54 protein-coding genes are annotated in these 52,142 nt (G+C 72.5%); 35 read left to right on the plus strand and 19 right to left on the minus strand.

The window, feature by feature from the left end:
• The 15 genes from rpsE to rplQ all read left to right on the plus strand — a co-directional run.
• A partial coding sequence (gene rpsE / locus ACILQ5_RS19180; protein ID WP_395659630.1) for a 30S ribosomal protein S5 occupies positions 1 to 446 on the plus strand: 446 nt, incomplete at its 5' end.
• Positions 446 to 628, plus strand: a complete 183-nt coding sequence (gene rpmD / locus ACILQ5_RS19185; RefSeq protein ID WP_028644811.1) for a 50S ribosomal protein L30 — start codon at positions 446 to 448, stop codon at positions 626 to 628. The genes rpsE and rpmD, both read left to right, overlap by 1 nt.
• A gap of 1 nt (position 629) precedes the next feature.
• Positions 630 to 1,070: a 50S ribosomal protein L15 gene (rplO, locus tag ACILQ5_RS19190; RefSeq protein WP_395659631.1), complete on the plus strand. Its 441-nt coding sequence runs from the start codon at positions 630 to 632 to the stop codon at positions 1,068 to 1,070.
• 157 nt (positions 1,071 to 1,227) lie between these two features.
• Positions 1,228 to 2,532, plus strand: a complete 1,305-nt coding sequence (secY, locus tag ACILQ5_RS19195) for a preprotein translocase subunit SecY (RefSeq protein WP_395659632.1) — start codon at positions 1,228 to 1,230, stop codon at positions 2,530 to 2,532.
• A 19-nt stretch (positions 2,533 to 2,551) separates the two neighbouring features.
• Positions 2,552 to 3,127 carry an adenylate kinase gene (locus ACILQ5_RS19200; RefSeq protein ID WP_395659633.1) on the plus strand — a complete coding sequence of 192 codons (576 nt, stop codon included), beginning with the start codon at positions 2,552 to 2,554 and terminating at the stop codon, positions 3,125 to 3,127.
• A 5-nt stretch (positions 3,128 to 3,132) separates the two neighbouring features.
• Complete coding sequence (gene map, locus ACILQ5_RS19205; RefSeq protein ID WP_395659634.1) at positions 3,133 to 3,951, plus strand: type I methionyl aminopeptidase; 819 nt, start codon at positions 3,133 to 3,135, stop codon at positions 3,949 to 3,951.
• Positions 3,952 to 4,101: 150 nt separating this feature from the next.
• Entirely contained in the window at positions 4,102 to 5,136 is a 1,035-nt protein-coding gene (locus tag ACILQ5_RS19210; protein ID WP_395659635.1) for a TerC family protein, read from the plus strand.
• Between the two features lie 28 nt (positions 5,137 to 5,164).
• The gene (locus ACILQ5_RS19215) at positions 5,165 to 6,211 is read left to right on the plus strand and encodes an LLM class flavin-dependent oxidoreductase (protein ID WP_395659636.1); all 1,047 of its coding nucleotides are present in this window, start codon (positions 5,165 to 5,167) and stop codon (positions 6,209 to 6,211) included.
• 227 nt (positions 6,212 to 6,438) lie between these two features.
• Positions 6,439 to 6,660, plus strand: coding sequence for a translation initiation factor IF-1 (infA, locus tag ACILQ5_RS19220; RefSeq protein ID WP_011757309.1), 222 nt, complete (start codon positions 6,439 to 6,441; stop codon positions 6,658 to 6,660).
• Positions 6,661 to 6,695: 35 nt separating this feature from the next.
• Positions 6,696 to 6,809, plus strand: coding sequence for a 50S ribosomal protein L36 (gene rpmJ, locus ACILQ5_RS19225; RefSeq protein WP_011757308.1), 114 nt, complete (start codon positions 6,696 to 6,698; stop codon positions 6,807 to 6,809).
• Between the two features lie 166 nt (positions 6,810 to 6,975).
• Positions 6,976 to 7,350 (plus strand): 30S ribosomal protein S13, encoded by a 375-nt coding sequence (rpsM, locus tag ACILQ5_RS19230; protein ID WP_284536118.1) that lies wholly within the window; start codon positions 6,976 to 6,978, stop codon positions 7,348 to 7,350.
• 65 nt (positions 7,351 to 7,415) lie between these two features.
• On the plus strand, positions 7,416 to 7,823 hold the full coding sequence (gene rpsK / locus ACILQ5_RS19235; RefSeq protein ID WP_157341719.1) for a 30S ribosomal protein S11: 408 nt from the start codon (positions 7,416 to 7,418) through the stop codon (positions 7,821 to 7,823).
• Positions 7,824 to 7,855: 32 nt separating this feature from the next.
• Positions 7,856 to 8,464: a 30S ribosomal protein S4 gene (rpsD, locus tag ACILQ5_RS19240; RefSeq protein WP_395659637.1), complete on the plus strand. Its 609-nt coding sequence runs from the start codon at positions 7,856 to 7,858 to the stop codon at positions 8,462 to 8,464.
• 131 nt (positions 8,465 to 8,595) lie between these two features.
• Positions 8,596 to 9,612 carry a DNA-directed RNA polymerase subunit alpha gene (locus ACILQ5_RS19245; RefSeq protein ID WP_395659638.1) on the plus strand — a complete coding sequence of 339 codons (1,017 nt, stop codon included), beginning with the start codon at positions 8,596 to 8,598 and terminating at the stop codon, positions 9,610 to 9,612.
• A gap of 73 nt (positions 9,613 to 9,685) precedes the next feature.
• The gene (rplQ, locus tag ACILQ5_RS19250) at positions 9,686 to 10,297 is read left to right on the plus strand and encodes a 50S ribosomal protein L17 (RefSeq protein ID WP_395659639.1); all 612 of its coding nucleotides are present in this window, start codon (positions 9,686 to 9,688) and stop codon (positions 10,295 to 10,297) included.
• A gap of 136 nt (positions 10,298 to 10,433) precedes the next feature.
• Here the strand turns inward: rplQ and ACILQ5_RS19255 are convergent, their stop codons facing one another.
• On the minus strand, positions 10,434 to 11,408 hold the full coding sequence (locus ACILQ5_RS19255) for a ketopantoate reductase family protein (protein WP_395659640.1): 975 nt from the start codon (positions 11,406 to 11,408) through the stop codon (positions 10,434 to 10,436).
• 3 nt (positions 11,409 to 11,411) lie between these two features.
• Positions 11,412 to 11,759, minus strand: coding sequence for a GntR family transcriptional regulator (locus ACILQ5_RS19260; protein WP_395659641.1), 348 nt, complete (start codon positions 11,757 to 11,759; stop codon positions 11,412 to 11,414).
• Between the two features lie 17 nt (positions 11,760 to 11,776).
• On the opposite strand from ACILQ5_RS19260, the gene ACILQ5_RS19265 reads away from it, so the two are divergent.
• Positions 11,777 to 12,688, plus strand: coding sequence for a PfkB family carbohydrate kinase (locus ACILQ5_RS19265; RefSeq protein WP_395659642.1), 912 nt, complete (start codon positions 11,777 to 11,779; stop codon positions 12,686 to 12,688).
• 5 nt (positions 12,689 to 12,693) lie between these two features.
• On the opposite strand, the gene ACILQ5_RS19270 is transcribed toward ACILQ5_RS19265, so the two are convergent.
• Positions 12,694 to 14,358, minus strand: a complete 1,665-nt coding sequence (locus tag ACILQ5_RS19270) for an FAD-dependent oxidoreductase (protein WP_395659643.1) — start codon at positions 14,356 to 14,358, stop codon at positions 12,694 to 12,696.
• 41 nt (positions 14,359 to 14,399) lie between these two features.
• Here ACILQ5_RS19270 and ACILQ5_RS19275 point away from each other — a divergent pair, with 41 nt between their 5' ends.
• The 13 genes from ACILQ5_RS19275 (at position 14,400) to ACILQ5_RS19335 (ending at position 27,545) form a co-directional block, all read left to right on the plus strand.
• On the plus strand, positions 14,400 to 15,557 hold the full coding sequence (locus tag ACILQ5_RS19275; protein ID WP_395659644.1) for a DUF6986 family protein: 1,158 nt from the start codon (positions 14,400 to 14,402) through the stop codon (positions 15,555 to 15,557).
• A 2-nt stretch (positions 15,558 to 15,559) separates the two neighbouring features.
• A complete protein-coding gene (gene pucL / locus ACILQ5_RS19280) occupies positions 15,560 to 16,417 on the plus strand; it encodes a factor-independent urate hydroxylase (protein WP_395659645.1) in 858 nt (285 codons plus the stop codon).
• 5 nt (positions 16,418 to 16,422) lie between these two features.
• On the plus strand, positions 16,423 to 16,914 hold the full coding sequence (gene uraD / locus ACILQ5_RS19285; RefSeq protein ID WP_395659646.1) for a 2-oxo-4-hydroxy-4-carboxy-5-ureidoimidazoline decarboxylase: 492 nt from the start codon (positions 16,423 to 16,425) through the stop codon (positions 16,912 to 16,914).
• Positions 16,914 to 17,222 carry a hydroxyisourate hydrolase gene (gene uraH / locus ACILQ5_RS19290; protein WP_395659647.1) on the plus strand — a complete coding sequence of 103 codons (309 nt, stop codon included), beginning with the start codon at positions 16,914 to 16,916 and terminating at the stop codon, positions 17,220 to 17,222. Before uraD ends, uraH begins: the two co-directional genes overlap by 1 nt.
• Positions 17,212 to 18,510: an allantoinase AllB gene (gene allB / locus ACILQ5_RS19295; protein WP_395659648.1), complete on the plus strand. Its 1,299-nt coding sequence runs from the start codon at positions 17,212 to 17,214 to the stop codon at positions 18,508 to 18,510. The genes uraH and allB overlap by 11 nt, the downstream gene beginning before the upstream one ends.
• A complete protein-coding gene (locus tag ACILQ5_RS19300; protein ID WP_395659649.1) occupies positions 18,507 to 19,328 on the plus strand; it encodes a bifunctional allantoicase/(S)-ureidoglycine aminohydrolase in 822 nt (273 codons plus the stop codon). Before allB ends, ACILQ5_RS19300 begins: the two co-directional genes overlap by 4 nt.
• A gap of 225 nt (positions 19,329 to 19,553) precedes the next feature.
• Positions 19,554 to 20,960, plus strand: coding sequence for a xanthine dehydrogenase small subunit (locus ACILQ5_RS19305; protein WP_395659650.1), 1,407 nt, complete (start codon positions 19,554 to 19,556; stop codon positions 20,958 to 20,960).
• Positions 20,957 to 23,212: a xanthine dehydrogenase molybdopterin binding subunit gene (locus ACILQ5_RS19310; protein WP_395659651.1), complete on the plus strand. Its 2,256-nt coding sequence runs from the start codon at positions 20,957 to 20,959 to the stop codon at positions 23,210 to 23,212. The genes ACILQ5_RS19305 and ACILQ5_RS19310 overlap by 4 nt, the downstream gene beginning before the upstream one ends.
• Positions 23,209 to 24,006, plus strand: coding sequence for a xanthine dehydrogenase accessory protein XdhC (gene xdhC, locus ACILQ5_RS19315; RefSeq protein WP_395659652.1), 798 nt, complete (start codon positions 23,209 to 23,211; stop codon positions 24,004 to 24,006). The genes ACILQ5_RS19310 and xdhC overlap by 4 nt, the downstream gene beginning before the upstream one ends.
• The gene (guaD, locus tag ACILQ5_RS19320; protein ID WP_395659653.1) at positions 24,003 to 25,277 is read left to right on the plus strand and encodes a guanine deaminase; all 1,275 of its coding nucleotides are present in this window, start codon (positions 24,003 to 24,005) and stop codon (positions 25,275 to 25,277) included. Before xdhC ends, guaD begins: the two co-directional genes overlap by 4 nt.
• A gap of 11 nt (positions 25,278 to 25,288) precedes the next feature.
• Positions 25,289 to 26,104 carry a tRNA pseudouridine(38-40) synthase TruA gene (gene truA, locus ACILQ5_RS19325; RefSeq protein ID WP_395659654.1) on the plus strand — a complete coding sequence of 272 codons (816 nt, stop codon included), beginning with the start codon at positions 25,289 to 25,291 and terminating at the stop codon, positions 26,102 to 26,104.
• Positions 26,097 to 26,696 (plus strand): class I SAM-dependent methyltransferase, encoded by a 600-nt coding sequence (locus ACILQ5_RS19330; RefSeq protein ID WP_395659655.1) that lies wholly within the window; start codon positions 26,097 to 26,099, stop codon positions 26,694 to 26,696. The genes truA and ACILQ5_RS19330 overlap by 8 nt, the downstream gene beginning before the upstream one ends.
• Before the next feature lie 48 nt (positions 26,697 to 26,744).
• Entirely contained in the window at positions 26,745 to 27,545 is an 801-nt protein-coding gene (locus tag ACILQ5_RS19335; RefSeq protein WP_395659656.1) for a hypothetical protein, read from the plus strand.
• Positions 27,546 to 27,833: 288 nt separating this feature from the next.
• On the opposite strand, the gene ACILQ5_RS19340 is transcribed toward ACILQ5_RS19335, so the two are convergent.
• Genes ACILQ5_RS19340 through ACILQ5_RS19375 form a run of 8 tightly spaced genes read right to left on the minus strand, consistent with a single transcriptional unit; the run spans position 27,834 to position 36,024 of the window.
• A complete protein-coding gene (locus tag ACILQ5_RS19340) occupies positions 27,834 to 28,772 on the minus strand; it encodes an alpha/beta hydrolase (protein WP_395659657.1) in 939 nt (312 codons plus the stop codon).
• 32 nt (positions 28,773 to 28,804) lie between these two features.
• Positions 28,805 to 29,956, minus strand: coding sequence for an acyl-CoA dehydrogenase family protein (locus tag ACILQ5_RS19345; RefSeq protein WP_395659658.1), 1,152 nt, complete (start codon positions 29,954 to 29,956; stop codon positions 28,805 to 28,807).
• Positions 29,957 to 31,018, minus strand: coding sequence for an acyl-CoA dehydrogenase family protein (locus tag ACILQ5_RS19350; protein WP_395659659.1), 1,062 nt, complete (start codon positions 31,016 to 31,018; stop codon positions 29,957 to 29,959).
• Positions 31,015 to 32,205, minus strand: coding sequence for an acyl-CoA dehydrogenase family protein (locus tag ACILQ5_RS19355; protein ID WP_395659660.1), 1,191 nt, complete (start codon positions 32,203 to 32,205; stop codon positions 31,015 to 31,017). Before ACILQ5_RS19355 ends, ACILQ5_RS19350 begins: the two co-directional genes overlap by 4 nt.
• Positions 32,198 to 33,436: an acyl-CoA dehydrogenase family protein gene (locus ACILQ5_RS19360; RefSeq protein WP_395659661.1), complete on the minus strand. Its 1,239-nt coding sequence runs from the start codon at positions 33,434 to 33,436 to the stop codon at positions 32,198 to 32,200. The genes ACILQ5_RS19355 and ACILQ5_RS19360 overlap by 8 nt, the downstream gene beginning before the upstream one ends.
• 1 nt (position 33,437) lies before the next feature.
• The gene (locus tag ACILQ5_RS19365) at positions 33,438 to 34,466 is read right to left on the minus strand and encodes a phosphotransferase family protein (RefSeq protein ID WP_395659662.1); all 1,029 of its coding nucleotides are present in this window, start codon (positions 34,464 to 34,466) and stop codon (positions 33,438 to 33,440) included.
• Complete coding sequence (locus ACILQ5_RS19370; protein ID WP_395659663.1) at positions 34,466 to 35,272, minus strand: SDR family oxidoreductase; 807 nt, start codon at positions 35,270 to 35,272, stop codon at positions 34,466 to 34,468. The genes ACILQ5_RS19365 and ACILQ5_RS19370 overlap by 1 nt, the downstream gene beginning before the upstream one ends.
• Positions 35,272 to 36,024: an SDR family oxidoreductase gene (locus tag ACILQ5_RS19375; protein WP_395659664.1), complete on the minus strand. Its 753-nt coding sequence runs from the start codon at positions 36,022 to 36,024 to the stop codon at positions 35,272 to 35,274. Before ACILQ5_RS19375 ends, ACILQ5_RS19370 begins: the two co-directional genes overlap by 1 nt.
• A 70-nt stretch (positions 36,025 to 36,094) precedes the next feature.
• Here ACILQ5_RS19375 and ACILQ5_RS19380 point away from each other — a divergent pair, with 70 nt between their 5' ends.
• Both ACILQ5_RS19380 and mgrA read left to right on the plus strand, forming a co-directional pair.
• Positions 36,095 to 36,694 (plus strand): TetR/AcrR family transcriptional regulator, encoded by a 600-nt coding sequence (locus ACILQ5_RS19380; protein WP_395659665.1) that lies wholly within the window; start codon positions 36,095 to 36,097, stop codon positions 36,692 to 36,694.
• A gap of 78 nt (positions 36,695 to 36,772) precedes the next feature.
• The gene (mgrA, locus tag ACILQ5_RS19385; RefSeq protein ID WP_395659678.1) at positions 36,773 to 37,840 is read left to right on the plus strand and encodes an L-glyceraldehyde 3-phosphate reductase; all 1,068 of its coding nucleotides are present in this window, start codon (positions 36,773 to 36,775) and stop codon (positions 37,838 to 37,840) included.
• A gap of 39 nt (positions 37,841 to 37,879) precedes the next feature.
• Here the strand turns inward: mgrA and ACILQ5_RS19390 are convergent, their stop codons facing one another.
• Positions 37,880 to 39,061: an alpha/beta hydrolase family protein gene (locus tag ACILQ5_RS19390; RefSeq protein WP_395659666.1), complete on the minus strand. Its 1,182-nt coding sequence runs from the start codon at positions 39,059 to 39,061 to the stop codon at positions 37,880 to 37,882.
• A gap of 83 nt (positions 39,062 to 39,144) precedes the next feature.
• On the minus strand, positions 39,145 to 39,606 hold the full coding sequence (locus ACILQ5_RS19395; protein ID WP_395659667.1) for a hypothetical protein: 462 nt from the start codon (positions 39,604 to 39,606) through the stop codon (positions 39,145 to 39,147).
• 131 nt (positions 39,607 to 39,737) lie between these two features.
• Here ACILQ5_RS19395 and ACILQ5_RS19400 point away from each other — a divergent pair, with 131 nt between their 5' ends.
• Both ACILQ5_RS19400 and ACILQ5_RS19405 read left to right on the plus strand, forming a co-directional pair.
• Complete coding sequence (locus ACILQ5_RS19400) at positions 39,738 to 41,423, plus strand: ABC-F family ATP-binding cassette domain-containing protein (protein ID WP_395659668.1); 1,686 nt, start codon at positions 39,738 to 39,740, stop codon at positions 41,421 to 41,423.
• A complete protein-coding gene (locus ACILQ5_RS19405) occupies positions 41,420 to 42,442 on the plus strand; it encodes a GNAT family N-acetyltransferase (RefSeq protein WP_395659669.1) in 1,023 nt (340 codons plus the stop codon). The genes ACILQ5_RS19400 and ACILQ5_RS19405 overlap by 4 nt, the downstream gene beginning before the upstream one ends.
• A gap of 14 nt (positions 42,443 to 42,456) precedes the next feature.
• Here the strand turns inward: ACILQ5_RS19405 and ACILQ5_RS19410 are convergent, their stop codons facing one another.
• From ACILQ5_RS19410 to ACILQ5_RS19425, 4 genes are all read right to left on the minus strand, one after another.
• Positions 42,457 to 43,527, minus strand: a complete 1,071-nt coding sequence (locus ACILQ5_RS19410) for a putative glycoside hydrolase (protein WP_395659670.1) — start codon at positions 43,525 to 43,527, stop codon at positions 42,457 to 42,459.
• A gap of 2 nt (positions 43,528 to 43,529) precedes the next feature.
• Complete coding sequence (locus tag ACILQ5_RS19415) at positions 43,530 to 43,811, minus strand: hypothetical protein (RefSeq protein WP_395659671.1); 282 nt, start codon at positions 43,809 to 43,811, stop codon at positions 43,530 to 43,532.
• Positions 43,812 to 44,108: 297 nt separating this feature from the next.
• On the minus strand, positions 44,109 to 45,356 hold the full coding sequence (locus ACILQ5_RS19420; protein WP_395659672.1) for a S1C family serine protease: 1,248 nt from the start codon (positions 45,354 to 45,356) through the stop codon (positions 44,109 to 44,111).
• Between the two features lie 72 nt (positions 45,357 to 45,428).
• Positions 45,429 to 45,938 (minus strand): MarR family winged helix-turn-helix transcriptional regulator, encoded by a 510-nt coding sequence (locus ACILQ5_RS19425; RefSeq protein WP_395659673.1) that lies wholly within the window; start codon positions 45,936 to 45,938, stop codon positions 45,429 to 45,431.
• A gap of 59 nt (positions 45,939 to 45,997) precedes the next feature.
• Between ACILQ5_RS19425 and ACILQ5_RS19430 the strand changes: the two genes are divergently transcribed.
• Together ACILQ5_RS19430 and ACILQ5_RS19435 are read left to right on the plus strand one after the other, a co-directional pair.
• Positions 45,998 to 47,224, plus strand: coding sequence for an MFS transporter (locus ACILQ5_RS19430; protein ID WP_395659674.1), 1,227 nt, complete (start codon positions 45,998 to 46,000; stop codon positions 47,222 to 47,224).
• Between the two features lie 100 nt (positions 47,225 to 47,324).
• Entirely contained in the window at positions 47,325 to 49,826 is a 2,502-nt protein-coding gene (locus ACILQ5_RS19435; protein ID WP_395659675.1) for a choice-of-anchor A family protein, read from the plus strand.
• Positions 49,827 to 49,960: 134 nt separating this feature from the next.
• Here ACILQ5_RS19435 and ACILQ5_RS19440 read toward each other — a convergent pair whose 3' ends face one another.
• Together ACILQ5_RS19440 and ACILQ5_RS19445 are read right to left on the minus strand one after the other, a co-directional pair.
• Positions 49,961 to 50,887 (minus strand): alpha/beta fold hydrolase, encoded by a 927-nt coding sequence (locus tag ACILQ5_RS19440; protein WP_395659676.1) that lies wholly within the window; start codon positions 50,885 to 50,887, stop codon positions 49,961 to 49,963.
• Between the two features lie 195 nt (positions 50,888 to 51,082).
• Complete coding sequence (locus ACILQ5_RS19445; RefSeq protein ID WP_395659677.1) at positions 51,083 to 51,775, minus strand: hypothetical protein; 693 nt, start codon at positions 51,773 to 51,775, stop codon at positions 51,083 to 51,085.
• Between the last annotated feature and the right edge of the window lie 367 nt (positions 51,776 to 52,142).

Consider the following 52,142-nt stretch of genomic DNA (forward strand, 5'->3'; position numbering starts at 1 on the left):
TGGGCGACGGTGACGGTCTCGTCGGCGTCGGCTACGGCAAGGCCAAGGAGGTCCCGGCGGCGATCGCCAAGGGTGTCGAGGAGGCGAAGAAGCACTTCTTCCGCGTCCCGCGCATCCAGGGCACCATCCCGCACCCGGTCCAGGGCGAGAAGGCGGCCGGCGTGGTCCTGCTGCGTCCCGCTGCTCCCGGTACCGGTGTGATCGCCGGTGGCCCGGTGCGTGCGGTGCTCGAGTGCGCCGGCATCCACGACGTCCTGAGCAAGTCGCTCGGGTCGTCCAACCAGATCAACATCGTCCACGCGACGGTCGAGGCCCTCAAGATGCTCGAGCAGCCGGAGTCGGTGGCGGCCCGCCGCGGCCTGCCGGTCGAGCAGGTCACCCCCGCGGCGCTGCTGCGGGCGCGCACCGAGGTGCCGGCCGGGGTCTCCGAGGAGGTGTCCTCCTGATGGCGCAGCTCAAGGTCCAGCAGAAGCGCGGCACCGTCGGGATCAAGGCCAACCAGCGCGAGACCCTGCGCACGCTCGGTCTCAAGCGGATCGGCGACGTGGTCGTGAAGGAAGACCGCCCGGAGATCCGGGGCATGGTCAACACCGTCCGTCACCTGGTGACGGTCGAGGAGGTCGAGTGACATGACGCTCAAGCTGCACCACCTGCGTCCGGCTCCCGGCGCCAAGACCGCCAAGACCCGTGTGGGTCGCGGTGAGGGCTCGAAGGGCAAGACGGCCGGTCGTGGTACCAAGGGCACGAAGGCCCGCTACCAGGTCCCGGCCTCCTTCGAGGGCGGCCAGATGCCGATCCACATGCGGCTCCCGAAGCTCAAGGGCTTCAAGAACCCGAACCGGGTCGAGTTCCAGGTCGTGAACCTCGACCGCCTCGGCGAGCTCTTCCCCGAGGGCGGCGACGTCACCGTCGACGCCCTGGTGGCGAAGGGCGCCGTCCGTGACGGGCTCCCGGTCAAGGTCCTCGGCCAGGGCGACCTGTCGGTCGCTGTCCAGGTGAGCGTGAACGCGTTCTCCGGCACGGCCAAGGAGAAGATCGAGGCCGCCGGCGGCACCGCCACCGTGGTGTGACGGTCCCCACCAGCGTCGAGGGCGCGGCAGTCCTGTCCCCGGACAGGGCGGCCGCGCCCCACGCGCATTCGGGGGACGACCGCCCCCCTGTTAGGCTTCCACGGGTCCTTGCGATCACCTCGCAGGGGCCGCTTCATGCTTGGAGAAAGAGGATCTCGTGCTGAGCGCGTTCGCGAACGCTTTCCGGACCCCGGACCTGCGGCGCAAGCTGCTGTTCGTCCTGATGATCATCGCGGTCTTCCGGCTCGGGTCCCAGGTCCCCACCCCCGGCGTCCACGTCGGTCACGTCCAGGCCTGTATCGACATCGCCAACAGCGGCTCGAACGCGAGCCTCTACAGCATGGTCAACCTGTTCTCGGGCGGGGCGCTGCTGAAGCTGACCATCTTCGCGCTCGGGATCATGCCGTACATCACGGCGAGCATCATCCTGCAGCTCCTGGTGGTGGTGATCCCCCGGCTGGAGGCCCTCAAGAAGGAGGGCCAGTCCGGCCAGACCAAGATCACGCAGTACACCCGCTACCTGACGCTGGGCCTGGCGGTCCTCCAGGCGACGGGCATCGTGGCGCTGGCCCGCTCCGGCCGCCTGCTGCAGGGCTGCGACGAGAGCCTCCTGCACGACGACGGGACGGCGACGTTCCTCGTCATGGTCGTCACCATGACGGCCGGCACCGTCTTCATCATGTGGCTCGGTGAGCTGATCACCGAGCACGGCATCGGCAACGGCATGTCGCTGCTGATCTTCACCCAGGTCATCTCCGGCTTCCCGTCCTCGCTGTGGGCGGTCCAGAAGTCGAAGGGCTGGTGGACGCTCGGCATCGTCGTCGTCATCGGACTGGTGATCATCGCCGCGGTCATCTTCGTCGAGCAGGCGCAGCGGCGGATCCCGGTGCAGTACGCACGCCGGATGGTGGGCCGCAAGATGTTCGGCGGCAGCTCCACCTACATCCCGCTGAAGGTGAACCAGGCCGGTGTCATCCCGGTCATCTTCGCCTCCTCGCTGCTCTACCTGCCGGCGATGATGGCGTCGTTCAACAACGACCCCAACAACAAGTGGGCCACGTGGATCAACGACTACCTCGTCCGCGGTGACCACCCGCTCTACATGCTTGCCTTCTTCGGCCTGATCGTCTTCTTCACCTACTTCTACGTCTCGATCACCTTCAACCCTCAAGAGGTGGCGGACAACATGAAGAAGTACGGCGGCTTCATCCCCGGGATCCGGGCGGGCAAGCCGACCGAGGAGTACCTCTCCTACGTCCTGTCCCGCATCACGCTGCCCGGTGCCCTGTACCTCGGCCTCGTCGCCCTCATCCCCCTCATCGCGTTCGCCGTGATCGGCGCCAACCAGAACTTCCCGTTCGGTGGCACCAGCATCCTGATCATGGTCGGTGTCGCCCTGGACACGGTGAAGCAGATCGAGAGCCAGCTCCAGCAGCGCAACTACGAAGGATTCCTTCGGTAAGTGAGGCTGAGCTAGTCAGATGAGGCTGATCATCATGGGCCCCCCCGGTGCGGGCAAGGGCACGCAGGCGAAGTTCATCGCCGAGCACTTCAAGATCCCGGCGATCTCGACCGGTGACATCTTCCGCGCCAACGTGTCGGAGGGAACCGAGCTCGGGCTCGAGGCCAAGCGCTTCATGGACGCCGGCGAGTACGTGCCCGACGAGGTCACGAACCTGATGGTCCGCAACCGGATCGACGAGCCGGACGCCGTCAACGGCTTCCTGCTCGACGGCTACCCGCGCACCCTCGCCCAGGTCGAGGAGCTCGACGGGATGATCCGGTTCACCGGGCACCAGCTCGACGCCGTGGTCTGCCTGACCGTCGACCAGGAGGAGATCGTCGGCCGGCTGCTGCAGCGGGCCCAGGTCGAGGGCCGGGCCGACGACACCGAGGACGTCATCCGGCGGCGCCAGGAGATCTACCTGGAGCAGACCGAGCCGCTGATCGACGTCTACAGCAAGCGCGGGATCGTCGTCGAGGTCGACGGCATGGGCGACGTCGACGACGTCACCCAGCGCGTCTTCGCCGCCCTCGACGTTCTTCCGGAGTCCTAGGCCGGATGGGGTTCCTCGACCGCGGCGTCGAGATCAAGACGCCCGAGCAGGTCGACGCCATGCGCCGCGCCGGGCTGGTCGTCGGCCGCACGCTCGAGGTGCTCCGAGACGCCGCCCGCGCCGGGGTGTCCACCGGCGAGCTCGACGCGATCGCGGAGGACCACATCCGGTCCAGCGGTGCGACCCCCTCGTTCCTGGGCTACCACGGCTTCCCCGGGTCGATCTGCACCTCGGTGAACGACGAGGTCGTGCACGGCATCCCCGGCGACCGGGTGCTGGCCGAGGGCGACGTCGTCTCGATCGACTGCGGCGCCATCGTCGACGGGTGGCACGGCGACGCCGCGATCACGGTCGCGATCGGTGCGGTGCCCGACGAGGTGACCGAGCTGATGCGGGTCACCGAGCAGGCGATGTGGCACGGGATCGCCGCGGCCCACCTCGGCGGCCGGGTCACCGACATCTCGTACGCCGTCGAGCGCCACGTCCGCAGCCAGGGGCGCTACGGCATCCTCGAGGACTACACCGGCCACGGGATCGGGTCCGCGATGCACCAGCCGCCGAACGTCCCCAACTACGGCCGTGCCGGCAAGGGTCCCCGGCTCGTCGAGGGGCTCGCGCTCGCCGTGGAGCCGATGCTCACCCTCGGGGGCAAGGACGTGTCCGTGCTCGACGACGACTGGACCGTCGTCACCGACGACGGACGCTGGGCGGCCCACTACGAGCACACCTTCACGCTGACCGCGACGGGGACCTGGGTGCTCACCGCGATCGACGGCGGCGAGGAGCAGCTCGCCGCGCTCGGAGTGCGATTCGGCGGCCGGTGAGCCGTGTGACAGACTGACCCGTGCAGGGGGGAGTATCCCTACGCCGCGGGTTCGTCAACACGGGCCGAGCTCCGGACCCGCGGGTCGCCGTACGGCGGCGGGAGAGACTCCTGATGCTTCGTCATCCCCCGACCTGCAGGAGTCGTACTCGTGGAGATCTCCACCACCGAATGGGCCGTGACCATCGGCGTCACCGTCGCCGTCCTCCTCTTCGACGTCGTCGTCATCGCCCGTGACCCGCACGAACCCAGCTTCCGGGAGTGCGCGACCGCGCTCGCCGTCTACATCGGCGCCGCGGTCGTCTTCGGTGCCTGGATCTGGATCAGCCACGGGCACGACATGGGCGTCCAGTTCTACGCCGGCTGGTTGACGGAGTACTCGCTGTCCATCGACAACCTCTTCGTCTTCATCATCTTGATGGCCGCGCTGCGGGTGCCACGCGAGTACCAGCAGGAGGCCCTCATGGTGGGCATCATCCTGGCGCTGGTCTTCCGGGCGATCTTCATCGCGCTCGGCTACCAGCTGATCTCCAACTTCTCCTGGATCTTCTACATCTTCGGCGCCTTCCTCGTGTACACCGCCGTCTCCCTGGTGAAGAGCTACCGCAGCCACGAGGACGAGCACCCCGAGAACAACCGCGTCGTCCAGTTCGCGCAGAACCACCTCAACGTCGGGGAGGAGTACCGCGGGCTCAAGCTCTTCTGGAAGGAGAACGGCGCCCGCGTCGTCTCGCCGATGCTCATCGTGATCATCGCGCTCGGGACGACGGACCTGCTCTTCGCGCTCGACTCGATCCCCGCGATCTTCGGCATCACCCAGGAGCCGTACCTCGTCTTCACCGCGAACGTGTTCGCGCTGATGGGGCTGCGCCAGCTCTACTTCCTGCTCGGGGGGCTGCTCAAGCGGCTGATCTACCTCTCCCTGGGCCTCTCCTTCATCCTCGCGTTCATCGGCGTGAAGCTGGTCCTGCACGCCCTCCACGAGAACGAGCTGCCGTTCATCAACGGCGGTGAGCCGGTCCACGTGCCCGACATCTCCTCGCTGGTCAGCCTCGCCGTCATCATCGTGACGCTGGCCGTGACCGCGATCGCCAGCCTGCTGGCGTCCCGCAACATGACCGAGGAGGAGATCGAGGAGCGCACCAGCTCGCTGCGGGCGCCGGACGAGGGCACGGCCACGGAATAGCGCGGTCGGGGGCCGGGGTTGGACCGGAGTGAGCCCTGCGTCCCCCACCCTGTCCGTCCTCGACCTCGTCCCGGTCCGCTCCGACCAGGCGACCGGCGACGCGCTCGCGGCGTCGCTGTCGCTGGCCCGGGCGGCCGACGAGCTCGGCTACCGGCGCTACTGGCTGGCCGAGCACCACAACATGCCGGCCGTCGCGGCCACCAACCCGCCGGTCCTCGTGGGCCTCGTGGCGTCGGCGACCTCCCGGATCCTGGTCGGCTCCGGCGGGGTGATGCTGCCCAACCACGCGCCGCTGGTCGTCGCGGAGCAGTTCGCCCTGCTCGAGGCCGCCTTCCCCGGGCGGATCGACCTCGGGATCGGCCGGGCACCCGGCAGCGACCCGGTCACGTCGTACGCCCTGCGGCACGGTGCCGGCGGGGTCAGCGACGAGATCGTCAGCCGGTTCCCGGAGTACGTCGACAACGTGCTCGCGATGATGGAGCCGGCCGGCGTCGGGCTGTCCGTGCAGGGCCGGACCTACCCGCTCCGGGCCACGCCGCAGGCGCGGTCGGTGCCGACGATCTGGCTGCTGGGGTCCTCGGACTACTCGGCCCGGCTCGCGGCCGAGAAGGGCATGCCCTACGTCTTCGCCCACCACTTCTCCGGCTCCGGCACCGCCGAGGCGCTCGCGCTCTACCGGGAGCACTTCCGGCCCTCGCCCGAGCTCGCCGAGCCGCGCACGTTCCTCACCGTCAACGCGGTGGTCGCCGGGACCGAGGACGAGGCGGCCCGCCTGGCCCTGCCGCAGCTGCTGGCGATGCTCGCGCTGCGCACCGGGCAGGAACTGACGCCCCAGCGCCTGGTCGAGGAGGCCGAGAAGGTCGAGCTGTCGGCGCCGCACCTCGAGCTGGTCCAGGCGATGGCCGAGCGCTGGGTGATCGGCGACCCGGCCCGGGCCCGGGCCCGGATCGAGGAGCTCGCGGCGTCGTACGGCGTCGACGAGGTGATGGTGCACCCGGTCGCCGGCGCCTGGACGGGGACCGAACCGGGCGCCAGCCCGGCCCGCGAGGAGACGCTGCGCCTGCTCGCGGCCTGATTCGTGTTTCGACGCCGTTTGCGACTAAACTGGCGTGTCGGCCCAACGTGGGTCTGCTTCGTGGTGCCTCGCGGCTGCCCGGATCACCAACCGAATCGCTCTTCGGGGCGGCTCGTGCGTGTGCCCGGGGATGGGGTCCACGAGCGGCTTCACGAGGTCCACCGCCCCGCCGGGGCGGAGGTTCGCGGGCCACACGGTAGACAACCAACCGACAGATTGTGGAGGACATGCCGAAGAAAGAAGGCGTGATCGAGATCGAGGGCACCGTCGTGGAGGCCCTTCCGAATGCGATGTTCCGCGTGGAGCTGAGCAACGGCCACAAGGTTCTCGCCCACATCAGCGGCAAGATGCGCCAGCACTACATCCGGATCCTCCCCGAGGACCGCGTGGTCGTGGAGCTGTCGCCGTACGACCTCACCCGGGGTCGCATCGTCTACCGGTACAAGTAACCGCCTATTCAGCCGATACCGGAAAGGGCCTGACAGTGAAGGTCAAGCCGAGCGTCAAGCCGATCTGTGACAAGTGCAAGGTGATCCGTCGCCACGGCCGCGTCATGGTCATCTGCGAGAACCCGCGCCACAAGCAGCGCCAGGGCTGATCGCCCACCACAACTGAACAACCACAACGTGATCGCTAGCCGTCGAAGGACGAGCGAAGCCACCTCCGGAGCAGACGGCCGGAGCCCGGTACCCAGCTGAGACCTGGGAGAGGCCCGGGACGCGACACGACCGAAACCGCTGCGAACGACCGAAGGAAACCGCCACATGGCACGCCTCGTTGGTGTCGACCTCCCGCGCGACAAGCGCATCGAGATCGCACTCACCTACATCTACGGCATCGGCCGTACTCGCGCCCAGCAGGTGCTGCAGGCCACGGGGGTCAACCCCGACCTGCGCGTCCACCAGCTCGGCGACGAGGAGCTGGTCAAGCTCCGTGACGAGATCGAAGCCAACTTCAAGATCGAGGGTGACCTCCGTCGTGAGGTCCAGGCCGACATCCGCCGCAAGATCGAGATCGGCAGCTACCAGGGTCGCCGTCACCGCCAGGGCCTCCCGGTCCGCGGTCAGCGCACCAAGACCAACGCGCGTACCCGCAAGGGTCCCAAGCGCACGGTTGCCGGCAAGAAGAAGGCGAAGTGATCCAGCGCTGACGCGCTGACCTTCGTCACCACGAGCTTCAGACCAGAGACCTCAGGAGTTACTGCATGCCTCCCAAGAGCCGCAGCGCGGCTGGCGCCAAGAAGGTGCGCCGCAAGGAGAAGAAGAACGTCGCCGTGGGCGAAGCCCACATCAAGAGCACGTTCAACAACACCATCGTCACGATCACCGACCCCACCGGTGCGGTGATCTCGTGGGCCTCTGCCGGCACCGTCGGCTTCAAGGGGTCCCGCAAGTCCACCCCGTTCGCCGCGCAGATGGCCGCCGAGGCCGCCGGGCGCCGCGCGATGGAGCACGGCATGAAGAAGATCGACGTCTTCGTCAAGGGCCCGGGTTCGGGCCGCGAGACGGCGATCCGGTCCCTGGGTGCGATCGGCCTCGAGGTCGGCACCATCCAGGACGTCACGCCCACGCCCCACAACGGCTGCCGCCCGCCCAAGCGCCGCCGCGTCTGATCGCGCGACCGAGAACAGGAGACTTGTAAGCAATGGCCCGTTACATCGGCCCCATGACCCGGAAGTCGCGCCGTCTCGGCGTCGACCTCGTCGGTGGCGACTCGTCCTTCGAGCGTCGCCCCTACCCCCCCGGCCAGCACGGCCGTGGCCGCATCAAGGAGAGCGAGTACCTCCTCCAGCTTCGCGAGAAGCAGAAGGCTCGCTTCACCTACGGCGTGATGGAGAAGCAGTTCCACAACTACTACTCCGAGGCGTCGCGCCGCTCCGGCAAGACCGGTGACAACCTGCTCCAGCTGCTCGAGTGCCGCCTGGACAACGTCGTCTACCGGGCCGGCTTCGCCCGCACCCGCCGCCACGCGCGCCAGCTCGTCGTCCACGGCCACTTCCTGGTCAACGGGCGCAAGGTCGACATCCCGTCGTACCAGGTCGCCGCGCACGACGTCATCGACGTCCGCGAGAAGTCGCTGGAGACCACGCCGTTCATCGTGGCGCGTGAGACCCACGGCGAGCGCGTCGTCCCCGCATGGCTGGAGGCCATCCCGTCGCGGATGCGCATCCTGGTGCACCAGCTCCCGGTCCGGGCCCAGATCGACATCCCGGTCCAGGAGCAGCTCATCGTCGAGTACTACTCGAAGAAGTAACACACCGGGAGGTCCGCCTCCTCGTACCCCCCGCTGGGGCTGAACGTCCCGGCCCCAGCGGGACCACTACTTCCGTCGCCAGCATGTTCGGGCCCGTCAAATAGCGGGTGGGCCCGGAAAGGAAAGAACAAGTGCTCATCGCACAGCGCCCCACCCTGTCGGAAGAGACCGTCGACGAGTTCCGCTCGCGGTTCGTCATCGAGCCGCTCGAGCCCGGCTTCGGCTACACGCTCGGCAACTCGCTGCGGCGTACCCTGCTCAGCTCGATCCCCGGTGCCTCGGTCACGAGCATCAAGGTCGACAACGTCCTCCACGAGTTCTCGACGATCGAGGGCGTCAAGGAGGACGTCACCGAGATCATCTTGAACCTCAAGGGACTCGTCGTCTCCTCGGAGCACGACGAGCCGGTCACCATGTACCTGCGCAAGTCGGGTGCCGGTGACGTCACGGCCGCGGACATCGCGCCGCCGGCCGGTGTCGAGGTGCACAACCCCGACCTGAAGATCGCGACCCTGTCCGACAAGGGCAAGCTCGAGATGGAGCTGGTCGTCGAGCGCGGCCGCGGCTACGTCTCGGCCGTCCAGAACAAGGGCGCGGACAACGAGATCGGCCGGATGCCGGTCGACTCGATCTACAGCCCGGTCCTCAAGGTGACCTACAAGGTCGAGGCCACCCGTGTCGAGCAGCGCACCGACTTCGACAAGCTCGTCATCGACGTCGAGACCAAGCCGTCGATCCGTCCCCGCGACGCGATCGCCTCGGCCGGCAAGACGCTGGTCGAGCTCTTCGGCCTGGCCCGCGAGCTGAACGTCGAGGCCGAGGGCATCGACATCGGCCCGTCGCCCGTCGACGAGCAGCTCGCCGCCGACCTCGCCCTCCCGGTCGAGGACCTGCAGCTGACCGTCCGCTCCTACAACTGCCTCAAGCGCGAGGGCATCCACACCGTGGGTGAGCTCATCAGCCGCTCGGAGCAGGACCTGCTCGACATCCGCAACTTCGGCGCGAAGTCGATCGACGAGGTCAAGGCCAAGCTGGTCGAGATGGGCCTGTCCCTCAAGGACAGCGCGCCCGGCTTCGACCCGCACGCCGCCCTCGCCGCCTACGGCGACGACGACGACGACGCGTTCGTCGAGGACGAGCAGTACTGACCCGAAAACCGACCGGCACCCGCCGGTCGTCTACCCCGGTACCTGACACGGCCGGAGAGATTGGAACGGAACCATGCCCAAGCCCACCAAGGGTCCCCGCCTCGGCGGTAGCCCGGCCCACCAGCGGCTGATCCTCTCGAACCTGGCGACCCAGCTGTTCGAGCACGGCCGGATCACCACGACCGAGTCCAAGGCGCGCGCGCTGCGGCCGGTCGCGGAGAAGCTGATCACCAAGGCGAAGAAGGGCGACCTGCACAACCGTCGCGAGGTCCTCAAGACCGTCCGTGACAAGTCCGTCGTGCACGTCCTCTTCACCGAGATCGCGCCGACCTTCGCCGAGCGTCCCGGCGGCTACACCCGGATCACCAAGATCGGTCCGCGCAAGGGCGACAACGCCCCGATGGCGGTCATCGAGCTGGTGACCGAGGCCTACACGCCGTCGGCGCCGAAGGCGAAGAAGAAGGCCGCTCCGGCCGCCACGAGCACCGTGGCCGAGGACGCGCTCGTCGAAGACACCGTCGTCGACGAGACCGTCACCGAGGACACCGCCACGGAGGAGGCTCCCACCGAGCTCTCCGACGAGGCGTCGCCCGAGGAGAGCGTGGTCGCCGAGGAGGAGCCCGTCGCCGACGAGGCCCCCGCCGAGGAGAGCACGGAGAGCACCGAGGACGACGACAAGGCCTGAGCCCCGTCGCCGTTCGCCACCGGCCCGCCAGCGCACCTCGCTGGCGGGCCGGTGTCATCCCCGGACGGGTCGTGGGTGGTGACCACCCGAGTGGGGCGTGACCACCCGGGTCGGTCAGAACCCTCGACTCAACGGGTCAGAACCCTCGACTCAACCGTTCGAGGAGGGCGGCGGGGTCGAGGCTGGCGACGGGTCCGTGGCGGCGGGCGAGGTCGGCGGTGACCTGCTGGAGCAGCTCGTTGACCGGGGTCGGGACGCCGTGGAGGCGGCCGAGCAGCACGACCTCGCCGGCGAGGTAGTCGATCTCGACGTCGCCGGTGCCGCGGCTGATGCTCTGCCAGGTCGAGCCGCCGCGGGTGCGGTCGTCCCGCGGCCGGCTCTGCAGCAGGTCGCCGCGCCGGGCGGCGTCCTCCGCCGCGCTCACCATCGCGACGCCGGCGGCGGCGATCGCCTGCTCGCCCTCCTCGCGCGCGCGGCGGACGAGCTCGTCGAAGCCCTCGCCCCCGGGTCGGCAGGTCGCGGACACGCCGTTGGCCAGGTTCATCACCAGCTTGCGGTACTTCCAGGCCATCACGTCGGGCCGGGTCTGCGACCCGAACCCGGCCGCGCGCAGGTCGGCCGCGACGGCCTCGGCCACGTCGTCGACCCCGCCGGGGAACCGGCCGACGTCGAGGATGCCCGGGACCGGCCAGCACTGCTGCACGACCACCCCGGGGTCGACGTGCGCGGAGGGCAGCATCACGCAGATCGAGTACGTCGCTGCGAACCGTCGCAGCACCGCGGCCTCGTTCGCGACGCCGTTCTGCGCGGACACGACGACGCTCCCCGCCGGTGCGTGCGCGGCGAGGTCGTCGAGCGCGGCGGCGGTCTGGTGCGACTTCACGGTGAGCAGCACGACCGTGTCGTCGGTCCAGTCGACCTCGGCCGCGGAGCCCCGCGCCGGCACGTCGACCGTCTCGGTGCCGGCCGCGGTGTCGAGGAGCAGCCCGCGCTCACGGACCGCCCGCAGGTGGTCACCGCGTGCGACGAGGGTGGTGGGGACGCCGGCCAGGTGCAGGCGTGACCCGATCACGCCGCCGACCGCCCCGGCGCCGTACACGACGTAGCGCACGGATCACCAGCTCCGCTCGACCAGCCGGAGCGCCTCGGGGAGCGTGAGCCCCGCGCGCCGCGCGCTGGCGGCGTACGACGTCGCGGCGTCGCGCGCGTCGACGGAGTCTTGCTGCGGGGCGACGAACGTGCCGCGCCGGCCCTCGGTGGCGATCACGCCGTCGGTCTCGAGCGCGCGGTAGGCCTTGGCCACGGTGTTGGCCGCGAGGCCGAGCTCCGCGGCGAGGGCCCGGACGGTCGGGAGCCGGGTGCCGGCCGCGAGGTCGCCGCTCGCCGCGCGGCCGGCGACCTGGGCGCGCAGCTGCTCGAAGGGCGGGACCGGAGAGCTCGCGTCGATCGGGTGCACCTGCATGTCGGCATGGTAGAGACATGCCCATGGACAACGTCCTCGTCGTCGGAGAGTCCCTGGTCGACATCGTGCACGCGGCCGACGGCGCGACGCTGGAGTACGCCGGCGGCAGCGCGGCCAACGTGGCGGTGGCGCTCGCCCGGCTCGGCCGGTCGGTGCGGTTCGCGACCGCGTGGGCCGACGACGCCCGCGGTGCCGTCCTCGCAGCCCACCTCGAGCAGGCCGGGGTGCAGCTGGCCGCCGACCCGCACGTGCTCGCGCGCACCGCGACCGCGGCCGCGACCATCGGATCCGACGGCGCGGCGTCCTACGAGTTCGACCTGGAGTGGCGGCTGGGGGAGGTCGGCGTCGACGAGCACCCGGTGGCCGTGCACGTGTGCTCGCTGGGCGCGGTCGTCGAGCCGGGCGCCGACCAGGTGCGGGAGCTGGTCACCCGGCTGCGCGAGGTGGCGACGATCAGCTACGACGTCAACGCCCGGCCGGCGATCACCGGCACCGGCCCCGAGGTGCTCGCCCTCGTCGAGCAGCTGGTCGCGGTCAGCGACCTGGTGAAGGCCTCCGACGAGGACCTCGCGCACCTCTACCCCGACCTCGAGCTGGAGGACGCGGCCGGCCACCTGCTCGGCCTCGGCCCGAGCGCGGTTGTCGTGACCCGCGGCGGTGCGGGCGCCAGCTGGTTCGGACCCGGCGTGACGGCCGAGGTGGCGTCACTGCCGGTCGACGTGGCCGACACCATCGGCGCCGGCGACACCTTCGGCGCGGCGACGATCGACGCCCTCTGGGAGCGCGACCTGCTGGGCGCCGACCACCGGGACCGGCTGCGGGACCTCTCGGCCGCCGACGCGGAGGCCGTGCTGGCCCACGCGGCCCGCGCCGCCGCGGTCACCGTGTCGCGGCCGGGCGCGGACCCGCCGTACCGCGACGAGCTCTGAGCTCCTCAGTCCTGGTCCGGCGCCAGGAAGGCGTGCACCAGCGGGACGACCGACGCACCCTCACCGCTCGCGGAGGCCACCCGCTTCATCGAGCCGGCCCGCACGTCGCCGGCGCAGAACACCCCGGGCACGGTCGTCGCGAGCTCGGCGGGCGGGAGCCCGTCGTGCCAGTGCTGCTTGGGGACGTCGCGACCGGTGAGCACGAAGCCGCGCGGGTCCCGCGCGACCTGGGGAGGGATCCAGTCGCAGTGCGGCTCCGCGCCGAGCAGCAGGAACAGCCCGTACGCCGACACCCGCTCGCGCTCCCCGGTGCGGACGTCCTCCAGGGACAGCCACTCCAGCCGGCCGTCGCCGCCGCCGTCGACGACCGCGGTGCAGGTGCGCACCGAGATGCGCGGGTTGTACTCGATCTCGCCGACCAGGTACGACGACATGGTCTCGGCCAGCCCCGGCCGCCGGACCAGCACCGTGACCGAGCGGGCGAACCGCGCGAGGTGGACCGCCGCCTGGCCGGCGGAGTTGCCGCCGCCCACGACGAACACGTCCTGGCCCTCCATCTCGCGCGCGGCGGTCATCGCGGCGCCGTAGTAGACGCCGGTGCCGACGAGCTGCTCGAGCGGCTCGACGCGCAGCTTGCGGTAGGCGACGCCGGTCGCGATCACGACCGAGCGGGCGCGGACCTCGCCGGACTCGGTGCACAGCACGTGCGGGTCGCCGTCGCGTCCCGGGCGCAGCTCGTCGACGACCTGGCCGGTGTAGAAGCGGGCGCCGAAGCGCAGCGCCTGGTTGCGGGCCCGCTGGGCGAGTCGCATGCCGGAGATGCCGCGCGGGAAGCCGAGGTAGTTGCGGATCATCGAGCTGGTGCCGGCCTGGCCGCCGATCGCCTCGGCCTCGAGGATCACCGTCGAGAGGCCCTCGGACGCGGCGTAGACCGCGGTGGCGAGGCCGGCCGGCCCGCCGCCGACCACCGCCACGTCGACGACGTGGTCGAGGTCGATCTCGGTCGGCGCGCCGTAGATGGTGATGGCGACGTCGCGCACCGAGGTCGCGTGCACGACCGGCCGGTTGACGGCGTAGACGAGCGGGTAGACCGGCTCGCCCTCCCACAGGTCGAGCACGAAGCGCCCGCCCTCGGAGTCGGGCGGGTAGACGCGGCTGGGCATCCCCATCCGGTCCAGGAAGTCCCGGACCGCCAAGGTGACCGGGTCGCGCCCGGGGGCAACGATCTTGACCGCGACGACCTCCGGGTCGGGGACCGTCGAGCCCCAGTCCGAGAGCAGGTCGGTGATCGCGTTGTGGAACTCCTCGTCTCGGATCCCGCGCGGCATCAGCAGGTAGGCGTCGTACTTGCCGGTGGACATCCCCGACCGCAGCACCGGGCCGTCGGTCATGAACCGGTCCCAGTGGGCCGCGACCACGCGGCGGGCGGTGGGGACCTTCTCGCGCAGCTTGTGGAAGGCGTGCAGCACGGTCTCGGCGTCCGGGACCCTCGACTCGGAGGCGAACATCGCGACGGTGCCGCCGCCGGCGACGACGTCATGCGTGGCCTCGAGGGCCTCGCGGCAGGTCCGGGCCAGGCGGACGTCGTACTCCTGCTCGTAGCGCGCGAAGCCGGCGCGCAGCTCGTCGGGGTGCTCGGCCCCGATCAGCACGATGGCGGGGGTGCTCACGACAGCAGCCTAGGCCGACGCGCAAAGGCTACTGTGCGCTCATGGCGCCCCTCGACCTCGCGCGGCTGACCGGTGAGCTCGACGCGCGCCTCGCGACCGCGGACGCCGACCTGGCCCGCCACTACCCGGGGCCACGCCCTGCGCGGCAGCCCGTGCACACGGTCTACGTCCCGGCCGACCGGTTCGCGGCCGACACCGTGACGACGTACGGCGAGGTCGCGCTCGGGCTGCTCGACGAGCACGAGGCGCTGTTCCTGGAGCTGGTCGGCGGCGACGTCGACCTGGTCGCGCGGGTGCGCGCGCGGCTGGCGAGCCGGCCGGTCGACGACCTGCGGATCGACTTCGAGGACGGCTACGGGGTGCGCGCCGACGACGAGGAGGACGCGGCGGTGCTGGCCGCGGCCGACGCGCTGCGCACGGCGGTCGCCGCGGGCACGGCGCCGCCGTCCTCCGGCATCCGCTTCAAGAGCCTGGAGCGGCCGACCCGGCACCGCGGCCTGCGCACGCTCGCGACCTTCGTCGAGCGGCTGACCGACGGCGGGTCCGACGAGGGGCCGCTGACCGGGTTCGTGGTCACGCTGCCGAAGGTGACGTCGGTCGACCAGGTCGAGGCGATGGTGCACGCGGCGGCGCACCTCGAGACCGGACTCGGGCTGCAGCCGGGCAGCCTGCGCTTCGAGATCCAGGTCGAGACGCCGCAGTCCATCCTCGGCGCGGACGGCACCGCGCTGGTCGCCCGGATGATCCAGGCCGCTGACGGACGCTGCACCGGCCTGCACTACGGGACCTACGACTACAGCGCGTTCGTCGGGATCGCCGGGCCCTACCAGAGCCTCGACCATCCCGCCGCCGACCACGCCAAGGCCGTGATGCAGGCGGCGGCGGCCGGCACCGGCGTCTGGCTCTCCGACGGCTCGACCAACGTGCTGCCGGTGGGCGACGCCGCCGGCGTGCGGCGCGGCTGGGAGACGCACCTGCGGCTGGTGCGCCGGGCGCTCGAGCGCGGGTTCTACCAGGGCTGGGACCTGCACCCAGCGCAGCTGCCGACGCGGTACGCCGCGACGTTCGCGTTCTACCGTGAGCGCCTCGACCGGTCGGCCGTGCTCGAGGAGCCGGCGACCGACCGGGCACTGGCGGACTTCGTCCGGCGCGGCCGCGAGTGCGGTGCGCTGGACCCGGTCGACACAGGAGGGGAATGAGCGTGGGCATCGTCCTCGGCGCCAACCAGTACGGCAAGGCGGAGACCCGGGTGGTCCGCATCTACCGCGACACCCCGCGCCACGAGGTCCGTGACCTCAACGTCTCGACGACGCTGCGCGGCGACTTCTCGGCGGCGCACGTCGACGGCGACCAGTCCGCGGTGCTGCCGACCGACACCCAGAAGAACACCGCCTTCGCGTACGCCGAGGAGGTCGGCGTCGCCTCGCCGGAGGACTACGCGCTCGCGCTCTCCGGTCGGTTGCTGGAGGCGTCGCCCGCCGCCACCGGCGCCCGGGTGGCCGTCGACGAGTACGCGTGGGACCGGATCGAGGTCGACGGGTCCGGGCACGACCACGCCTTCGTGCGGCGCGGCCAGGAGGTCCGCACCGCCGTGGTCGGCCGGACCCGCGAGGCGGTCGCGGTCGAGTCCGGCTTCCGCGACCTGGTGGTGCTCAAGTCGACCGGCTCGCAGTTCACGGGGTTCCTGCGCGACGAGTACACGACGCTCGCCGACGCCGACGACCGGATCCTCGCCACGTCCCTCGACGCCGCGTGGCGGTTCCGGCCGGGAGCCGCCCCGGACGACTGGGACGCGTCGTACCTCGACGTGCGCGGCCTGGTGACGTCGACCTTCGCGACGACGTACAGCCGGGCGCTGCAGGAGACGCTCTACGCGATGGGCCGCACCGTGCTGGAGGCGCACGACGGGGTCGCGGAGATCTCGTTCTCGGCGCCCAACAAGCACCACGTCCTGGTCGACCTGGCGCCGTTCGGGCTGGAGAACCCCGGCGAGGTCTTCCACGCCGCCGACCGGCCCTACGGCCTGATCGAGGCGACCGTGACCCGGGACGACGGGTGACCGCCGTGACCACCCCGATGAGGTTCGACGAGCTGCCCGAGGACGAGGCGCGGGCCGCGCTCGCGGCGTGCCTCGACGTGCCGCGCTTCGTCGACGAGGTGGTCGCGGGCCGGCCCTACGGCAGTCCGGCGGCCCTGGTGGCGGCCGCGTCGGCGTCGGCGTCCGTGCTCTCGGACGACGAGCTCGACCGGGCGCTGGCCCGGCACCCGCGGATCGGCGAGCGCGCCGGCGCGGCCCACGACGCGGCGCACTCGGCACGCGAGCAGGCCGGGGTCGACCGGTCCGACGCCGAGGTGCTCGAGCGGCTGGCGGCAGGCAACCGGGCCTACGAGGAGCGCTTCGACCGCGTGTTCCTGGTCCGGGCCGCAGGCCGTGACTCGCACCAGATCCTCGCCGAGCTCGAGCGCCGGCTCGGCAACGACGACGCGACCGAGCGCGCCGAGACCGTCGAGCAGCTGCGGCAGATCGCCCTGCTGAGACTGGAGCAGATCGTCTGATGGCCACCCTCAGCACCCACGTCCTCGACACCTCGCGCGGCCGGCCGGCGTCCGGCGTCGCCGTCCGGCTGGAGGCGGCCGGCGCCGTGGTCGCCGAGGGCGTGACCGACGACGACGGGCGCATCGCCCGGTTCGGAGCCGACCTGGCACCCGGCGAGTACGTCGTGCGCTTCGCCACCGGCGCCTACCTGGGGGCGGACGCGTTCTACCCCGAGGTCGCCGTCGCCTTCCGCATCGGGACCGACGAGCACTACCACGTGCCCCTGCTGCTCACCCCGTTCGGCTACTCGACCTACCGTGGCAGCTGACCTGGTCCTCCGCGCCCGGCGTGCGGTCGTCGGGGGCGCGGAGCGGCCCGTCGCGGTCGTGGTGCGGGACGGCCGGGTCGCCGAGGTCGCGGCGTACGACGACGTGTCCGGGCCCGGGGTCGTCACGCTGGCCGACGACGAGGTGCTGCTGCCCGGCCTGGTCGACACCCACGTGCACGTCGACGAGCCGGGCCGCACCGAGTGGGAGGGCTTCGCGAGCGCGACGCGGGCGGCCGCCGCCGGTGGCGTCACGACGATCGTGGACATGCCGCTGAACAGCATCCCGGCGACCACCACGGTCGACGCCCTCGACGAGAAACGGTCCGTCGCGCGCGACCAGGTGCACGTGGACGTGGCGTTCTGGGGCGGAGCGGTGCCCGGCAACCTCGGCGACCTCGCTCCGCTGCACGCGGCCGGGGTGCTCGGCTTCAAGTGCTTCCTGCTCGACTCCGGCGTGGCGGAGTTCCCGCCGCTGGACGCGGCACAGCTGCGCGCGGCCATGGCGGAGACCGCGCGGCTCGGGGCACTGATGATCGTGCACGCCGAGGACGGCTCGCAGGTGACCACGGCGCACGGCACGGCGTACGACGGCTTCCTCGACTCGCGCCCGCCCACGGCCGAGGTGCGTGCGATCGACCTGGTGGTGGCGACCGCCCGGGAGACCGGGAGCCGCGCCCATGTCGTCCACCTCAGCGCGGCCGACGCGCTGCCGTCGTTCCGGGGCTCCGAGGTGTCCGTCGAGACGTGCCCGCACTACCTGGTCCTGGCGGCCGAGGACGTGCCGGACGGTGCGACGCAGTTCAAGTGCTGCCCGCCGATCCGGGACGCCGCGAACCGCGACCGGCTCTGGGCCGCGCTGGCGGCCGGCGAGATCGACTTCGTCGTCTCGGACCACTCGCCCTGCCCCGCCGAGCTCAAGCGCGGCGGCTTCGCCGAGGCGTGGGGCGGGATCGCCTCGCTGCAGCTGTCGCTGCCGCTGGTGTGGACGGCGGCCCGCGAGCGAGGACACAGCCTGGTCGACGTCGCACGGTGGATGGCGACCGGGCCGGCCCGCCGGGTGGGGCTGTCCGGCAAGGGCGAGATCGCGCCCGGGTCCGACGCCGACTTCTGCGTGCTCGCACCGGACGAGACGTTCCGCGTCGACGCCGCGGCGCTGCACCACCGGCACCCGGTCTCGCCCTACGACGGGCGTACGCTCACCGGCACCGTCCGCCGGACGTGGCTGCGCGGCGTACCGATCGACCTGGCGGCCGCCCCGCGCGGCCGGCTGCTGAGGAGGGGAGCATGACGTACTTCGTGCCGACCGGCGGCCTGCCCGGCCAGTCCGAGCTCACCACCGACCGGGCGGCCTTCACCGAGGCGTACGCCGTCCTGCCCCGCGGGACGATGCGCGACATCGTCACCAGCCGGCTGCCGCACTGGGACGACACCCGCCTGTGGGTGCTCGCCCGGCCGCTGACCGGGTTCGCCGAGACGTTCAGCTGGTACGTCGTCGAGGTGTCGCCCGGCGGCGGCAGCGGCTCGCCCGAGCCGGACCCCGACGCCGAGGCGGTGCTGTTCGTCGTCGGCGGCACGGTCGCGCTGACGGTCGGCGGCGTGCTGCACCGGGTGGCGCCGGGCGGCTACGCGTTCCTCCCGCCCGGCACCGCCTGGACCCTGCGCAACGAGGGCGACGGGAACGCGACGTTCCACTGGATCCGCAAGTCCTACGAGCGGGTCGAGGGCGTCGAGGTGCCGGAGGCGTTCGTGACCCACGAGAGCGACGTGCCGGTGCGGCCGATGCCGGGCACCGACGCGTGGGGGACGCAGCGGTTCGTCGACCCGGACGACGTCCGGCACGACATGCACGTCAACATCGTCGGCTTCGAGCCGGGCGGGGCGATCCCGTTCCCGGAGACGCACGTGATGGAGCACGGGCTCTACGTGCTCGAGGGCAAGGCGGTCTACCTCCTGAACAAGGACTGGGTCGAGGTCCAGGAGGGTGACTTCATGTGGCTGCGCGCGTTCTGCCCGCAGGCCTGCTACGCGGGCGGGCCGGGCCGGTTCCGCTACCTGCTCTACAAGGACGTCAACCGGCACCCGCGGCTGCGGCTCGGGTCGGGGTAGGCGGGCCGGTGCGGGTCGTTTCCGCGCAATTGCTCGGTCCGGCCCGGGTGGGCGCGCTCCCACCGGGACCTCTCCCAGCAATTGAACGAGAACGGACCGCCCCGCGACGGGCTGCGCAGGTGACCGGCGTCACCTAGAGTGGGGGCTGCGGTCAGTCGTTCGGCATGGACAACCGGCGACCGTGGTGATCCCAACCATGCGGACGTCGACGCGTGTGGAGGCGAGATGGCCGAGGTCATCGTCAACGGGACGGCCCGCACCCTGACCGGGACGCCGGTGCACCGCACGGCGCTGGACTTCCTGCGCGGGCTCGGCCTGACGGGCGCGAAGGAGGGCTGCGCCGAGGGCGAGTGCGGGGCCTGCTCGGTCCTGGTCGCGCGGCCCGACGGCGAGGGCAGTGCGTGGACGGCGATCAACGCGTGCCTGGTGCCGGCCGCGGCGCTCGACGGGCAGGAGGTCGTGACGTCCGAGGGGCTCGGTGCCCCGGGTGACCTGCACCCCGTCCAGCGGGAGCTGGCCGAGCGCGGCGGGTCGCAGTGCGGCTACTGCACGCCGGGCTTCGTGTGCAGCATGGCCGCGGAGTACTACCGCGCCGGGCGGCACGCGAACGGCCACCACGACCACGAGCACGGCCCCAACGGCTTCGACCTGCACGCGATCAGCGGCAACCTCTGCCGCTGCACCGGCTACCGCCCGATCCGGGACGCCGCCTGGGCGCTCGCCGACCCGGACGTGGCCGACCCGCTCGCCGTGCGTCGGACGCAGCCGGCGCCCGTACCGGTCGCGACCAGCCTCGCGGACCCCGACGGCGCGTTCGTCCGTCCGGCCTCGCTCGAGGACGCGCTGGCGCTCCTGGCCGAGCACCCCGACGCCACCGTGCTCGCCGGCGCCACCGACCTCGGCGTCGAGGTCAACCTGCGCGCCGCCCGCCCGGCGTACGTCGTCGCCGTCGACCGCCTGCCCGAGCTCCGCGCGGTGACCACTGACCCGGTCGAGATCGGCGCCGCCCTCAGCCTGAGCGAGGTGGAACGGGCGCTCGACGGCGCCGTCCCGCTGCTCGACCGGGTCTGGCCGCAGTTCGCCTCGCCGCTGATCCGCAACGCCGCGACGATCGGCGGCAACCTGGGCACCGCGTCGCCGATCGGCGACCTGCCGCCGGCGCTCCTCGCGCTGGAGGCCACGCTCGTCCTCGTCTCCCGCGACGGCGACCGCGAGGTGCCGATCGCCGACTACTTCACCGGCTACCGCCGGACGCTGCTCCGGCCGGGCGAGCTGGTCAGGTCGGTGCGGGTGCCGCAGCCGCTGGCCGGGCTGACCGCGTTCCACAAGGTCGCCAAGCGGAGGTACGACGACATCTCCAGCGTGGCGGTCGCCTACGCCCTCGACGTCTCCGACGGGGTCGTCACCCGAGCCCGGATCGGCCTGGGCGGCGTCGCCGCCACCCCGCTGCGGGCGCACGCCACCGAGGCCGCGCTCGAGGGCCGGCCGTGGACCGAGGCGACGGTCGACGCGGCCGCCGCGGTCCTCGCCACCGAGGGCACCCCGATGGACGACCACCGGGCGAGCGCGGCGTACCGCGCGGCGATGCTCGGCCAGTCGCTCCGCCGGCTGTGGGCGGAGGTGGCGGCATGACCGGCCCGAGCAGCACCCGCGTGCGGACCGTCGGCCTGCCGCTGCAGCACGAGAGCGCCGACCTCCACGTCACGGGAGCCGCGCTCTACACCGACGACCTGGTGCAGCGGACCCCCCACGTCCTCCACGCCCACCCCGTGCAGGCGCCGCACGCGCACGCCCGGGTCGCGCGGCTCGACCCGACGCCGGCGTACGACGTCCCCGGCGTGGTCCGCGTCCTCACCGCGGCGGACGTGCCCGGGCTCAACGACGGCGGGGTCCGGAACGACGAGCCGCTGTTCCCGGACGAGGTGATGTACCACGGACAGGCCGTCTGCTGGGTGCTCGGCGAGACCCTCGAGGCGGCCCGACGGGGCGCCGCCGCCGTCGCGGTGGACTACGACGAGCTGCCGGCGATCGTCACGATCGGGGACGCGATCGCCGCGGACAGCTTCCAGGGCGGGCAGCCGACCGTCGCCCGCGGCGACGTCGAGGCCGCCCTGGCCGGTGCGGCGCACGTCTTCAGCGGTGTCACCGAGATGGCCGGCCAGGAGCACTTCTACCTCGAGACGCACGCGTCGCTCGCGCTGGTCGACGAGGCCGGGCAGGTGTTCGTGCAGTCCAGCACCCAGCACCCCACCGAGACCCAGGAGGTCGTGGCGCACGTCCTCGGCAGGCACAGCCACGACGTCACCGTGCAGTGCCTGCGGATGGGCGGCGCCTTCGGCGGCAAGGAGATGCAGCCGCACGGGTACGCCGCCGTCGCGGCGCTGGGCGCGACGCTGACCCGTCGCCCGGTGCGGGTGCGGCTCACCCGCGCGCAGGACATGGCGATGACCGGCAAGCGGCACGGGTTCCACGCCGAGTGGCGGGTCGGGTTCGACGAGGACGGCTGCCTCCAGGCCGTCGACGCGACGCTGACCTCCGACGGCGGCTGGTCGCTCGACCTGAGCGAGCCGGTCCTGGCGCGCGCGCTGTGCCACGTCGACAACGCCTACTGGATCCCGCACGTCCGGCTGCACGGGCGGGTCGCGCAGACCCACAAGACCTCCCAGACCGCGTTCCGGGGGTTCGGGGGCCCGCAGGGGATGCTCGTGATCGAGGACGTCCTCGGCCGCTGCGCGCCGCTGCTCGGCGTGGACCCGATGGAGCTGCGCCGGCGCAACCTGTACGCCGAGGGCCAGAGCACGCCGTACGGCCAACCGGTCCGCCACGCCGAGCGCGCCGGCCTCGCGTGGGACCAGGTGGTCGCCGAGGGGCGGGTCCGCGACCGGCTCGCGGAGATCGAGGCGTTCAACGCGGCGCACCCGCACACCAAGCGGGGCCTCGCGGTGACCCCGGTGAAGTTCGGCATCGCGTTCAACTTCACCGCCTTCAACCAGGCCGGTGCGCTGGTGCACGTCTACAAGGACGGCTCGGTCCTCATCAACCACGGCGGCACCGAGATGGGCCAGGGCCTGCACACCAAGATGATCCAGGTGGCGGCCACCGCGCTCGGCGTGCCGCTCGACCGGGTGCGGCTGGCGCCCACCCGCACCGACAAGGTGCCCAACACCTCGGCCACGGCCGCGAGCTCCAGCAGCGACCTCAACGGCGGGGCGATCCAGGACGCCTGCGACCAGATCCTCGCCCGGCTCGAGGGCGTCCCCGGCGACACCTGGGAGGAGCGGGTCCGCGCCGCGTACTTCCAGCGGGTCCAGCTCTGGGCGGCCGGCTTCTACCGGACCGAGGGGCTGCACTGGGACCCGGCGACGATGTCCGGCCACCCGTTCAAGTACTTCGCGTACGGCGCGGCCGCGGCCGAGGTCGAGGTCGACGGGTTCACCGGCGCCTACACCACGCGGCGCGTCGACATCGTCCACGACGTGGGCGACAGCCTGTCCCCGCTGGTCGACCTCGGCCAGATCGAGGGCGGGTTCGTGCAGGGCGCCGGCTGGCTGACCCTGGAGGACCTGCGCTGGGACGACCAGGACGGCCGGCTGCTCACCGGCTCGGCGAGCACCTACAAGCTGCCGAGCCTCAGCGAGATGCCGCTCGACCTCCGGGTCACGCTGCTGCCGCACGCGCACGAGGACGGCGTCGTGCACGGCTCGAAGGCCGTGGGCGAGCCGCCGCTGATGCTCGCCTTCTCGGTGCGGGAGGCGCTGCGCCAGGCGGCCGCCGCGTTCGGCCCGCCGGGCACCAGCGTCGAGCTCGCGTCGCCCGCCACGCCGGAGGCGGTCTACTGGGCGCTCGAGAGGGCCCGCTCCGCCGCCCAGGTGACGGTCCCATGAGCTGGGTCGGCGCGGTGGCGCGGCTGCGCCGGGAGCGGGTGCCCGGGGTCCTGGTCACCGTGGTGTCCGTTCGCGGCCACGCGCCGCGCGACGCCGGCGCGAAGATGGTCGTCTCCGCCGACGCGACGTGGGGCACGGTCGGTGGCGGCAACCTCGAGGAGACCGCGGTCGCCCGCGCCCGGGCGCTGCTGGACGCCGCCGCGCCGGAGACGATGACCGTCGCGCTGAGCGACAAGGCGCGCACCGAGCACGGCCGCCAGTGCTGCGGGGGCGAGGTGACGCTGCTGCTGGAGCCGCTGCCCGTCGTCCCCGCCGTCGCCGTGTTCGGCGTCGGCCACGTCGGGCTCGAGCTGGCCCGGCTGCTGGCCCGGCACGACCTCGAGCTGCACCTGGTCGACTCCCGTCGTGACCAGCTGGCCGACGAGCGGCTGGCGTGCCTGGCCGACGCGACCGCTGCGGTGCACGTCCACCACGCGCCGGTGCCGGAGCTGGTCCTCGGGTCGGTGCCCCGCGGCACCCACGTCCTGGTGATGACCCACGACCACGCGGAGGACTTCGCGATCTGCGACGCTGCGCTGCGGTGCGGGCACCTCGGTCCGGTCGGGCTGATCGGGTCGGCGGCGAAGTGGGCGCGGTTCCGCTCCGGGCTGCTCGTCGAGGGCCACCCCCCGGAGGCGGTCGACGCGATCACCTGCCCGATCGGCGACCCCTCGATCCCGGGCAAGGAGCCCGCGGTCGTCGCGCTCTCCGTGGCCGGCGCCCTGCTGCGCGAGGTCGCGCCGGTGCGTCGATGACGCTGGTCCGGGCCCGGGTGATGGACACCCCGGACGACCCGTTCGCCGGCGGGTCGCTGCGGCACGACGACGACGGCGGGCTGCTGGTCACCGACGGCGTGGTCACGGCCCGCGGGGCCTACGACCGGCTGCGGTCGGCGTACCCCCACGAGGAGGTGCTCGACCTGCGCGCGGGCGTGCTGCTGCCCGGGTTCGTCGACACCCACGTCCACTACCCCCAGGTGCGGGTGATCGGGTCGCTCGGCCTGCCGCTGCTGGAGTGGCTCGACCGCCGCGCGCTCCCGGAGGAGTGCCGGCTCGCCGAGCCGTCGTACGCCGCGCAGGTCGCGCGCGAGTTCGTCGACGGGCTGGTGTCCGCCGGCACGACCTCCGCGCTGGTCTTCGGCGCGCACTTCGCGCCGGCCGTGGACGCGCTGCTCGAGGAGGTCGCCCGGCGTGGGCCCCGGGTCACCGCCGGCCTGGTCGTCAGCGACCGCGGGCTGCCGGAGCCGCTGCTCACGACGCCGGAGCGCGCGTACGACGAGTCGCGGGCGCTCGCCCAGCGGTGGCACGGCCACGGCCGCGTCCGCTACGCCGTGACGCCGCGCTTCTCCTACTCCACCACCGAGGCCACCCTCGACGCCTGCGCGGCGGTGCTCAAGGACGAGCCCGGCACCTGGTTCACCTCGCACGTCAACGAGAACCCCGCCGAGGTCGCGGCGGTGAACGACCTGTTCCGCGACGCCCTGCACTACGTCGGCACCTACGACGCGCACGGCCTGCTCAGCGAGCGGTCCGTGCTCGCCCACAACGTGCACACCACCGACGACGAGCTCACGCTGCTGGCCGGCCGGGGCGCCGCGGTCGCGCACTGCCCGACCAGCAACTCGGCCCTCGGCAGCGGGCTGTTCCCGCTGCGGCGGCACGTCGAGCGCGGCGTGCGCGTCGCGCTCGGCTCGGACGTCGGCGCGGGCACCGGCTTCTCGCTGCTGAAGGAGGGGCTGCAGGCGTCGTTCATGCAGGCGCTGCTCGGCCCCGACGGCCTGCCGCTGACCCCGGCGCACCTGCTGTTCCTCGCCACCCGGGCCGGCGCGCTCGCCCTCGGCCTCGACGTCGGAGACCTCTCCGAGGGCCGGCCGTTCGACGCGGTCTGGATCCGCCCCGAGCCCGGCGACCCGCTCGACGTCGGCATGCGGAACGCCGCCTCGCCGGACGACGCGCTCGCGAAGGTGTTCGCGCTGGGGACGCCCGCCGACGTCGGCGGTGTCTGGGTCGCGGGGGAGCGCCTCTAGGATCGGGTCCCGTGCGGCTCCGCCTCGACCTCGCCTACGACGGCACCGACTTCCACGGCTGGGCCGCGCAGCCGGGCCTGCGGACCGTCCAGGGCGAGCTGGTCACCGCGCTGGAGACCGTGCTGCGGACCTCGGGTGTCGAGGTGGTCTGCGCCGGACGCACGGATGCCGGGGTCCACGCCAGAGGCCAGGTCGTGCACCTCGACCTCGCCGACGGGGTCGCGCCGGACCCGTTCGACCCGGACCGGCTGGTCCGCCGGCTCAACGGCATCCTGCCGCCGGACGTCCGGGTGCGCCGGGCGGCCGAGGCGTCGCCGTACTTCGACGCGCGCTTCGGCGCGCTGTGGCGGCGCTACGCCTACCGGATCGCCGACCGCCCCGAGACCCTCGACCCGCTCGCGCGCGGGCACGTGCTGACCTGGCCGCGACCGCTCGACGTGGACGCGATGAACGCCGCGTCGCAGCTGCTGCTCGGCGAGCACGACTTCGCGTCGTTCTGCAAGCGGCGGGAGGGGGCCACGACGATCCGCACGCTGCAGGAGCTGTCGTGGGAGCGCGACAGCCGGGGGCTCGTGGTCGGGCGGGTGCGCGCCGACGCCTTCTGCCACAGCATGGTGCGCGCGCTGGTCGGCTGCCTGATCGCCGTCGGCGAGGGTCGCCGGCCGGTCGCCTGGGCGGGTGAGATCCTGCGCGCCGAGGTCCGTGACCCGTCGGTGGCCGTCGTCCACCCGCACGGGCTGGTCCTCGAGGAGGTCGCCTACCCGCCCGACGCGGAGCTGGAGGCGCGGGCGGCGCAGACCCGGACCAAGCGGGTGTCCCATGAGTGAGGACCACTACTTCACCGCCGACCCCGCGGCGCCGTTCAAGCGGGAGACCTTCACCTGCCAGGTGTGGGGCCGCGACCTGACGTTGGTGAGCGGCTCCGGGGTCTTCAGCCGTGGCCACCTCGACCACGCGACCGCGGTGCTGTTCCGTGAGACGGAACCGCCGGCGGCCGGCCGGGTCCTCGACCTCGGCTGCGGGTACGGCGTCATCGGTCTCGCGATCGCTCGCGCCGTCCCCGGTGCCGCGGTGACCGGGGTCGACGTCAACGAGCGGGCCCTGCTCCTGGCGCGCGAGAACGCCGACGCCCTCGGCCTCGCGGACCGCTTCACCGCTTGCGCCCCCGACGCGGTCCCCGCGGACGCGACGTACGACGAGATCTGGTCGAACCCGCCGATCCGGATCGGCAAGGCCGCGCTGCACGAGCTGCTGCTGACCTGGCTGCCCCGGCTCGCGCCCGGCGGCCGCGCGGTGATGGTGGTCGGCAAGAACCTGGGTGCCGACTCCCTGCAGCGCTGGCTCACCGAGCAGGGCTGGCCGACGTCGCGGCTGGCGAGCGCCAAGGGGTTCCGGGTGCTGGAGACGCGCCGCGGGTGAACCCGGCTGGCCCCGGGGACGGGAACGGGCTGGCCTAGGCTCCTGCTCGTGAGCTCTCGGGAACCTGCTCCGCTGTCGGCCGCTGCGCCGACCCCGCCCGCCGTGCGCGAGCCGCGCTGGGCGCTGACCCGGTGGGTCGGCTGGGCGCTGCTGGCCTGCTACGCCGCGCTGCTGGTCACCGGCGTGGTGGCCGGCGAGCGGCCGGCGTCGTACGACGACCTGCGGTTCGCCGTGGCCCGGGGTGACGTGGACGAGGTGACGGTGACCGGGGGCGTCGCGGGGTCCTACCGGGGCTCGGCGACCGTCGAGGTGCACTGGCGCGACGGTGTCGCCGGTCGCGTCGCCGAGGTGGTCGAGGTCCACCCGGCGCCGCGGAGCCCCACCACGTCGACCGGGACTCCCCGTGTCCGCAGCGTCGAGGAGGACCTCGCCTCGATCGACCGGCGGGTCCAGGTGACCCGTCAGCAGGGCGAGGGCGGCTGGGCGGAGGTGCGCGGCTGGCGGCTCCCGGGCTGGGCGGGCCTGCTCACGGCGTTCGTCTGGCTCGCCACGTTCTTCCTGGTCGTCGCCGGGCCGCCACCGTGGCGCGCGAACCGGTGGGCCTGGTTCTGGGGTCTGGCCCTCGCTGCGCCGGTCGGCATCCCGGCCTACCTCCTGCTGGGCGGTCCGACCGGCCTCGCCCGACCGGTCGTCGGCGGGTCGCGGGTGCGCGGTGGCTGGGGCTTCGTACTCGCGCTGGTCGCCGGCGCGGCGTTCGGTGCCGTCGGGGACCTCGCTGGGGTTCTGACCGCCCGCGGCCGCGTCCCGGACGTCATGCGAAGGGGCTGCCGGGGCGACCGGGTCGGATGACGTCCCCGGGGCTGGGCGTGGGGCGTCATGCGAAGGGGCTGCCGGGGCGACCGGGTCGTATGACGTCCCCAGAGTGAGCCGGGGGCCGGCGTGGGGCGTCATACGAAGGGGCTGCCGGGGCGACCGGGTCGGATGACGTCCCCGGGGGTCGGCGCGGGGCGTCATACGAAGGGGCTACCGGGGCGACCGGCTCGTATGACGTCCCGGGGCTGGCGCGGGGCGTCATGCGAAGGGGCTGCCGGGGCGACCGGCTCGGATGACGTCCCCCGTGAGCCGGGGGACGAACCCTCAGCCGTGCAGCACCTTGCGGAACAGTGCGACGGTCTGCTCGACGGCGGCCTGGGCGGCGGGGGAGTGCCGGCCCATGTCGGCGAAGCCGTGGATCATGCCGTCGAAGGTGCGGACCTCCACCGGGACGCCGGCGGCGGAGAGCGCCTCGGCGTAGGCGAGGCCGTCGTCGCGGAGCGGGTCGAGCTCGGCGACCACGACGACGGCCGGGGCCAGCCCGTCGAGCCGACCGCGCAGGGGCGAGAGGCGGGGATCGCTCTTGTCGACGTCGGTGAGCTGACCGACGTACTGCTCGTCGAACCAGATCATCGTGGCCAGGTCGAGGAAGTAGCCCTCGGCGTTCTCGTGGTGCGAGGCGTAGGAGCCGGCCATGTCGGTGACCGGGTAGATCAGCAGCTGGCCGGCGAGCGGCACGCCCTCGTCGCGCATCGCCTGGGCGACCACGGCCGAGATGTTCCCGCCGGCGCTGTCGCCCGCGACGGCGAGCCGGTCGTCGCCCCCGAGCGTGGAGAGCGAGGACGCCGCCCAGCGGGTCGCGGCCACGGCGTCCTCGACGCCGGCCGGCCACGGGTGCTCGGGTGCGAGCCGGTAGTCGACGGACACGACGACCGCGTCGCAGCCGGTCGCGAGCGTGCGGGCGGTCAGGTCGTGGGTGTCGAGGTCGCCGATGACGAAGCCACCGCCGTGGAACATCACGATCGTCGGCAGCGGCCCCTCCGCGACCGGACGGTAGACCCGCGCCTGCCGCGGACCGTCGCCACCCGGCACCGTGATGTCCTCGACCGAGGCGACCTGCGGCAGCGAGGCGGGGTCGCGCAGGTCCACGGTCAGCATCCGGAACCCGTGCCGGGCCTGCTCGGGGGTGCTCTCGGACATCGGCGGGTTGCCGGCGGCGGCGATCAGCTCGAGCAGGCCGGCGAGGTGCGGGTCGATGGGCACGGAGGTCTCCTGGCGGTGGGGATCGGGGTGGGTCAGACGAAGGCGTTGACGCCGGTCTCGGCGCGCCCGATGAGCAGCTTCTGGATCTGCGAGGTGCCTTCGTAGAGCGTCATCACCCGGGCGTCGCGCAGGTACTTCTCGGCCGGGTACTCGTCGACGTACCCGGCGCCGCCGTACACCTGGATCGCGTTGTTGGCGGCCCGGACCGCAGCCTCGGAGGCGAACAGCTTGGCCTTCGAGGCGGCGGTGCGGAACGGCTCGCCGCGGTCGATGAGGTCGGCGCACCGCCACACCAGGAGGCGGGCGGCGTCCGCGTCGACGGACATGTCGGAGATCAGCTCCTGCACCAGCTGGAACGACGCGAGCGGCCGGCCGAACTGGGTGCGCGAGGTCGCGTAGGACACCGAGCTCTCCAGGCAGGCCTGGACGAGGCCGACGCAGCCGGCGGCGACGGAGACCCGCCCCTTGTCGAGGGTGGTCATCGCGATCTTGAAGCCCTGGCCCTCCTCGCCGAGCCGGGCCGAGACCGGCACCCGTACGTCGGAGAGGAACAGCTCGGCGGTGGCCTGACCGCGCAGCCCGAGCTTGCCCTTGATCTCGCGGGCCTCGAAGCCGGGTGCGTCGGTCGGGACCAGGAACGCCGTCACGCCCCTCGGCCCGTCGTCGCTGGTGCGCGCGAACACGAGCGCCACGTCGGCCCAGGTGCCGTTGGTGATGAACAGCTTCTGGCCGTTGATGACGTAGTCGTCGCCGTCGCGGCGGGCGCGGGAGGTGAGGTTGCCGGCGTCGGAGCCGGTGTCGGGCTCGGTGAGGCCGAAGCACCCCAGCACCGTGCCGGCCGCGATCCGCGGCAGCCACTCCTGCTTCTGCTGCTCGGTGCCGAACCCCAGCACGGACTTGCCGAAGAGGCCGTTGGAGACCGACACGATGCCGCGCAGGGCCGAGTCCGCCCGTCCGAGCTCCTCCATGCCGAGCACGTAGGTCAGGTAGTCGCCGCCGAGGCCGCCGTACTCCTCGGGGATGGTCAGCCCGAAGAAGCCGATCTCGGCCATCTTCGGGATGATCGCGAGGTCGACCTGCTCGTCGCGGTCCCACCGGGTGCGGTGCGGCACCGCCTCGCGGTCGAGGAAGTCGCGCGCGAGGTCGCGGAACGCCTGCTGCTCCTCGGTCAGGGTCAGGTCCATCTATGCCTCCGGTCCGGGCAGGTCGATCAGGGTGGCGAGCTGCTGGCGGTGTGCCTCGGGCGTGCCGAGCAGCAGCTCGTCGGCCTTGGCCCGCTTGAGGTGCAGGTGCGCGGGATGCTCCCAGGTCATGCCGATCCCACCGTGCAGCTGGATCGCCTCCTCGGCGGCGTGCGTGGCGACCTCGCCGCAGAACGACGCGGCCACGGCGACCGCCACGGGTACGTCGGGGTCGTCGGTCGCGAGCGTGGCGGCGGCGTACCGCGCCGCGGCGTCGGCCTGCTCGACCTGGGCGTAGAGGTCGGCGAGCCGGTGCTTGAGGGCCTGGAACCCGCCGACGACCCGGCCGAACTGCCGGCGCTCCTTGAGGTAGGCGATGGTCGTCTCCAACGCCCACCGCGCCACCCCGACCTGCTCGGCCGCGAGCAGCCCGGCGCCGGTGAGCAGGGCCCGGTCGATCGCCGCCGACGCGTCGGAGGACACCAGCGTCCGCTCGGCACCCTCCCACGAGACCTCCGCGAGCGGCCGGGTCATGTCGAGCGAGGGGACCGGCGTGACGCTCGCGCCGCGCACGGCGTACAGCGCGTCGCCGTCGGGCAGGAGCAGCACGTCCGCGGGCAGGCCCACGGCGGTGAGGGCCGCGGTCCCGAGGCCCCCCTGGTGACGGAGCGCCGTCGGGCGCACCACCAGGGCCGCGGTCTGCTCGCCGGACGCGAGCGAGGGGAGGATCTCGGTGTCGCCGAGGGCGACCAGGACCGTCGTCGCGACGACGCTCGAGGTGAGGAACGGCGAGGGCGCGGCCGCCCGCCCGAGCTCCTCGAGCACCGCGGCGGCCTCGCGGGCCGAGGCGCCCGCGCCACCGAGGGTCTCGGGCACGAGCAGGCCGGGCAGGCCGAGCTCGACGAAGGACGCCCACAGCGGTGTGGTGACGTCGTCGGTGCCGTCGTAGAGGTCGTTGACCCGCTCGGGCGGGGCGTGGCGGGCGAGGACCGCGCGGACCGAGGCGCGCAGGTCCTGCTCGACGTCGTCGGCGAGCAGTTCGACGCTCGCGGGAGAGGTGGTCATCGGGGGAGGTCCTTCCACGGCACGTCCTTGTCGACGCGGTGCTCGGTGGGCAGGCCGAGGACCCGCTCGGCGACCACGTTGCGCAGCACCTCGGAGGTGCCGCCCTCGATCGAGTTGCCCTTGGCGCGCAGGTAGCGGAAGCCGGCGTCACGGCCGAAGAAGTCGGTCAGCTCCGGTCGGCGCATCGACCAGTCGGCGAACCGCAGGCCGTCGTCGCCCAGCAGGTCGACCTCGAGCGCCGACATCTCCTGGTTGATGTGCGCGAAGGAGAGCTTCATCGCCGCACCCTCGGGGCCGGGTACGCCGGCGGCCAGCTTCTGCCGCAGCCGGGTGGCCGTGACGCGGGCGACCTCGGTCTCGATCCAGCCGCGCAGCAGCCGGTCGTGCGTGGCCGGCGTGCGCAGCTCGGGCCGCTCGCGCCAGGTGCTGGCGACGTTCATGACCATCCCGAACTCGCGGGGGAACGCTCCGCCGCCGATCGCGACCCGCTCGTTGGAGAGGGTGGCGCTCGCGACCTTCCAGCCGTCGCCGACCTCACCGAGCCGGTCGCTGTCGGGGATGCGGGCGTCGGTCAGGAAGACCTCGTTGAACTCGGCCTCGCCGGTGATCTGCCGCAGCGGCCGGACCTCGACCCCGGGGTCGTGCATGTCGAGCATGAAGTACGAGAGGCCCGCGTGCTTGGGCTGGTCGGGGTCGGTGCGCACCACGATGATCGCGCGGTCGGCGATGTGCGCCGACGACGTCCACACCTTCTGGCCGTTGACGATCCAGGTGTCGCCGTCGAGGACCGCACGGGTCGCGAGCCCCGCGAGGTCCGAGCCGGCGCCGGGCTCGGAGAACAGCTGGCACCAGACCTCCTCGCCGCACCACAGCGGCCGGAGGTAGCGGCGCTTCTGCTCCTCGGTGCCGAACGCGAGGATCGTGGGGGCGGCCATCCCCAGGCCGATGCCGATCCGCCGCGGGTTGTTGTCCGGGGCACCCGCGGCGTAGAGCGCCTTCTCGACGACCGGCTGCATCCCGCGCGGCAGGCCGAGGCCGCCGAGCCCCTCCGGGAAGTGCACCCACGCCAGGCCGGCGTCGAAGCGCGCGTGCAGGAAGTCGAGCCGGTCCGTGGTGGCCGGGGGGTGCTCGGCGAGCAGCGCGTCGACCCGGCCGCGGAGCGCCGCCTCGTCGACCGGCTCAGCCATCGGTGGACCCCGCGCCGTGCCGGGCGATCTCCGCCTTGGCGAGCGAGTTCTTGTGGACCTCGTCGGGGCCGTCGGCGAACCGCAGGGTCCGGATCTGGGCGTAGGCCCAGGCCAGCGGGAAGTCCTGCGAGAGGCCGCCGCCGCCGTGCACCTGGATCGCCTTGTCGAGGATCCACTGCACGGTGCGCGGCGTCGCGATCTTGATGGCCTGGATCTCGGTGTGCGCGCCGCGGTTGCCGACGGTGTCCATCAGCCACGCGGTCTTGAGCACCAGCAGGCGCAGCTGCTCGATGCGCACCCGGGACTCCGCGATCCAGTCGCGGACCACGCCCTGGTTGGCCAACGGCCGACCGAACGCCACCCGGCTGGTGGCTCGCTGGCACATCAGCTCGATCGCGACCTCGGCGATGCCGATCGCCCGCATGCAGTGGTGGATGCGGCCCGGCCCGAGCCGGGCCTGGGCGATCGCGAAGCCGGTGCCCTCCTCGCCGATCAGGTTCGACACCGGGACCCGGACGTCGGTGAACCGCAGCTCGGCGTGTCCGCCGTGCTCGTGGTCGTCGTACCCGAAGACCTCCATGCCGCGGACGGCCTCGACGCCCGGGGTGTCGCGCGGCACCAGCACCATGCTCTGCTGGCGGTGCCGGGACGCCGTGGGGTCGGTCTTGCCCATCAGGATGAAGATCTCGGCGTGCGGGTTCATCGCGCCGGTGATCCACCACTTGCGACCGTTGATGACGTACTCGTCGCCGTCGCGCTCGATGCGGGTCTCGATGTTGGTGGCGTCGGAGGAGGCGACGTCCGGCTCGGTCATCGCGAACGCCGAGCGGATCTCACCGCGCAGCAGCGGCTGGAGCCAGCGCTCCTTCTGCTCGTCGTTGCCGAAGAGCGAGAGCACCTCCATGTTGCCGGTGTCCGGCGCCGCGCAGTTGAGGGCCGGGGGCGCGAGGTGGCCGCAGCGTCCGGTGATCTCGGCGAGCGGGGCGTACTGGAGGTTGGTGAGGCCGGGGGAGTCGGCGTGCTCCTCGGGGAGGAAGAGGTTCCAGAGGCCGAGCTCCTGCGCCTCGGCCTGGAGCTGGCCCAGGATCGGCGCCTCGGTCCACGCCCACCGGTTCTCGAGCTGCCCGAGCTGGTCGTGGAACGTGGGTGCGGAGGGCACGATCCGGTCCGCCATGAAGGTGAGCAGGCTCTGCCGCAGCGACTCGGTGCGCGCGTCCAGTGCGAAGTCCATGTCAGTCCTCTCCCAGGGCTTCCAGCCCCTTGGTGATCAATGGGTCGAAGCCGGCGCCGATCTGGTCGAACCCCTCGCCGACCGTCGCGCCCTGCAGGAACCGGAAGTGGATCCCCTCCAGGATCACGGCGAGCTTGAAGTAGGCGAGCGCGAGGTGGAACCCCATGTCCCCGAGGTCGCGGCCGCGGGTGGCGGCGTACCTCGCGAGGTGCTCCTCGGCGCTCGGGTAGCCCGGCGCCGAGCTGACGTCGGAGACCAGCCCGGCCGCCGGCAGCGACGACAGGGTGTCGTAGACGAGCAGCAGCGCGAGGTCGGTCCGGACGTCGCCGAGGGTGGCCATCTCCCAGTCGACGACCGCCTTGACGTGGTCGTCGGCGCCGGTGAGCAGGTTGTCGAGGCGGTAGTCGCCGTGCACGATCCCGACCCAGGTGCTGTCGTCCTCGGGGACCCGCGCGGTCAGCCGGCGGTGGAGCTCCTCGGCCTGCGGCCGGTCGGTGGTCCTCGACCCCTCGAGCTGCTTGCCCCAGCGCCGCACCTGGCGCTCGAGGAAGCCGGCCGAACGGCCGAACTCCTCCAGCCCGACCGCGGCGGGGTCGACGGAGTGCAGGGTCGCCAGGACGTCGACCATCTCGGTCGCGATCGCCGCCGTGCGCTCGGGGCCGAGCGCGGCGAGCTGCTCCGAGGAGCGGTACGCCGTGCCCTCGACCCGCTCCATCACGTAGAACGGGGCGCCGATCACGTCGGGGTCCTGGCACAGCGCGTAGGTCACCGGCACCGGCACCGGCGTCGGGACCAGCGCCGACATCGCGGTGTACTCCCGGCCCATGTCGTGGGCGGTCGCCTGCACGTGCGCCAGCGGCGGTCGCCGCACGATCCACCACGAGGTGCCGTCGGTGACCTGGTAGGTGAGGTTCGACCGGCCACCGGCGATCACCGCGCCGGAGAGGTCGCCGCCGATCTCGCCGGGCCGCTGCGCGTCGTACCAGGCCCGGAACGCGGCCAGGTCGAGCCCGGGTGTGGGGTCGCCCATCAGTGCTGCCCTCCCATCGCTCCGCTCTCGTCGAGCTTCTGCTGTAGCCGCCCCATGCCGGCCAACCAGCGGTCGGTGTCGGTGGCGCGCGCGACGTAGTAGTCCGCGATGACCGGGTGCGGCAGCACCAGGAACCGGCCCTCCTCGATCGCGACCACGACGGCCTCGGCGACATCCTCCGGCTCGAGCGCGCCGTCGCGGCTCAGCAGGTCCTTGAGCGGGCCGGCCGCGTCGAGCATCGCGGTGCGCACGCCCTGCGGGCAGATCGCGTGCACGTCGATCCCGCGGTAGCCGTAGGTCACCGACAGCCACTCGGCGAAGCCGACCGCGGCGTGCTTGGTCACGGAGTACGGCGCGCTGCCGATCATCGTGAGCAGCCCGGCCGCCGACGCCGTGACGACGAACCGGCCGCCCTGCCCGTCCGCCAGCCAGCGCGGCACGAGCTCGCGGGCGGCGCGGACGTGGGCCATCACGTTGACGTCGACGACCCGCTCCCACACGTCGTCGGGAGCCTGGAGGCTGTCGAAGCCCCAGGCGCCGTCGACGCCGGCGTTGGCGAAGTAGACGTCGACCCGGCCCAGCGCCTCGGTGGCCGCCTCGACCAGCGCGGTGACGCCCTCGGTGGAGGAGGCGTCGCCCGGCACCGCCGTGCCGCCGGCCTCGGCCGCCACGGCGCGGGCGTTGTCGGCGTCCAGGTCGTTGACGACGACCCGCGCGCCCTCCTGCACGGCGCGGAGCGCGAGCGCGCGGCCGATGCCGCGGCCGGCGCCGGTGACGACGACCCCCTTGCCGGCCAGTGCCCCCATCAGTGGCCGCCCGCCAGGGTGATCCCGCCGTCGAGGGTGATGGTCTGGCCGGTCACCCAGGAGGCGTCGTCGGAGAGCAGGAACGCGACAGCGCTGGCGACGTCGTCGGGAACCCCGAGCCGCTTGAGGGGGTACTTCGACGCGACCTCCTCCTCGCGGCCCTCGTAGAGCAGCGAGGCGAAGGCGGTCTTGACGACGGCCGGGGCCACCGCGTTCACGCGGACCGTCGGGCCGAGCTCGACGGCCAGCGACTCGGTGAGGCTGATCAGCATCGCCTTCGAGGCGCCGTACATCGCGATCATCGGGGCGGGCGTGACGCCGGAGACCGACGAGATGTTGACGACGGAGCCGCCGTGCTCGCCCATCCACGCGTGGTAGGCGGCCTGGGTCCAGCCCAGCGCGCCGAGGGCGTTGACCTCGACGATCTTGCGGGCGGCGCCGAGGTCGAGGTCGACCAGCGGGCCCGCGACCGGGTTGATGCCGGCGTTGTTGACCAGCAGGTCCAGGCTGCCGAAGGTCTCGACGGTGCGGCGTACGGCGTCGAGGCGGTGGTCGGGGTCGTCGGCCTTGCCCGCGACACCGAGCGCGCGGCTCGGGCCGCCGAGCGAGACCACTGCGTCGGCGAGCGCCTCGGGCTTGCGCGCGGTGACGCAGACCTGGACCCCCTCCTCGACCAGGCGGTGGGCGATGCCCAACCCGATGCCACGGCTCGCGCCCGTGACGAGCGCGACCTTGCCGGAGAGTCCCTGCACGCTGCTCCTCCTGCTGCTGGACGGACGGGGGCCTTGCTGAGTGACTAAGCGCTTGCTTACCATGCGTGCCATGAGTGCGTCCACCCCCGCGACCGACGCTCGGACCCGGCTGGCCCGGGCCGCGCTGGACGCCTTCGCCGTCCGGGGGTTCCACGGCACCACGACCCGCGACATCTCCACGGCGGCCGGGATGAGCCCGGCCGCGCTCTACGTCCACCACCGCTCGAAGGAGGACCTGCTCTTCGAGCTCGCCCGGGTCGGGCACGAGCGGGTGCTCGACCTGGTGCGGGCCTCGGTGGCGACGTCGGAGGACCCGGTCGAGCAGCTGGCGCGGCTGGTCGAGGACTTCGTGCGCGACCACGCCGTCGTGCACACCGGGGCGCGGGTCATCAACTACGAGCTCGCCGCGCTCTCGGAGGAGCACCTCGCCGCGATCCGCGCGATCCGGCACGACATCGACCTCGTCGTCCGCGGCGTGGTCGACCGGGGTGTCGCCGCCGGGGTGTTCACCACCCCCGACCCGCGGATGACCTCGCTCGCCCTCCTGTCCCTCGGCATCGACGTCGGGCGCTGGTTCCGCGACGAGGGTCGCTGGACCCCCGACGAGGTCGCCGCTCACTACCGGTTCCTGGCGCTGCGGATGGTGGGTGCGGAGCGGTCGAGGGGATAGCTACGGACGAGCTGGTCGTTTCCGGGCCCGGGGAACCACCATCTCGTCCGTAGGTATCGCGCGGCCCCCGCTGGCAGGATCGGACCCATGACCTACGAGCCCGCCGAGGACAGGTACGACACGAGCGCGACCGGCATGGAGTACCGGGCCACCGGGAGGAGCGGGTTGAAGCTGCCGGTGATCTCGCTCGGGCTGTGGCAGAACTTCGGCACCGACCGGCCCGAGGAGACCCAGCGCGCGGTGCTGCGGCGGGCGTTCGACCGCGGCGTGACCCACTTCGACCTCGCCAACAACTACGGGCCGCCGTACGGCCGGGCGGAGGAGAACGTCGGGCGGTACCTGCGCGACGACTTCGCCGGGCTGCGCGACGAGCTGGTGATCTCGACCAAGGCCGGCTACGACATGTGGCCGGGGCCGTACGGCCAGGGCGGCGGGTCGCGCAAGTACCTGCTCGCCTCGCTCGACCAGTCGCTGGCCCGGATGGGGCTCGACTACGTCGACATCTTCTACAGCCACCGCTTCGACCCCGAGACCCCGCTCGAGGAGACGATCGGCGCGCTGGACCACGCCGTCCGGCAGGGCAAGGCCCTGTACGCCGGCATCTCGTCCTACTCGGCCGCGCGGACCCACGAGGCCGCCTCGATCGCCCGCGACCTCGGCACGCCGCTGCTCATCCACCAGCCGTCGTACTCGATGCTCAACCGCTGGATCGAGGACCCCGACGGGGGGCAGAGCCTGCTCGACGAGCTGGAGGAGCAGGGGATGGGCTGCATCGTCTTCTCGCCGCTCGCGCAGGGGCTGCTCACCGACCGCTACCTCGACGGGGTGCCGGCCGACTCGCGGGCGGCGCGCGCGGGCTCGACGATCGGGGCAGACCACCTCGACGAGTCCACGCTGCGCCACGTCCGGGCGCTCAACGGCATCGCCGAGCAGCGCGGGCAGAAGCTCGCCCAGCTGGCGCTCCAGTGGGCGGTCCGCGACCCGCGGGTCACCTCCGCGCTGATCGGCGCGAGCTCGGTCGAGCAGCTCGACGCCAACCTCGACGCGCTGTCGTTCCCGCCGCTGACCACCGAGGAGCTCGCCGCGATCGACGGGCACGCGGTGGAGGCCGGGATCAACCTGTGGGCGAGGTCCGCCGAGGCCTGACCGCCCACCCGACCGCCCGGCGGGCCGGACCCCGGCCGGTCAGCCCTCGCTGCGGCTGTCGGTGAGGATCCCCGGGAACGCGTCGGTCAGGCCGGTCAGCCCGGCGGCGGACCGGTCGTAGCCGAGCACGTGGCGCAGCTGGGCGATCACGACCTGGTCGATCGCCGGCCACGCGTCCGGCGGCGGGAGCGCGGGTGCGGCACAGCCGTCGGTCGCGAGCGGGATCAGCTGCGGCGGCACCGTGATGCCCACCGCCGCGGCCACCGCGAGCAGCCCGCCCTCCGACGCCCCGATCTCGCAGAGGTCGCTGAAGACGAGGTGGCCGGCGCCGCCGACGAGCACGATCCGCTTGGGCGCGGCCATGTCGGCGTACGCCTGCTCCATCTTGGCGAGCGAGACGATGCCGTCGTCGGTGGCCGCCATCAGCAGGCCCGGCTGGTCCGGGACCTCCGGTGCGGTGTCGTCCAGCGCCCCGACCGACGCGCCGGCGAGGCCGATGAAGGTGTCGACGCGCTTGTCGACGACGGCCAGGTTCTCCACGGCACGACCGCCGGCGGAGTGGCCCACGGCACCGATGTGCGCCATGTCGACGTGCCCGGCGAGCCAGCCCTTCCGGGCCCGGTCCTTCTGGCCGATCATCGTGATCGTCGCCCGCAGGTCCTGCACGTCGGTCGTCGTGCCCTTCGGCCCGAGCAGCACCTGGGTCAGGCTGCGGCTGTTGTGGTCGGGGGCGGCGACGACGAAGCCCCACGACGCCATCGCGGCGGTGAGGAACGACGACTGGGTGCGGAAGCCGGCGTACCCGTGGCTGAAGACGGCCAGCGGGAAGCTCTTGTTCGCCACGGGGACGCCGCGCACGCCGCCGCTCGGGTAGGTGACCGACGTGCCCGGGGGCAGTCCGACCGTCAGGAACGACGGCAGCCAGTCGACCAGGTCGTAGGTCCCGATCGGCTTGCCCTTCACGTCCGCCTTCCGGGCCGGGTACCAGACCTCCAGCTTGGCGCCCGACGGCAGCTTCAGGGTGCGCTCGCCCACGGCGTACGGCCCCGGCCCCGCGAACGAGGTGGGGCCGAGGTCGGAGACCTGCGGGACGCCGTTGCCCGGGCCCGGCGCGGCCGGCGCGGCCGACGCGGTCGGGCCCTGGCCGGCGGCGAGGGCGAGAGCGGTGACCGACGCAGCGAGGAGCGTCGCGGCGCGGCGGGGGCGCGAGAGGTGCAGCATGTCCGCACGCTAGTCGCGACGGCGCCCGCGCGGAGCGGAACGCGACAGGATCGGTCCGCAAACTCGCCTCGTCGAGGTCGCCGTCAGGCGTGGTCCCCCGCCCAGTCGTACTTGCTGCTGCAGAGGAAGCGACCGCAGGTCTTGAACCAGCCGTCGAAGTGGGCGCCCGACGAGTCGAGCTTGACCCGGAACTTGCCCTTGCTCCCCCCGTCGTCGTCGCGGAACTTCCCCTCCCAGACCTCGTCCCCGTGCGCGCGGCTGACCTCGCCGGAGATCTTGCCGCGCCCACCACCGCCGTCGTTCTGGTACCAGCCCTTGACGACGTCCGGTCCGTCCTGCCGCTCGAGGTCGAGGTGCAGGGTCGGGTTGCCGAACTCGTGGTGGGTGTGCCAGACGCCGGACCACTGATCGGGTGGGACCAGGGTCGCGTGGGCGGGTGCGGGCGCCACCAGGAAGGCGGCGACCGCGGTCACCGCTGCCAGCGACAGCGTCGTCGTGGGTGTGTGTCGGGGCTGCCGAGTCCGCCCCGCGTGGGTGAGCTGCATGGTCACTCCTCGCGTGGTCGGGTTCCCCGTGACGATCCATCGACGGTAACCCCGCCCCCGGGTGCGGGATCGATGGTCCAGTCCGGATAACCCGGTGCGGGTTGCCGGCCCATGACGGACAATCGTCGTTCGTGGGACACGTGGACGTGGCCGGGGTGCGCTACGAGCTCCCCGACGGGAGAGTGCTGCTGGACGACGTGTCGTTCCGGGTCGGCGAGGGCGCCAAGGTGGCGCTCGTCGGCGCCAACGGTGCCGGCAAGACGACCCTGCTGCGGATCATCACCGGTGACCTGCAGCCGCACGCCGGCGTCGTCACCCGCTCCGGGGGCCTCGGGGTGATGCGGCAGGCGGTGGGTGCCGGACTCGGGGACGCCCCGACCGTCGCGGACCTCCTGCTCAGCGTCTCGCCGACGAGGATCCGCACGGCCGCGCACGCGGTCGACGCCTGCGAGCGGGCGCTGATGGAGACCGACGACGAGAAGACCCAGATGCGCTACGCCACGGCACTGGCGGAGTACGCCGACGCCGGGGGCTACGAGCTCGAGGTCACCTGGGACGTGTGCACGACGGCCGCGCTCGGCGTCTCCTACGACCGGGCGAAGTACCGGGAGCTGCGCACGCTCTCGGGCGGCGAGCAGAAGCGGCTCGTGCTGGAGTTCCTGCTCCGCGGCCCCGACGACGTGCTGCTCCTCGACGAGCCGGACAACTACCTCGACGTCCCCGGCAAGATCTGGCTGGAGGAGCGGATCCGCGAGTCGGACAAGACGGTGCTGATGATCAGCCACGACCGCGAGCTGCTGAACAACACCGCGACCCGGGTGGTCACCGTCGAGCTCGGCAGCGCCGGGAACCAGGTCTGGACGCACCCGGGCGGCTTCGCGTCGTACCACGAGGCCCGGAGGGCGCGCTTCGCCCGCTTCGAGGAGCTGCGCAAGCGGTGGGACGAGGAGCACGCCAAGCTGCGCGCCCAGATGTTGATGTACAAGCAGAAGGCGGCCTACAACGCCGACATGGCCAGCCGCTACCAGGCGGCGCAGACCCGGCTCCGGAAGTTCGAGGAGGCCGGGCCGCCGACCGAGCAGCCGCGCGAGCAGCAGGTGACGATGCGGCTCAAGGGCGGCCGCACCGGCAAGCGCGCCGTCGTCTGCGAGCAGCTCGAGCTCACCGGCCTGATGAAGCCGTTCGACCTCGAGGTCTGGTACGGCGAGCGCGTGGCGGTGCTCGGGTCCAACGGCTCGGGCAAGTCGCACTTCCTGCGGCTGCTGGCCGCGGGCGGCACCCGGCCGGACAAGGAGCACGAGCCGGTCGGCGAGGGCGTGATCGAGCCGGTGCGGCACCGGGGGATGGCCCGTCTGGGCGCGCGGGTTCGCCCGGGCTGGTTCGTGCAGACCCACGAGCACCCGGAGCTGATCGGGCGGACGCTCCTCGAGGTCCTCCACCGGGGCGACGAGCGCCGCGACGGGATGGGCCGCGAGCAGGCGAGCCGGGTGCTGGACCGCTACGAGCTCAGCGCCCAGGCGGAGCAGCGGTTCGAGTCGCTCAGCGGCGGTCAGCAGGCCCGGTTCCAGATCCTGCTCCTCGAGCTCTCGGGCGCCACGCTGCTGCTGCTCGACGAGCCCACCGACAACCTCGACGTGCAGTCCGCGGAGGCGCTCGAGGACGGCCTCGAGGCGTTCGAGGGCACCGTGCTCGCGGTCACGCACGACCGGTGGTTCGCGCGTGGCTTCGACCGATTCCTCGTCTACGGCGCGGACGGCGAGGTCTACGAGTCCGACGGTCCGGTCTGGGACGAGGGCCGGGTGCAGCGCACCCGATGAGCGGGTGGGAGATCGTCCCGCTCGACCCGTTCGACCGAGACGCGTTCGACCGGTGGCACGCGGTCTACGAGGCGGCCGAGAAGGCGACCGGTGAGCACGTGGGCAGCCCGTGGACGCTGGAGGAGATCCGCGCACTGATGCAGGACCGGGGCACCCGGTCCCGCTCGGCGGGCTGGTCCGGAGTGGTCGACGGCGAGGTCGTGACGGCGGGCTGGCTGCGGGTGCCGCTGCGCGACAACCTGGACCGCGCCGAGCTCGCGGTGCACACCGCACCCGGGCACACCCGGCGCCGGTACGCCGCCGCGATGCTCGCCCATCTCGAGCAGGCCGCGCGCGAACGCGGGCGGTCGGTGCTGGTCGGGACGGCCGCCTGGCCCCACGACCTCGGGCCGGACGGCACCGGGTCCCCGGGGCGGGAGCTCGCGCGGAAGGCGGGCTACGACCTCGCGCTCGGCGACGTCAAGCGGATGCTCCGGCTGCCCGTCGCGGACGGCGTCCTCGAGGAGCTCGCAGCGGAGGCCGCCGCCCACCACCAGGGCTACGACCTGCTCTCGTGGGCCGGCCCGGTGCCCGACGAGCTGCTCGCCGACTGGGCGCGGCTCGATGCGCTCGTCGAGACCGAGGCGCCGATGGGCGACCTCGAGCTGGAGCGCACCAACCCCGACCCCGCCGCCGTGCGGGAGGGCGAGGCGATGCTCGTCGCGCAGGGGCGGACGGCGTACCACTCGGTGGCGCTGGACCGCGACGGCCGGATGGTCGCGTTCACCCAGGTCGTCGCGACCGTGCACGAGCCCGGCCGGTCCTACCAGTGGGGCACGCTGGTCGACCGCTCCGCGCGCGGCCACCGGCTCGGCCTGGCGGTCAAGGTCGCGAACCTCCGGCTGCTCCAGGCCGAGGCGCCGGACATCACCCTCGTCTCCACCTACAACGCGGAGTCGAACGCGCAGATGATCCAGGTCAACGACCGGATCGGCTTCGTCCCGGTCGCGCGGATGGGCGAGTTCCAGAAACGGGTCTGAGGCCGGCGGAGCGGTCAGGCCTTCCGCAGGATGACTCCGGAGCGTGGTCGGACCTTGACGGTGCTGACCTTGCGGCCGTGGAGCCGGTGGTACGCCCGGCCGACGTCGATGGTCCTGGCCTGGGTGGTGGGGTTCACCAGGGTGGTGCCGCCGGTGTAGTTGCGGCGCCACACGCCGGTGGATCCGATGGTGTGGCGGGTCTCGGCGGGCATCCCGATGTCGACGGTGGCGCGGGCGGTCCAGTGGTCGACGTTCGACTCCCACGGGGTGAAGATGCTCGCGCCGGTGCGGCCGTTCCAGGTCAGCAGCCAGGTGGCGCGGTGGTAGGTCTGGATCGAGTAGTCGTCACGGTTGCTGTAGGTGATCGCGAGCAGCGGGACGTCGCGGTCGGCGCACCAGGCGGCCATCTCCATCTTCCACTGCCAGTCCGGGCCCACGAACCGGGCGCCGGAGCGGTCCAGGCCCCACTTCACGAAGTACTCGTTCTCCCACCCCGAGACGTAGTGGGTCCAGTCCTCCATGACCGCGTGCCAGGTGTTCCACTCCACGGTCACGTTCGGGACGGCCATGAACCCGGCGGCCTTGATCCGGGCGCCGACGTGGTCGAGGAAGGACTCGGTGGCCTCGTACATCGCCTGGTCGGTGGGGATCTGGGTGGCCTTGCGGCCCCCGACGGTGGGGTGGCTGAGGTAGGTCAGGGTGTCGTCCATCATCACCCCGTCCCAGTGGTACTTCTTCAGCTCGTCGATCACGTTGTCGCCCCACCTGGTCTGGTAGCCGGCCCGGCCGATGTCGGCGGGGTAGAGCCCGGTCCAGTCCGACCACTCGATCACCCGGCCGCCGGCGTCGGTGAGCAGCCAGTTGTTCGCGGCCGCCTGCTGGTAGGTCACGCCGGTCGAGGCGATCCCGGTGGCCCACTCCACGTCCTTGCGGGTCGCGGACACGTCCTTGTACATCAAGATCTTCAGGTTCGGGTTCTTCGCCTTCAGCGCCGGGATCCGGGCGTACTCCCACGGCTGCAGCACCAGGTAGGCGCCCTTCCACGCATCCGGCGTGGCGTCGATGTCACCCGGGTCCAGGGTCAAGATCAGCTCGCCGACGGCTGCAGCACCAGGTAGGCGCCCTTCCACGCATCCGGCGTGGCGTCGATGTCACCCGGGTCCAGGGTCAAGATCCCCGCCGAGCCCGGTGCGGCCGCCCGGGCAGCGATCGGTCGTGCGGGGCGCGGGTCGGAGGCGTCCGCGGCCCAGGCGCGCGGCTCCATCGAGGACGGGACCGAGAGGCCGACGGCGGCGGCGCAGATTGCTGCGGTCGTCAGGGTGAGCAGGCGCGCCGTCCGGATGAGGGCGCGCTGATGAGAACGAGGCATGGCAGTTTCCGGTGAGAAGGGAAGGAGCGGCGAGAGGGTCGAGGTCGACCACGGCGCCACGAGGGGCTCGAGCGGGCCCTCATGTCGAGGATGACCTCGACCACCCGCCCGCGGGGGTCAGCAGGGGACCTTCTGCGCGATGCGGACACGAGCTGTCGCTGAACGGCTCGGCACGCGTCACGAGACCCGACGGTGGGGGCGCCGTGGACGTCGTCCGGGCGCGGCGAAGAGCCCCGCCGCACGCTGGGAGACGGTCCTGCGTGCGACGGGGCCTCGGCCCCTCCCTCGGGAAGAGGGTCAGGAGTTGGACGCCGCGGCGTCCGAGTCGAGCGTGAGCGTGACGGTCTTGGTCTCGCCGCCCTGCTCGTAGGTGACGGTGACCTGGTCGCCGGGGCGGTAGGACCGGATCGTGGCGACCAGCGAGTCGGCTCCCGTGATCAGGTGGTCGTCGACCTTGGTCACGACGTCGCCCTTGGTGAGACCGGCCTTGTCGGCGGTCGAGCCGGCGCTGACCTCCTCGACCTGGGCGCCCTCGGTGACCTGCGCGCCGTTCTGGCCGGCGACGTCGGCCACGGAGATGCCGAGCCGGGCGTGGGTCGGGGTCTCGCCGTTGCGCATCTGGTCGATGACCGGCATGACCTCGTCCATCGGGATGGCGAATCCGAGGCCGATCGACCCGGCCTCCCCCTGGGACGTGCTCGCGGTGCGGATCGACGCGTTGATGCCGACCACGTTGCCGTCGAGGTCGACGAGCGCGCCGCCGCTGTTGCCCGGGTTGATCGCCGCGTCGGTCTGGATGGCGGGGTACGTCGTGCTGTTGCCCTGGCCGTCGGAGCCGACGTCCACGGGCCGGTCGAGCGCGCTGACGATGCCGCTGGTGACCGTGGAGTCGAGACCGAACGGCGACCCGATCGCCACGACGCCCTGCCCGACGCGCAGGTCGCTGGACTTGCCGATCGTGGCCGGGGTGAGGCCCGAGACGCCCTCGGCCTTGATGACCGCGGTGTCGGTCAGCGGGTCGGTGCCGACGATCGAGGCCTTCGCGCTGGTGCCGTCGTTGAAGTCCACGGAGAGGGTGCCGCCGTCGCCGGCGACCTCGGCCACGTGGTTGTTGGTGAGGATCTCGCCGTCGGAGCTCAGGATGATGCCGGAGCCCGAGCCGGAGCCCTCGGCACCGGAGACGTTGATCTTGACGACGGACGGGAGCACCTTCGCCGCGACCTGCTCGACCGAGCCGTCGGGCGCGGGGGAGTCAGGGGTGTCGACCACCTGGGAGGTCGAGGAGCCGGCGTTGCTGGTGCTCGACGACGTCGGCTCGTCGAGCGCGCTGTAGGCGGCTGCGCCTCCGACGCCGGCCACCGCGCCCACCACGACGGCGGTCGCGACGACGGTCGCCGCGAGGCCGGCGCGCCGCGGACGGCGCTGGACCGGCAGCGGCGCCGTGTGCATCATCACCGGCGGCCCCTGCGGGGGAGGGCCCTGCGGCACCGGGTGCTGGAAGTACGGGTTGTGCCCCGGGGGCGGAGTCGTGGGCTGATCGTTCATGCCCCCACAGTGTTGGCGGCACCTGTGACCACGCTGAGACCTCGCTGGAACGCCCCGAAGAACGCTCGCGGGTCAGTCGGCCTCGCCCTCGACCCGCAGCGTCATCTTCTTCAGCAGGCCGGCGAGGGTGGCCCGCTCCTCCGCCGACAGGGCACGTACGACGGCGTCCTCGCCCCGGCCGCGCAGGTCCATCGCGCGCCGCCAGATCGCCACCCCGGCGCGGGTGATCTCCACCTCGACCCGGCGACGGTCGTCGGCGTCGGCGCGCCGCTGGATCCAGCCCGCCCGCTCCAGTGAGTCGAGCCGACCGGTCATCCCGGCGTTGCTGATCTCGAGGTCCGCGGCCAACGCGGAGGGGCTCGCCTGCCCCGGGGTGTCGCGGATCATCAGGAGGTGGAGGGTGTCGTACTCGAAGTCCTGGAGGCCCACCTCGACCAGCGCCTGCTGCTTGACCGCGCGGAAGTGCTTGGTGAGCCGACCGATCCGCACCACGATCGCCTCGACGTCGTCCTCGAAGTCGACGTCGATCCAGTGGTCGCGCCACCGGGCGACGTGCCGGTCGGCCCAGTCGTCCTGCTCCACGGGGCCATCCTACGGTTTAATTCGTTGACGAATAGTTCGTCAGCGAATTGAATGTGCCCATGTTCTCGGACGCCCCTCCGATCGAGGCCGACCACCCGCTGCGGCACCGGAACTTCCGGCTGCTCGTGACCGGGTCGGCGACCAGCGCCCTCGGCAACGCCATCACGCCGGTCGCACTGGCCTTCGCCGTGCTCGACCTCGGCGGCTCGGCCACCGACCTCGGGCTGGTGGTCGCGGCCTTCGCGCTGGCCGACGTCGTGACGGTGCTGTTCGGGGGAGTCCTCGGCGACCGGGTGCCGCGGCAGCTGATGATGGAGGGGTCGGCCGCCGCGTGCGCGCTGACCCAGGGGATCGTCGCCGCGCTGCTGGTCCTCGGCTGGGCGACCATCCCGGTGCTCGGAGCGCTCGGCGTCGTCACCGGCTGCCTCGGCGCCCTGAGCCAGCCGTCCTCCTCGGCGCTAACCCGGATGACCGTCCCGACCGGGCTGCTGGGCCGGGCCGTCGCGCTCCGTGCGCTCCTCCAGACCAGCGCCGCCGTCGTCGGGTACGCGCTGGGCGGGGTGCTGGTCGCCGCGGTCGGCTCGGGGTGGGCGATCGCCGTCGACGCCGCGACGTTCGCCGCCGCGGCGTACTGCTTCGCGCTGCTCCGCGTGCCGCACACGCGCCCCGAGGCCGGCAGTCGGCCCACGTTCCTCGCCGACCTGGGGGAGGGCCTGCGCGAGGTGCTGAGCCACACCTGGCTGTGGCTGCTCATCGGCCAGGCGCTGCTCTACCACCTGTTCTACAGCGGGGCGCAGTCCGTCCTGGGGCCGGTCGTCGTCGGCGACGGGATCGGCCGGTCGGCCTGGGGCGTCGCCTTGGCGACGCTGATGGCCGGGTTCGTCGTGGGCGGGCTGGTCTGCCTGCGCTGGGAGCCGCGGCGGGGCCTGTTCGTCGGGACCGTGTTCCTGTCGCTTACGGCGGCATTCCCGTTGGCGATGGCGCTCAGCGACCAGCTGCTGCCGATCCTGGTCGGGGCGTTCCTGCACGGGTTCGGGCTCCAGATCTTCGACGTGCAGTGGCAGGTCTCGATCCAGCAGAACATCCCCGAGGACAAGCTGGCCCGCGTCTACTCCTTCGACATGGTGGGTTCGTTCGTCGCGCGGCCGCTCGGTCTCGCACTGACCGGGCCGGTCGCCGCCGCGGTCGGCTACGACCAGTGGTTGGTCGTCGTCGGCTGCGTGATGGGCGGCTCCGCGCTGCTCGCGCTCCTCTCGCCCGACGTCCGCCACCTCCAGCGGACCTGAGTGCGGCGAAACGCAAGGTTTGCGCAAGGGCATTGCCCGGGGTGCGCGGCGGTGTCACGGTGGTGGTTGCAGGCCTACTGGGGGGTAGACGAGCATGCGCGTGTCTGGGTCGTTGCGTTCTCTTCGACGTCGTCCGACAGTCTTCCTCGTCGCGCTCGCCTGCGGGCTGGGCTCGCTCGCCGCCGTCGACCTGGGCGCCGGACCGGCCGGGGCGACGGTGTCGTGCACGACGACCAGCCAGCCGCTCGGGGCGGCCACCGGGTGGACGGAGTTCGTCGAGGGCAACGGCACCCGCGGCTCGGAGTCCGAGGGAGCCATCGCGTACGGCGGCAACCACACCGCGAGCGGCATGACGGTCGGGACCCGGCTGCCGTCCGGGTTCCCGGCCGCCTCCCCCGGGATCGTCGTCGCCGGCACCCACGGGAGCTACAACCTGCAGCGCGGCAGCGCCTACGTCTCCCCGAAGTCCGGCGTGAACTTCAACGGCGGCGCCGGGACCGGATACCTCGCCTCGAACCCGATCGACTTCGCGGCCGCCTTCGCCGACCTGCGCTCGCGGTCCACCACCTGGGGGTCGGCCACCCCCAACGGCACGGTCGTGCCGGGGACGACGGGGGGCAACGCCGCCAACGTGCTCACCGGCACCGACCCGACCCTCAACGTCTTCACGATGACCGCGGCCCAGCTCGGCTCCGGCAAGCACATCGGTATCGACGTGCCGGCCGGCTCGACCGTCCTGGTCAACGTGCCGGACACGACGGTGAGCATCAACGGACAGATGTGGATCAAGTCCGGCGGCAGCTTCCAGCAGGCCAACGACTCGGTCATGGAGAGCTGGCCGGGCGTGCTGTGGAACTTCCCCAACGCCACCTCGGTCACGATGGGCTTCAGCTCGGCCTGGGGCGGCTCGATCCTGGCGCCGAACGCGACGCTGACCATCGCCCAGGTCGGCCACACGATCGGGCAGATGATCGCGAAGTCGTTCTCGTCCAACTTCGAGACCCACCAGCGGCTGTTCCCCGACAGCGCCTGCCTGCCCTCGCCGCCCCCGCCGTCCGGACCCTCGGACGTCAAGATCACCAAGACCGCCTCGACCTCCAGCCCGCACGGCGGTGACGCGGTCACCTACACGCTCAAGGTCCAGAACGTCGGGCTGTCGCCCGCGACCGGCGTCGTGGTGACCGACCCGCTGCCCGCCGGCGTCACCTTCGACTCGGCCAGCCCCGGCTGCTCCTTCGCCTCCGGGACGGTCACCTGCGCGGTCGGGACCCTCGCCGTGGGCGGCTCCGTGGACCTGTGGGTGAAGGTGGTGGCCAACCCGGTCGCGGGCGCCGGGGCGGCGTCCCACCCGCAGGCGTACCACTGGCTGACGCCGTACAAGGTGGAGCAGCAGGTGGACGTCGAGCCCGGCCAGACCAGGAGCATCACGGTGTCGTGCACGGGGCCGGGCGACATCCTCAGCGACGGCTCGCTGCGCCTCGACCACGTCGACCAGGGCACCGGCGCGCTCACCGACCTCCGGGTGCTCAGCTCGGAGTCGACCGGGCTGGGGACCTGGAAGGCCGTCGTCCAGAACCCGACGTCGGGCCGCGCCCAGACCAAGGCCTTCGTCGTCTGCCTCCCGGCGGCGACCGAGGCGGCCGACCGCCAGACCGGGTACGCCGACAGCCACCGGCACCCGCTGGCGGCGGACTCCGCGCTCGTCACGACGACCGGTGCCTACGGCGTCGGGCGGCAGGACGCGACGCTGACCTGCCCCGTCGGCACCGTCCCGGTCGTGCCCGGGTTCTCGCTCTCGGGCGGGGCCGCGACCCTGGCCGCCTCGGAGCACAGCGCGGCGGCGCCGCGGGACTGGCGGTTCACCCTCGACGTGACCTCGCCGACGACCGCGACGCTGAGCGTCCGCTGCCTCCGCACGACCGTCGGAGCGGTCTACGGCCACACGCACGAGCTGCGCTTCACCCACGTCGTGCAGACCGTCACCGTCGGCGCGCACACAGCCGCCGAGGGGGACGAGTTCCAGGTGATCTGCCCCGACGACGCCAAGGGCGTCGTCGCGACCTGGACCGTGCCGCCGGGCGTGCGGCACTTCGGCAACGACCCGCGGCTGAAGGAGCGCGCGTTCCGGCTGTTCAACGACACCGGGACCGCGAAGACCGCCACCGTCGACCTGGTCTGCCTGCACGACCGCACCGGGACCGAGGACATGGGGACGGTCTCGCCGGTGGCGATCGACAACACCGCGGTGGTGAGCTCGACCTCGGCCGACGCCAACGGCACCAACAACAGCTCGACCGCCACCATCTCGGTCCAGCCCGGGACGGTCACCGCCGGGTTCGCCGGCACCGCTCGGGTCGCCGGCTCGCGGGTGACCCTGGCCGTCGTGTCGTCGATGCCGGGCGACGGGCGGCTGAGCGTCCGGTCCGGGGGCACCGTCCTGGCGCGCGGCACCGTCGGGCTGCGGCCCGGCGGCTCGGCCGTCGCCCACCTGCGCGCGACCGCGGCGGGGGCCCGCCGGCTGCCCACCCTGGACAGGGTGCGCGTCCGGGTCGACCCGACCCGCGGCCGGCCCGTGGTGCGCACGGTCGCGCTGACGTCGTAGGTCTGGGCCGCGGCACGCACGTGGCGTCGGTGGTCACCGGGTGTGTTCGTCTCGACGGCCGCTCGGGCAGGCGCGGGGTCCCCGATCTTGCGATGCGAGTGGATGCCCGTCGTCGACTAGGTCGTTGGCGAGACTCAGGGGACCTGGGGCTGCTGGTCGTCTCGGCCGGGTGCCTGGGCGCTGCGTTCGGTGTGGTCGTGGATCGCCTCGACGAGCTGCGGCCACAGGGGTCGGGGTCGGTCGTGGCCCATGTCCTCGACCAGCACCAGCTCGGCACCGGGAACCAGCTCCGCCGTCCGCTCTCCGCCGCTCGGGTCGATCAGGGTGTCGTCGAGGCCGTGGATGACGACCGTCGGAACCGCGAGGGCTCGGAGTGCGTCGGCGCGTGAGCCGTCGAGGATCATCGCGGCCAGCTGCCGCGGCACGCCGGCCGGGTAGTACGAGCGGTCGTAGCTCGCGGCGGCCAGCGCCCGCAAGGGTGCCGGGTCGCCGTACTTGCGCGACGCCCAGACGAGTTCTCGTTCGGCCGCGGCGACGTAGCCTTCGCGGTCGGCGGGCCGAGGGGAGAACAGGACCTGTTGGGCCTCGGGGGTGGACCGGCCGTACTCCGCCTCACCGGTCGTGGACATCATCGACGTCAGTGACATCACCCGGTCGGGCCACTCGGCCGCCATCTTCTGCGCGATCATGCCGCCCATCGAGGAACCCACCACGTGCGCACGGTCGATGCCCAGCGCCTGCAGCAGCCCCATCCCGTCGCCGGCCATGTCACGCAGCGTGTACGGCGACATCCCCTGTGCACGCTCGACGTCGCCGGACGTCACAGCGCCGATGAGCTCCATCAGGTCGACAGGGACGTCGTCGTACGTGGTGGAGAGACCGCAGTCGCGGTTGTCGTAGCGGATCACGTAGCGACCACGGCCTGCCAGCAGACGGCAGAACTCGGCATCCCAGCCCAGGAGCTGGGCGCCGAACCCCATGACCAGGAGGACGGCTGGGTCGGCCGGATCTCCGAAGGTGTCGTACTCGATGACAATGCCGTTGCTCAGGTCCGCCTGCACTCCTCCACCCTCGCAGCCGTGTCCAGCCATGGCGGAGGACCGCTCCCCGAGGCACCCGGTCCGGTCGCCTCGGTCCGAACGACGAGCAGGTCACCGCCGGCGGCGCGCCGAGACGGTTGACGACCGGTCCGGGCGAGCGGACGCCCCGGGCCGTCGATCCATTGGCCCGGGGCGTCAGGTCCCCCCGACCGTGGGCTACTTGGACTGCGTGTTGACGGTGATCTTGGCGATCCCGACCAGCAGTCCGGGCTTCACGGCGTCCGTCTTGAACGTCTGGTTCAGCAGCGGCGCCGCGTCCTCGGAGATCTCGACCTTGGTGCCTTCGAGGACGGCATTGCTGCCCTCGGTCTTCAGCGGCTCCAGGGTGCGGCCGTCGAGCTGGAAGAGGAAGGCGTTGGTCACGGCGACCTTGCCGTTGACGGTGACATCACCGTAGACGCGGGACACACCGGGGTCGACGTTGAAGTTGGTCAGCTCGACCTTGGTGTCGCCGGCCGTCAGGGAGAGGCCGGATCCCTCGTGCTGGATCTGGCCGATGACGTAGGGCGAGACCTCGCCGGGCTTGAAGACGGTGACGTTGCCTCCAGTGATCGGGAAGATCAGCGATCCGTCCTGCAGCTTGGCGGTGCCGACGACACCCGGGGTGAGCTTGAGCGAGGTCAGCGCATCGGTGAAGCCCTTGTCGAGGGCGATCGCGGTGGTCTCGCCCTGGAGCGCCTCGATGGAGGCGACCGGCTCGGGCGCACTCTGCGACGAGCTGCTCGACGCCGAGCCCTCGCTGTCCGAGCTGCCGCACGCCGCGAGCGGGGTGGCGACAAGAACTGTCATGGCGAGGGCAGCGAGACCGCGCTTGGCGGTGAAGGTCTTGGTGCTGGAGGTGGTGCGCATCTGCGACACATCCTTGAGCGAAGCTAGTAAGACTCCATTTGGGAACTTCTGACACCAGGTGTTCGCCACCAGACCCTTCGCGGATGGGTCCTGGCCACGTGCGACATGTCACGGTTCGGCGTCTGCTCCGATCGGGTACGCGCACGAGCGCCGTTCGACGGCGTCGCCTGCCACCGTGGTCCACCGGGTGGCCGCACGGATCTGCTGCGTCCCGGGCGTCCGATCACGCCTGCGGGCTCAGGCGGTCATCGCAACACCTCTGCCAGTGCCTGTGATGGTGTCTTGAAGCCGAGGGTCTGTCGAGGGCGCTCGTTGAGCTCAAGCGCGATCGCGTCGAGGTCGTCTTGGGTGAGGGTGCGGAAGTCGA

It is taken from the genome of Nocardioides sp. (assembly GCF_044226305.1).
Taxonomy (GTDB): Bacteria; Actinomycetota; Actinomycetes; order Propionibacteriales; family Nocardioidaceae; genus Nocardioides.

Bases quoted from the DNA above. Each gene is read 5' to 3' on its own strand.
- rpmD (WP_028644811.1), top strand. From the start codon at position 446: ATGGCGCAGCTCAAGGTCCAGCAGAAGCGCGGCACCGTCGGGATCAAG.
- rplO (WP_395659631.1), top strand. From the start codon at position 630: ATGACGCTCAAGCTGCACCACCTGCGTCCGGCTCCCGGCGCCAAGACC.
- ACILQ5_RS19200 (WP_395659633.1), top strand. From the start codon at position 2,552: ATGAGGCTGATCATCATGGGCCCCCCCGGTGCGGGCAAGGGCACGCAG.
- map (WP_395659634.1), top strand. From the start codon at position 3,133: ATGGGGTTCCTCGACCGCGGCGTCGAGATCAAGACGCCCGAGCAGGTC.
- infA (WP_011757309.1), top strand. From the start codon at position 6,439: ATGCCGAAGAAAGAAGGCGTGATCGAGATCGAGGGCACCGTCGTGGAG.
- rpsM (WP_284536118.1), top strand. From the start codon at position 6,976: ATGGCACGCCTCGTTGGTGTCGACCTCCCGCGCGACAAGCGCATCGAG.
- rpsK (WP_157341719.1), top strand. From the start codon at position 7,416: ATGCCTCCCAAGAGCCGCAGCGCGGCTGGCGCCAAGAAGGTGCGCCGC.
- rpsD (WP_395659637.1), top strand. From the start codon at position 7,856: ATGGCCCGTTACATCGGCCCCATGACCCGGAAGTCGCGCCGTCTCGGC.
- rplQ (WP_395659639.1), top strand. From the start codon at position 9,686: ATGCCCAAGCCCACCAAGGGTCCCCGCCTCGGCGGTAGCCCGGCCCAC.
- ACILQ5_RS19260 (WP_395659641.1), bottom strand. From the start codon at position 11,759: ATGCAGGTGCACCCGATCGACGCGAGCTCTCCGGTCCCGCCCTTCGAG.
- ACILQ5_RS19265 (WP_395659642.1), top strand. From the start codon at position 11,777: ATGCCCATGGACAACGTCCTCGTCGTCGGAGAGTCCCTGGTCGACATC.
- ACILQ5_RS19275 (WP_395659644.1), top strand. From the start codon at position 14,400: ATGGCGCCCCTCGACCTCGCGCGGCTGACCGGTGAGCTCGACGCGCGC.
- uraH (WP_395659647.1), top strand. From the start codon at position 16,914: ATGGCCACCCTCAGCACCCACGTCCTCGACACCTCGCGCGGCCGGCCG.
- ACILQ5_RS19300 (WP_395659649.1), top strand. From the start codon at position 18,507: ATGACGTACTTCGTGCCGACCGGCGGCCTGCCCGGCCAGTCCGAGCTC.
- ACILQ5_RS19305 (WP_395659650.1), top strand. From the start codon at position 19,554: ATGGCCGAGGTCATCGTCAACGGGACGGCCCGCACCCTGACCGGGACG.
- ACILQ5_RS19310 (WP_395659651.1), top strand. From the start codon at position 20,957: ATGACCGGCCCGAGCAGCACCCGCGTGCGGACCGTCGGCCTGCCGCTG.
- xdhC (WP_395659652.1), top strand. From the start codon at position 23,209: ATGAGCTGGGTCGGCGCGGTGGCGCGGCTGCGCCGGGAGCGGGTGCCC.
- guaD (WP_395659653.1), top strand. From the start codon at position 24,003: ATGACGCTGGTCCGGGCCCGGGTGATGGACACCCCGGACGACCCGTTC.
- ACILQ5_RS19330 (WP_395659655.1), top strand. From the start codon at position 26,097: ATGAGTGAGGACCACTACTTCACCGCCGACCCCGCGGCGCCGTTCAAG.
- ACILQ5_RS19345 (WP_395659658.1), bottom strand. From the start codon at position 29,956: ATGGACCTGACCCTGACCGAGGAGCAGCAGGCGTTCCGCGACCTCGCG.
- ACILQ5_RS19350 (WP_395659659.1), bottom strand. From the start codon at position 31,018: ATGACCACCTCTCCCGCGAGCGTCGAACTGCTCGCCGACGACGTCGAG.
- ACILQ5_RS19355 (WP_395659660.1), bottom strand. From the start codon at position 32,205: ATGGCTGAGCCGGTCGACGAGGCGGCGCTCCGCGGCCGGGTCGACGCG.
- ACILQ5_RS19360 (WP_395659661.1), bottom strand. From the start codon at position 33,436: ATGGACTTCGCACTGGACGCGCGCACCGAGTCGCTGCGGCAGAGCCTG.
- ACILQ5_RS19365 (WP_395659662.1), bottom strand. From the start codon at position 34,466: ATGGGCGACCCCACACCCGGGCTCGACCTGGCCGCGTTCCGGGCCTGG.
- ACILQ5_RS19370 (WP_395659663.1), bottom strand. From the start codon at position 35,272: ATGGGGGCACTGGCCGGCAAGGGGGTCGTCGTCACCGGCGCCGGCCGC.
- ACILQ5_RS19380 (WP_395659665.1), top strand. From the start codon at position 36,095: ATGAGTGCGTCCACCCCCGCGACCGACGCTCGGACCCGGCTGGCCCGG.
- ACILQ5_RS19390 (WP_395659666.1), bottom strand. From the start codon at position 39,061: ATGCTGCACCTCTCGCGCCCCCGCCGCGCCGCGACGCTCCTCGCTGCG.
- ACILQ5_RS19395 (WP_395659667.1), bottom strand. From the start codon at position 39,606: ATGCAGCTCACCCACGCGGGGCGGACTCGGCAGCCCCGACACACACCC.
- ACILQ5_RS19405 (WP_395659669.1), top strand. From the start codon at position 41,420: ATGAGCGGGTGGGAGATCGTCCCGCTCGACCCGTTCGACCGAGACGCG.
- ACILQ5_RS19415 (WP_395659671.1), bottom strand. From the start codon at position 43,811: ATGCCTCGTTCTCATCAGCGCGCCCTCATCCGGACGGCGCGCCTGCTC.
- ACILQ5_RS19420 (WP_395659672.1), bottom strand. From the start codon at position 45,356: ATGAACGATCAGCCCACGACTCCGCCCCCGGGGCACAACCCGTACTTC.
- ACILQ5_RS19430 (WP_395659674.1), top strand. From the start codon at position 45,998: ATGTTCTCGGACGCCCCTCCGATCGAGGCCGACCACCCGCTGCGGCAC.
- ACILQ5_RS19445 (WP_395659677.1), bottom strand. From the start codon at position 51,775: ATGCGCACCACCTCCAGCACCAAGACCTTCACCGCCAAGCGCGGTCTC.